Below are 57,671 nucleotides of genomic sequence, written 5' to 3' on the forward strand. Positions count from 1 at the left end.
CCCTGCGGCTGGAAGTTGGAGCGGGTCCACAGCTGCTTGCCTGTCTTGCCCAGTATCGCGATTCCGCCGCGGCAGAGGATCAGGTCGCCGGCCAGGATCCATGTGGCGTCGTAGGGGGAGGATACGTTGATCGCCCATCGCTGGCTGCCGGTGCGCGGATCGATTCCGATCACATAACCGTCCTCACCGGTGATCAGCAGGCCGCTGGGCCGGTGCACTTCCAGCCCCATGGCGCTGTTGGAGACCGAATGCTGCCAGCGGCGATCCCCGGTGGCAGCGTCGAAGGCGTGTACCTGGCCGCCTTTGTTGTCGGAGTCCCGGGTCAGGGCGAGTAGCGTGCCGCCGACGACCGCGAAGCGTGTTTCCCGGGACCAGGCCGCGTTGAGGGACTCCTTCCACAGACGCTTACCGGTGGCAAGGTCGAAGGTGTGGAGCGCGGCGGTCTCCTTGTAGTAGTGACCGGCGGCCACATGACACCGGCCGTCGGCCAGGACGACGTCCGGACCGTCGGAGTTGATCAGGTCGACGTCTGCGATCTTCTGCGACCAGGCGACCGGGTCCCGCTCGGGGTCGCCGGTCAGGTACATCGCCGCCGCCCCTCCGGCGACCGCGACCGCGGCGACGCCCGCGCCCCCCAGGAGCAGGCTGCGCCGGCTCATGCCTGTTCCACCGGACGGCGCGGCGGGCGCCTGAACCGTGGCTGCCGCCGCGAGATCGTCGGACACGGAGGCAGCCGCGGGCGGTGAGCCCGCCCCGTGCTCCTCCCGGACGGCGACGGTGGGGGTGTAGCGAACCGCGGGTACGGCCTGCCGCACACCGCCGAGGCGCCGCAACTCGTCGGCGAGCGCGGCGGCCGATTCGTATCGCTCGCGCGGGTCCTTGGCCAGCAGCCGACCGACCAGGCGGTCCCATGGAGCCGAGACGCCGGGCACGAGGCTGCTCGGCGCGGGGGGCGGATCGTGAAGGTGCGCCGTGATGTACCCGAGGGTGTCCGGGGCGTCGAACGGCATCCGCCCGGTGAGCAGTTCGAACAGCACACACCCGAGGGAGTACAGGTCGCTGCGCTGCTCGGGGCGCCCGCGTGCCTGTTCCGGTGCCATGTACGCGGCCGTGCCCACCATGAACCCGGTGTGGGTCAGCCGGTCACCGGTAGCCGAGGCGTCGGCGGCGCGGGCGATCCCGAAGTCGAGCACCTTCAGGCCACCCGAGGCCGCGACGAACAGATTCGCGGGCTTGATGTCGCGGTGGAGGATGCCGGCGCCATGCGCCTCACCCAGCGCGTCGCACGCCTGCGCCCCCCACCGCGCCACCTCTTCCTCGCCGAGTGGTCCGCGCCGGACAACGGCGTCCAGGCCCTCGCCCCGGAGCAGTTCCATCACGAGGAACGGCGTCGTGCCCTGGCCGGTGGTCGCCTCACCGAGGTCGTGGACCGTCACGATATGAGGATGCTGAAGCGCGGCGGTGATCCGTGCCTCCCGCAGAAACCGGGCGCGCGCCTCGTCGGCCCGACTGCCGCCACCCGCAAGGACCGAGATCACCTTGACCGCGACCGGCCGCCGGAGACTGGTGTCCTGAGCCTCCCACACCTCGCCCATCCCGCCGCGCCCCAGCGGACGCACCAGGCGGTAGCGGTCAGCGAGTATCAGATCCCGGTCGTCCACAGCTCTACGTCCCCCGGCGGTAAGCGGTTTTCAGTCGGCAGCGTTGATCGTAGAGGGTGCCTACCGATGACACAGGACCCGGGCGACGGCAGACATCGCCCGTCACTTCGCCGGGCGAACACCTTGTCCTGGGAGTCATGCATTTCCCGCAGCGCTGCTTTCCGTTCACGCTGTGCGAGCCGGTCCAGATACAGGTGGCCGTGAAGCAGGCTCAGGCCTTCGCCGGAGGCGGCGGGGCCAGGATCAGCGGCCATTCCTCCCCGGAGTGGAGGCCGGCCACAATCTGCTGGGGCGTCGCCTCGGCCGGGGCCGTCAGCACAGCCGTCGGCTCGAGGGCCTGCTCATACTGGCGTCGAGCGACACGAGTACTCACCCGCAGAAGCCGGACCGCGTCTGGTTCGACAGGCGAGCGTTCAGGGAACCCGGCTGCGTCGATCTCCAGCGTTTTGAGTACAGCCGGGTAGACCACGATGTCAACGGTCAGGACTTCCCCTTGCAAGCGCCGCTCGGCCCAGCCGTCCGTCCGGACCAGCATGAAACTGCCGTCGCCCTCGTACGCGCACGAGAAGAGTTCACCGACAGCGCGCTCCTCCGGTGTCCCCTCCGGATCTACCACCACGGCGACCACCACCGCTTCCGGGGCGTCCGGGTCCATTCCGCTGCGCAGCCAAACCTGTGCCACTTGTGAGTCCCTGCTTTCCGTCGACGCATCGAGGTAACGACTGTGTCCGCGGCCGCCGTCTTCGAGGGAGCCGACCACGCTATCCAAGCACCGTCTCGGAATCGCCGTCGGTGCCGTGCGGGATCCGGCGATGAATGTCCTCGAGCAGGTCCCGCATCGCCATGTGAAAAATCTCGGCCTGATGTTCGCCGATGAAGGAGGTGTGCCCGAACACCTCCAGGACGACCAGGCCGTGCAGGTGGCCCCATGCGCCGAGGAGGAGAGCGCTCGCGGGGGGCGGCAGGGTTTGCGGGCCGTGCGGAAACAGGGGTTCCAGATGCGCCTGGAGTGCCGACGAGAGCCCGCGGGTGTCGGCTGCGGCCAATTGCGCCGTGGTGAACCCGTCGAACATCTCGCGCTGGAATATCGCGCACATCCGGCGCATCGCCTGAGTGGTCGGGCCATCGTGGGGCGCCGCGTAATGACGCAGCGGCGCTCCGTACAGCAGCTGGAATCGCTCGACGTGGGTGATGGCCCATCGGCGATAGCCCTCGGTGGCGGCCAGGAACCGCAGCGCGGCCGACTCGTCCGCCGCTGCGTCGGCAGCTTCCGACACGGCATCGGCCAGGTCCCGGTACGCCTTGGTGACGAGAACGGTGACGAGGGCGTCCCGGTTCGGAAAGTAGTGGTAGAGCCCCTGGACTGTCATACCGAGGTCGCGGGCGACCCCTCTCAGGGAAAGGGCGTGCGGTCCGTGCTCGGCGATGTAACTCTCGGCGGCCTCCACGATCTCCTGGGTGGCGACCGCCCGGCGTCGCTGGCGCAGGGTTGGCACGGCCGTCGTATGCGCGTCTGCGGACATGCGGCGATCCTACGACGGCCGATCCGACGAGGCATCAAACAGTCATCGCGGGTTAAATTTTCTCACAGGTGTCAGGTAAATCTCCTACTGCTCAAACACCGGCTGTCTCACTAGCGTCGATCTCGGCGACGAAGAGCGCGGCACCGCACCCCCCTGACGGGGTGGACCGACGGGGTGGCAGGGACTCTGCGGTGCATTGAGCCGGCTCCTGCCCGGCCGACGCCCCTCGCCTATCGCAGAAGGCATTGAAGGAGATCATCCGTGTTCGAACGTATAGCCGAACTGGCGATTCGCCGGTCCCGGCTGGTGCTTATTTTCGCCGTCCTGGCCTTAGCTCTCATGAGCGCGGTGGGTGCGGGCGCCTTCGACAAGCTGAAGGGGGGCGGCTTCGACGACCCCGCCTCCCCATCCACCCGAGCAGCGGCGGTCATCGACGAGAAGTTCGGCGGCGAGACCAACCTCGTCCTGCTGGTCCGCTCCTCCGACGGCCGCATCGACACCCCCACCTCCCGAAAAAGCGCCCAAGACCTGCTGGCCGACCTCGAGGAGGACAAGCGGCTCGGCAACATCGTCTCGTACTGGGAGACGAACAGCCCCGACCTGCGCTCCAAGGACGGCCGCGAAGCCATGGTGCTCGCCCATGTGAGAGGCGACACCACGGAGCAGCGGGACAACGCCAAGGAGATCCTCGACACCTACAGCGGCACCTACAAGAACACCCTCACCGTCCAGGCCGGAGGAGGCGCCGCCGTAGGTGCCGACCTGTCGAACCAGGTGGTCGAGGATCTGATCCTCGCCGAGGCGATCGCCATACCGCTGACCCTCGTACTGCTCCTGATCGTCTTCGGCAGCGTGGTCGCGGCCCTGCTGCCGCTCGCTATCGCGATCTTCGCCATCATGGGCTCGTTCGCCCAGCTCTTCCTGTTCGGCAGCGTCACCGATGTCGCCGACACCGCGACCAACCTCACCACCGCACTGGGCCTCGGACTGGGCATCGACTACGCCCTCCTGATGGTCAGCCGCTTCCGGGAGCAACTCGCGGCCGGGGTGAGCGTGGACGACGCCGTCCGGCGCACGGTGCACACCGCGGGCCGCACCGTCGCCTTCTCCGCCGCGACAGTCGCGGCAGCCCTGGCGGCGCTCCTGGTGTTCCCGCACTACTTCCTGCGCTCGATGGGCTTCACCGGGGTCGGTGTCGTCGCCATCGCCGCGCTGAGCACCCTGTTCGTGATGCCTGCCCTGCTGAAGGTGCTGGGGCACCGGGTCAACAGCGGGCGGCTGCCGTGGGCGAAGTCGCAGCGCTCCGACGCCCGGGAACCCCTGTGGGGACGGCTGGCGCGTACCGTCATGCGGCGGCCCGTGCTCACCGCACTGCCCGTCCTCGCCGTGCTGCTGTTCGCGGCGAGCCCGCTGCTGAACATCACCTTCGGCACACCGGACGAACGCGTACTGCCCAAGGACGCCGAGAGCCGCCAGGTCTCGGAGACACTGCGGAAGAACTTCGGCGGCAGTGAGGACTCGGCCCTCCATATCGCCATCGGCCAGTCCGTGGACAAGGCCCCGTTGGCGTCGTACGCGGGCCAACTGTCCGCGCTCGAGGGCGTCGAGCGTGTCGAGACCAGCACGGGAACCTACACCAAGGGACAGTCCGCGGCGACCGGCCCGGCCAACCCCGCCCTCGGCCGGCCCGACGCACAGCGGATCAGCGTGGTGAGCAGCCTGACACCGAAGTCGGAAGCGGCCGAGAGCCTGGTCAAGCAGGTGCGCTCGGTCACCCCGCCACCCGGGACCCACCCCCTGGTCGGAGGGAACGACGCGGTACTCGTCGACGCCAAGGAATCCATCGCCGACAAGCTCCCGCTGGCCGTGGCCCTGATCGTCCTCACCACCTTCCTGCTGCTCTTCCTGTTCACCGGCAGCATCGTGCAGCCGCTGCGCGCACTGGCCCTCAACCTGATCAGCCTGGCAGCCACCCTCGGCGTCATGACCTGGATCTTCAAGGACGGCAACCTCTCCTCACCGCTCGGTTTCACCGCGCAGCCGATGGAGATGACGATGACCGTGCTGATGTTCTGCATCGCCTTCGGCCTCTCGATGGACTACGAGGTGTTCGTCACCAGCAGGATCAAGGAACTCCACGACCACGGAGCCGACAACGAGACCGCCGTGGTCAACGGTCTCGGCCACACCGGGCGCATCGTCAGCGCGGCTGCCTGCCTGCTCGCGGTGAGCTTCTTCGCCTTCGGCACCGCCAAGCTCAGCTTCATGCAGATGTTCGGTCTCGGCAGCGGACTGGCCGTCCTCCTCGACGCCATCGCCGTACGCGGCGTCCTCGTCCCCGCCGCGATGCGTCTGCTCGGGAAGACGGCCTGGTACGCGCCCGGCTTCCTGCGCAGAATCCACATGCGGTACGGCCTCAGCGAAAGCGGCCCCGAACCGACGTCCACACCCGGACCTGTGACCGTGGCTCCGACACACATGGAGAACTCGACCAGGGTCTGACCAGGCCCGCCGTCCGGGGCGACGTGCCTCACCCTGGTGCCTCCACACCATGGCGCGTGGCCCCGGCCGGCGGCGGGACGCGCGCCGCGATCCGCTCGCGAGCGTGCTCGCAGTCCGCGAAGCTGTACGGGCAGTCGAGGGCGTGCTCGATCAGGTCCTTGGCCGCGCGTGCCCGCTCGATGCGCTGTTCCAGCTCGGTGACGTGGCGGCGTAAGAGGACCTGGTGATCCATGGGATCCGGCGTGGACATCAGGGTTTTCAGCTCGCGCAGTCCGAGACCGGCCTCTTTTCCCATCAGTATCAGCACCACGCGCACCAGTTCGGTCTCTCCATAGCGGCGCTGCCCGCCCGCGGCCCGCGCGGGCTCGAGCAGGCCCATGCTCTCCCAGTACCGCAGTACATGCGCGGCAAGCCCGAACCGTTCGGCGAGCTGTCCGATGGTCAGATCCTCGCTTGACTTCATGCGCACATTAACCCGCATCGTCGGCGGCATGGACAAACGGTCAATCGCGGTCACGCGCGTGGTCAACGCATGTGTGCTGCTTGAAATCGACGGCCACGCGGTACTCACGGATCCGTGGTTCACCGAACGATGGTTCCTGCGATTCGGTGAACCCCTCGGCCTGCACATCGCCGATCTGCCGCCGCTCGCCGCCGTCGTCGTCACCAACCCGGCCACCAATCACTGGGACCTACGGGCGCTGAGCATGTTGCCCGGCAAGGACTCCACTCCGGTGTACGTGCCCACCCGGCGAATGGCGCGCCAGGCTGCGGCGTTGGGCTTCCGGTACGCCGAGCAGCTCGGCTGGGGACAGGAACGGGACATCGCGCCTGGTGTGACGATGCGGGTCGTTCCCTCGGGCCGGACCCTTATGTGGCGCAACAATGCCTATGCGTTCAGCACGGCCGGTTCCCACCTGTTCTTCGGAGGAGAAGTCGCCGAGGCAGCGTCGCTGGAACGGTACCGGGCGGAGCATCCGCGGGTCGATGTGGCCCTGCTGCCGGTCAACGGTCTGCGGCCGCTGTTCGGACCGCGGCTGGTGATGGGCCCCGCCCACGCGGTCGCGGGGGCGTCCGTGCTCGGAGCGACCACGCTGATCCCGGTGCACGACGCCCACGGGCGAGATCCGCTCTCCGCGCTGTTCCGGCCCACGGGCACCGCCTCGGACGCGGTGGCTCTGGCCGGCCCCGGACTGCGAGTGGTGGACCTCCCGACGGGTGAGCGCTGGGAGCCGGCGCGATGAGCCTGTTCCGGTCCCGACCGGTGCGCCCCGGCCTGGACACCAGGTACCCACGTGCCGACGTGGTGCGCGCCGTGCTCACGGCGACGGCGGCCGGCTGAACGCGCCCTCGGGCAGCGGCGGAGCGGGCCGTATCCGCGGCCACAGCGCATCAGGGAGGGGCTCGTCGACCCGCCGCGCAGCGAGGCGCACCTGGTCGGGGGAGGCCAGGCCGGCGACCACCGACGCCACCTCCGGCCGCCACAGCGGGAAGCGGAGCGCGGCGTGGGCCAACTCGATGTCCGCGGCCCGGCAGAGCGCGGCGAGCTCGCGGGCGCGGCGCAGCACCGGCTCGGTCACCGGCGCGTAGTCGAAGGTGTCGTCCTCGCCCGGCTCGGTCCGCGCGAGAATGCCGGAGTTGAACGGCGCCGCCGCGAGCACCGACACGCCGCGCTCGGCGCAGCGGCGCAGCAGCGGCTCGCCGGAACGGTCGAGCAGGGTCCAGCGTCCGGCGAGCATCACGGCGTCCACGTCGCAGCGGTCCACGATCTCCGCGAGCGGCTGCCAGTAGTTCATGCCGACACCGACCGCCGAGACCAGGCCCTCGTCGCGCATCCGCAGCAGCTCCGGCACCGTCTCGGCGATCACCTGCGGGACATTCAGGTCGGGGTCGTGGACGAGGACGATGTCGACGTGGTCGACGCCCAGCCGGGTCAGGCTGTCTTCGAGGCTGCGCCTGACTCCGGCGGGGGAGTAGTCGAGCCGCCGCCGCAGCGTGTCCGGCACGGCGAACCCCGAGTCGAGATCCGTGCCGCGCGGATCGTCGTTGGGGACGAGGAGCCGGCCGACCTTCGTCGAGATCACGTACTCGGCGCGGGGCCTGGACGCCAGCGCTTGGCCGAGCCGCCGCTCGGCCAGGCCGAGCCCGTAGTGCGGCGCCGTGTCGAAGTACCGGACGCCGGCCTGCCAGGCCGCGTCGACGGTCGCCTGTGCCTGCTCGTCGTCGACGGCGGCGTACAGGTTCCCGATCGGCGCGCTGCCGAAGCCGAGCTCGGTCACGTGGACGCCGGTGCGTCCGATCCGCCGGCGGTTCACGCGGCGGCCCCGCTGCCAGGAGCGAGCCCGTACCAGCGGTTGGCGGTGCCCCCGTACACGGCGGCCCGGTCGGCGTCGTCCAGCGTCTCCAGCAGCGCCGCCGTGATCGACAGGGTGTGCCCGTAGTCGGCGGCCAGGGTGCAGACCGGCCAGTCCGAGCCGAACATCAGCCGCCGGGCGCCGAACCCCTCCAGCAGCGGCCGGGCGTACGGGAGCAGGTGCTCGGCGTCGCGCTGCCCGTCGCCGGCCTCGGTGAGCAGGCCGGAGAACTTCACCGCGACGTTCGGCAGGGCCGCCAGCTCGGCGATGTGCGTCGCCCACGGCTCGATCGCGCCCGCCGCGATGGGTGGCTTGCCCGCGTGGTCGAGGACGAAGGACGTGCCGGCGTGGCGCCGTACCGCCTCGACCGCCGAGGGGAGCTGGGCGGCGGTCACGATCAGGTCGAAGACCAGCCCGCGGTCGCCCAGGACGTCCAGGCCGGCGGCGACGTCCGGACGCAGCAGCCAGTCTCCCTCCGCCGCGCCGGGCGGTTCGAGCTGAACCTGATGCCGCAGGCCGACCAGGCCGGTACCGCCCTCCGCCGCGCGCAGCCGGTCCAGGGTGCCGGCGAGGTCGGGGGCCGTGAGTTCGGCCCAGCCGACGACACCGGCGACGCGGGTGTCGCGCGCGTACAGCCGCAGCAGCTCCACGGTCTCGTCCGCCGAGTCCACCGTCTCGACGACCACGGTCGCGTCGATGCCGTGCGCGTCGAGCTGTGGTGCCAGGTCGGCCATGGTGAAGTCGCGGCGCAGTACGGGCAGGTCCCGCGTCCATGGCTGGTCCCGGACCGACAGCTCCCACACGTGGTGGTGCGCGTCGACACGTGGCGGTCCCGCCAGGCCTTCGGCGGCTTCAGCGTGGTCCGTCGTCATGGAACACCTCCTCCATCGGTGCCCACCACTCGCCGTCGGCCGCTGAGGCGACCGGCTCCTGGCAGGGATCGGTCAGCTGCCACCACCGCTGCGTCGTCTCGTCCTCGGCGAGCCGCGCCAGATCGGTGTGCAGATCGTCCCCGGTGTATTCGTAGTAGCTGAACAACAGGCCGTCCCGAAGGAAGATCGAGTAATTGCCGATCCGGGCGCGGTGCAGCGCGGCCAGCACGTCCGGCCACACGGCCGCGTGCAGCTCCCGGTACTCCCGCTCCTTCTCCGGCCGCAGCCGGATCACGGTGGCCACCCGTTTCATCAAGGCTCCTTGCTCCTCAAGTCGTTCAGGCGACCCGGTGGTCGTCCAGGGCGTCGGGGTTCCAGTCGATTCCGATGCCGGGTACGTCGGGAGGGGTCACGCAGCCGTCCTCGATGGCGAGCGTGCTGTGCGTGATCGCCTGGAGTTGCGGTATGTGCTCCACGAAGATCCCGTTCGGCACGGCCGCGGCAAGGCTGACGTGCAGCTCCATGAGGAAGTGCGGGCTCACCGCGACGTTGAGGGCCTCGGCGGCGTGCGCGACCTTCAGCCAGGGGGTGATCCCGCCGATGCGGGCGACATCGACCTGGACGATCCCGGCCGCGCCCGCGGCCAGGTAGGCGCCGAACCGCTGGACGGAGTACAGCGACTCGCCGACCGCCACCGGCACGCTGGTGGAGGCGGACAGCCGGCGGTGCCCGGCCAGGTCGTCGGCCGGCAGAGGCTCCTCGAACCAGGCGATGTCAAGCGGCTCGTAGGTGCGAGCGCGGCGGATCGCCTCGGCGGCCGTGAAGGCCTGGTTCGCGTCGACCATCACCTCCAGCTCCGGACCCACGGCCCGGCGGACGGCCGTGAGCCGCTCGGCGTCCTCGGCCGGCGACTCCTTGCCCACCTTGATCTTCACGCCGCGCAGCCCGGCCGCGGCCGACCGCCGCGCGCCTTCCACGACCTCTTCGATCGGCAGATGCAGCCAGCCGCCCTCGGTGTCGTAGACGGGCAGCCGCTCGTGGGCGCCGCCCGCCATCCGCCACAGCGACTCGCCGGTACGGCGACCGCGCAGGTCCCACAGCGCGGTGTCGACGGCGGCGAACGCCAGCGAGGTGATCGCCCCGACGGTCGTCGCCCGGGTCTGGTCGAGCATGTGCCGCCACAGCGCCTCGATGGGCCGGGCGTCCCGCCCCAGCAGCGCCGGGATCAGGTGGTCCCGGATGAGCGACAGGACCGCCCGCCCGCCGGTCCCGATGGTGTAGGAGTACCCGATGCCGGACAGCCCGTCGGACGTGTGGACTGTGACGAGGACCGTCTCCTGTTTGACGAAGGACTGCATCGCGTCGACGCGCACGGCCGCCGGCTCGAGATCCACCAGCTGGGCGTCGATGCGTTCGATTCGGGTCATGTGGTGTGCTTCCTGGATCGGGGCACGGTACGGCTCACTTGAGGGCGCCCAGCGTGATGCCGTTCGTGACGTAGCGCTGGAAGATGAGGAAGAGGACGACGATGGGAAACGTCGCGATGGTGAGGCCGGCGAAGAAGGCTCCCTGATCGCTGACGAACTGTCCCTGAAAGGACAGCAGCCCGACCGACAGCGTGCGGTTCTGCGGGCGGGTCAGCAGGACCACGCCGAACTGCACCTCGCTCCAGACGAAGATCAGCCCGAGCATCGAGACCGAGATGAAGCCGCCCTTGCTGATCGGCAGGACGACGCGCAGCAGCGCGGCGAACTCCCCGCACCCGTCGATCTTGGCCGCTTCGAGCAGCTCGCGCGGCACGGCGGCGAACACCGACCGCATGATCAGGGCGATGGTCGGCGTCATGAACGCCGCGTACACCAGCGAGATGCCGAACACGCTATTGAGCAGGCGGTACTTGCCGAGGAGTTCGAACGTCGGGATCAGCGCGACGATCAGCGGGATGCTCAGCGCGAGCACCATGATGCGGCTGACCACGCCCGACAGTGCGCGGGTCGCGCGGGCCATGCCGTAGCCGGCCAGGCTGCCGCAGGTCACGCCGATGGCGAGGCTGCACAGCGTGATCAGCAGGCTGTTGACGATGTACGTCGGCAGAGGTGCCCCGCCGACTGTGCCGCGCCAGGCGGTGGAGTAGTTCGACAGCATCCAGCGACCGCTGAGGCCCAGCGGATGGGCGTAGATGTCGGCCGTCGGATGCAGGGACAGCAACAGCATCGACAGGAACGGGACGATGGTGATCAACGTCCAGACGAGCAGCAGCAGATATCCGAGGTACCACAGCGGGCCGCGTCGCCGGAGCCGTCGGTGCCGGCGTGCGCCTGCCGCCATGTCGGCCGTTCGGGTCCCGGCGCGCCGAGCCGATGTCGTCGGGGCCGTCATCGCGCGTCCAGCCGCTGCTGGCGGAACAGTTGCAGGACCACGACGCCGATGACACTGACGATCAGGGTCGTCACGACGGCGGTGGCGGAGCCGTAGCCGTAGTCCTGGTCGATGAACGACTGTTTGTAGACCTGCACCGGCAGGATGCTCGTGGCGTTGCCGGGCCCGCCCCGGGTCATCGCGTAGATGATGCCGAAGGCGTTGAAGGAGAACACCGACATCAGGGTGGTGACCGTGCCGAGCATCGGCACGATGTTCGGCAGTGTGATCCGGAAAAGCCGTCCGGCCTCGGACACGCCGTCGAGCGTGGCCGCCTCGTGGACCTCGGGGGAGATGGTGTCCATCGCGCCCAGCAGGATCAGCATCGCGTACCCGGTCTGCGTCCACACCGCGACGAAGATCGTCACGATCAGCGCGCTCGTCGGCGACGCGAGCCAGGTGTGTGTGTCGCCGAGTCCGAGTGAGCCGAGCACCGTGTTCACCACGCCGGTGGAGGGCTGGAACGAGTTGGACCAGAAGACGCCCGCGACGCTGACCGGGACGATCACCGGCAGGAACCAGATGGTCTTGAAGAAGCGGGCGCCGGGGACCTTCCGGGTGATCGCGTTGGCGAGCAACGTCGCGATCACGACGGTGCAGACCACCGTGCCGACGAAGAACACCAGGCTGGTCACGATCGACTGCCGGACCAGCGAGTCGTTGATGAGCCGCCGGTAGTTGGCCAGCCCGCGGTAGGTGACGGATCCGATGCCGTCCCATGAGCCGAGGCTGATGTGCACCGACTCCGCGACCGGGTAGGCGATGAGCAGGGTCATCAGCACCAGCGCCGGCGCGATGATCAGAATCGGGAACTTCTGTGCCTTCTCGCGTGGCCCGCGGGCGGTGGCGCGGGCGGCAACTGGAGGGATCTCCTGGGCGGCCATCAGTCCGTCGCCCCGGAGACCTTGCCGGACTGTAGGTTCTCCAGCCCGGTCTGGAACTCCTGGGCAGCCTGCTGCGGGGTCAGCTTGCCGGAGACGAGCTTCTGCAGCACCGGCACCGCGAACGACTGCCCGAGCGTGGACGGCACGGTCGAGTCCCAGATGTTGACCACTCCGACGGACTTGGACAGCTCGAACTGCTGCTGCACCAGGTCGCCCAGGTTCGACAGGCTCGACGGCTTGATCGAGGTGAACACCGGCAGGGAGCCGCTGGCGGCGACCACGCTGACCTGGTACTTGTCGGTCATGAAGAACTTGAGGAACTTTTTGGCCAGCCCCGGGTTCGCCGCCTTGGCCGGGATGACGAGGGTGTCGCCGTTGAAGGCGTTGAACGGCGTCTTGCGGCCCGCCGTGAGCGGCGGCAGCAGGAACCAGCCCATGTCGAACGACGGCTTGGCCGCCTTCAGGTCCGCGTAGCTGTAGTTGCCACCCTGGAGCATCGAGAGCCTGCCGCTGGTGAACAGCGCTTGGGCCTGTGTGGTGTCCATGCCGAGCATCCCCTTCTGGTAGATGCCCTTCTTCTGCCAGTCCCGGATGGTGTGCAGTACCTTCACGAAGCCCGCGTCGGTGTACTTGACGTTCGTCGGCGACCCCGGCTTGAAGTTCGTGAGCATGGCCTGGTAATCGCTCTCCGACACCGCGGTGGGCAGCAGCGCGTCGAGCGTGTGCCCCAGGTCGTACGGGCTCGACCCACCGACGCCGAGGCCCTCGTACCCCGCGGCCTTCAACTTGGCCACCATGGACTCGAACTCGGCGACGGAGGCGACCTGGTGATCGGCCGGGTCGGGGACGCCGGCCTTGGCGAACGCCGCCTTGTTGTAGTAGATCGGGGCGATCAGCAGTTCCTCGTAGAGAACGCCGTAGTGATGCCCGTTGGTCGTGTAGTAGTCGGTCTGGCTCTTGGCGTACTTGTCCGCCAGACCAGCGGCATCCCACACATCATCAATCGGGGTGAGCTGCTTGTTCTTCAGCAGCGCCGACCAGACGCCGGTACTGCGCTGGAGGTAGCCGATGTCCGGGGTGGCGGTCGAGCTGAGCAGGGCCACGTTCGGGCCGCGGGAGCTGTTGGAGTCGACGCTCTCGAAGGTGACCTCGGTGCCTGGGTTGGCCTTCTCGAAGTCCTTGCCGACCTGTTGCATCCGATCGGCCATCGGCCCGGCGGGTATCTGTATGCGCAGCGACTTGCCGTCGCCGGAGGAAGCGCCCGGACCGGTGCCGCACGCCGAGACGATGCTCGCGGCCGCGAGCAGGACGACGGCGCGCCTGGCCGCCTTGGAAGTGTTAAAGGCCCGCACGTGACTCGTCTTTCCAGGAGTTGGACAGTTCGATGGCGATGACATCGATGAGGGCGCCGGTCGGTGGCGGCACGGTGATCAAGAGCTCGCCGAGGGGCTCGTCCTCGGCGCCGTTGGCCTTGTGCACTTCCTCATTGACGGAGTACTCCAGAGGCTGCTCGGTGCCGAGCATGCGCACGCCGGCCACCGAGCCGATCGGCACGTTGCGCACGACGAGGAGGTCCTGCGGCTGGAGCAGCAGGTGCAGGTAGATGGTGTCGCCGTGCTGGGTGGCGGGACCGTGGAAGTCGAGGCGATCGGACGCCGGCCCGGCGCCGAAGAGGCTCTCGCCGTGGCTGGCGAGCCAGGCCCCGAGCCGCTTGAGTACGGCCACCTCGGTCGGCACAAGCGACCCGTCACCGCGCGGCCCGATGTTGAGCAGGAGATTGCCGCCGCGCGAGACGACCTCGCTGAGGTAGCCGGCGAGCAGGCGCGGGCTCTTGTAGTCCAGGTCGTCGGGCCGGTACGCCCAGCTGTCGCTCATGGTGAGGCACAGCTCCCACGGGCCGCCCGGCGGACGGCGCGGCATGCCCTGCTCGGGAGTGGCGTAGTCGCCCTGGCCCGGCAGCCGGTCGTTGATGATCACTTCCGGCTGAAGCGACTTGATCAGCTCGCGCAGCTCGGCGGCATGCCACTCCTCCGCGGTGCGTTCCCACTCCCCGTCGAACCAGAGCAGGTCGATCGTCCCGTACCGGGTGAGCAGCTCGGTGAGCTGTCCCTTGACGTAGTCGAGGTAGCGCGCCCACCGCTCCGGCGACGCCCGGCGGTACCGGTCGTGCGGGTAGGGGCGGTCGGCGTCGGTGAAAGCCGGGTAGTCCGGATGGTTCCAGTCCAGCAGCGAGTAGTAGACGCCGACCCGAAGGCCCTCGGCGCGCAGCGCGTCGAAGAACTCGCGGGTGATGTCAGGTCCGTACGGTGATGCCGCGATGGAGAAGTCGGAATGTTCGGTGTGGTACATCGAGTAGCCGGCGTGGTGCCGGACGGTGAAGACGACATAGCGCGCACCCGCGGCGCGGGCGAGGCGGGCGACCGCCCGCGGATCCCAGTGGTGCGGATCGAAGGTCGCGGCGGTCGACTGGTACTGCGCGACCGTGATGTCGGCTTCAGGTTCGGTACGGCCCGGAAGGATCGAATGGCCGACCAGCGGCCAGCCGATCTCCACGCCTTGCTGACTGGCGTGGTCCCAGTGGACGAAGAGCCCGAAGGCCGCTTCGCCGAACCAGTCGGGGATGGACATGAGGGCACCCTCCGAATCGAGAGGATCTTGATCCCAGATCGGATACGATACGATTCTGATTGAGGATGCAGGTGTTCCGATCAGGCGTCAACCAGGCGTCGCGAAGATTTCACAACGATCGAAGCCGTCCTCCTGAGGGATCGGCGTCAAGCGCGTAGATTCAGTGATCGACGATGTGGAGGGTTGATGAGTGAGCCCATGCGGCTGACGGTCGCGGCCGCGACGAACAGCTCGGGTTCCCGTGGATCGGTCAAGATCAACGTTCGTGAGTCCGTCTTCCAGGCGCTGATGACCCTGCTCATGGATCACGACCTGGAGCCCGGTACGAAGCTGTCGATCGCCGGGCTCGCCCGCCAACTCGACGTATCCCAGACGCCGGTCCGCGAAGCCCTCGCCCGATGCGAGTCCGAGGGCCTCGTCGTGCGCCGGCCGAACGCCGGCTACCTGGTCGCCCCCCTGCTCGACCGGACCGCCCTGGACGACCTCTACGACGTCCGCCTGCTCCTCGAGCCGGCCGCCGCCGAACGCGCGGCACGGTACGCGACCGAGGCCGAACTGGCCGACATGCACCGCACGCTCGAGCAGATGAGACCGCCGCTGCGCGGCGACACCTACGAGGCGTATCGCGGCTTCGCGGAGCTCGACGCCGCCTTCCACAACGCGATCGCCGAGGCGAGCCGCAGCCCGCTCATTGCCGACACGCTACGCCGGTTCCGGGCGCACACCCACAGCTATCGCCTCTACTTCCGGCACAGCATCGCCGGTGAGGCCGTCGTCGAGCACCAGGCGGTGCTCGACGCCATCCGCGCCAAGGACCCGGAGGCCGCGGCGCGCGCCATGCACGACCACCTGGAGGCGTCGAGGTCGCGCCTGAGGAACACCGGCGACTCCTGACAGGACGCCCGAGCTCGCGGATGGAGCGCCGCCGCAGCACCTCGACAGCGGAGGGTGACGAGGTGCTGCGGCAGGGATCAACGCTCCGGAGAGAACTCCGGCAGCACGCCCTTGGTGAGCAGGAAGCACCCGTACGGTCTGTCCTCGCCCGTGATGACCACCGCGAACGCGGAGCGGGCACGCGCATAGAACGCGTGGCGTTCGACCGTCTCCACCCCGAGGGGGCGGCCCGATGCCTCCTCCGCGGCGGCGACGAACTCCGTCTGTACCGGCGGCTCGGCGGTGGCGTCGCCGACGACCCCCATCCTCGCGATGGGCTCGGCGACGAACGTGTCGAGCGGCAGCAGTCCCAGCACCGCCCGGCCCGCCGAGACGACGTCGGTGCCATCCAGCCGAATCACACGGTCGTTCACGGAGTGCGCGGGGAAGTTCCGGTCGACGAGCGCGATCGTGTCCCCATGCCCCATCCGCGCGAGCGCGTACAGCAGGTCCGGGGTGAGGAGGGGGTCGAGTCCTTTGAGCAAGGTGGATCAGCCTTCCGTGATCGAGGATGAGCGGGTGCCGGAGTCGCGGGGGCCGGAGCCGAAACCGTCCGGGGGCGCGCCGAGGTCAGGAGTGGCGAGCGCGTGGCTCAGCAGCGGGGGCGCGAGCAGTCCGCACGGCTCGGGCTCGGCGCGGAGCCCGGTCCCGGCGTAGTAGCGGTTGGCCGCCGACGGCGCGACCCGGATGCGGAGTTCGTTCCCCCCGGGCCGCAGGGCGTCAGCGGGGATCGTGACGCGGTACGGCGTCCAGGCGCGCGCCCCCACACGCACGCCGTTCACGGACACGATCACGGCTCCGGCGACAGCCGGGAGCGTCAGCTTCAGGGGGACCGGCGCGTCGAGCTCGATCTGCCGCACATAGTCGGCAGTGCCCGCGAACGCCGGAAGGCCCTGGCGCTCCCAGCCGCACGTCACCGCGATGTCGCGGCGGGTACCCGCCTCCTCGTACGCGTCCTCGGCGACCTCGAGCAGCCAGCCGGACTCGAGCTCCTCGGGAGCCGACCATTCCGGCGTGCCGTGACCGGCCGCGGCCTCGGAGTCTCCCGCGGCGAGCGGCTGACCGGAAGCGGGCTCCGCGCCCCTGCACACGTGCAACAAACGCAACGCGTTCTGCTCCAGCCGCAGCACGACCGGGCCCTCCGCTGCTTCGAGGGCATCTGCTTCGAGGGTGCGCACGGTGCCGTCGGAGGCCTCCCACTCCTCGATATGCCAGGGCCCGTCGGGCAGCAGGAGCTCCACCGTGCCCTCGGTCTCGGCGAAGCACGCGAAGCGGAAGCCGTCGGCCGCGTCCGGGCCGCCGCGCCAGCGAACCGGCGAGCCCGCGGGGACGCGCAGTGTCGGCTCGGTCCGCCCACGCCGCGCGACGAGCCCGCGCAGGACCGCCTCCTCGGGGACCGTGGCGAACACCTCCACGGCCGGGGCGAGGCCTGCCCAGTCCTCGCCGGCGGTCTGCGGGCCCTCCTGGTAGACAGCGGGCGTCGCACCGCTCGCGAGCACCCGTACCCCCGATTCGGCCAGGCCGCGAAGCCGGTGCAGCGATGCGGCCGAGCGCAGCGTTGTGACGGCGGGAAGCACGAGCGCCCGGTACCGGTGGTCCCCGAAGCACACCGCGCCCTCCTCCACGGCGGCGGCGTCGAGATCGCGTTCGTCCACGAGGTGGAAGCCCACCCGGGCCTCGGTGAGCGCGCGGGCCCACTCGCCCACCGCCGACGCCTGCTCGCCGAGCTGACCAGCGGTCCACACCGTACGCAACGGGTACAGGACCGCCACGTCGCTCTGCGGTGCCACCGGCTCGAGGAATTCGCTCAGCCGCGCGCTCTCGAGCGCGAACCCCAGGTGATGATCGGCGAACCACGGCTCGAAATTGATGCCCGGGGGAAAGTCGAAGCGCGGATTCCGCAGCGACTCGTGATCGTCTCCATGGCCGTGGGTCTGATAGAAGCCGTGGAAGACCATCTGCCGCATGCCCAGCAGATGGTGGTTGATCGCCGTGGTGCGCAGCTCCTGAAGGGTCAGCCCCCAGTGGCCCGACCACGGGGTCCCGCCTTCGGGCGGGGTGAGGAAGTACTGCTCGACCATCGTCCCGCCGCGGCCGTGGTGGCGGGCGACCGAGTCGCCGAACACCGGGCTGAGCTGCACCAGGGCGTCCTGCGCATCCACCGCGGTGAGGTCGCGGTAACCGTCCACGCCGAAGTGGTCGAGTCCGAAGTTCACGCGCAGATCCCAGTTGGCGAACGCGGTGTCGAGCGCCCAGCCGCCGACGTGCCCGAGGACTTCATGGCCGGTCTGACGCAGGCCGTGGGCGTGGCTCCAGGTGCGCAGCCTGCCGAGGAACGTCTCCATCGCGTAGCCGCTGAAGTGCTCGTAGAACTGGGCGCGAAGGCTCAGCCGCTCCGGCTCGTCCCCGTCGAGTACGGCGGCGAGCACCTGGGGGGTCCGCTCTGCCCAGCGCTCCCGGATCGAGACGGCCAGGCTCTCGTGGAACGGCATCGCCGAACGCAGATCGCCTGTGCGCTCCGCCCAGTCGTAGTACACGGCGTGCGGCTGGTCGAAGAACATGTAGGCGACGGTGGAGCCGAAGAAGTCGCCCAGGGCGTCGGCGAAGGGCTGGTAGCCGGCCTCGATGAAGCGATCGACCGCGACCGGGTCGACGGGGTTCACGAGCCGGGAGGTCGCGCAGCGGGCGGAGACGAACACGATCGCCTCCGCGCCGTCGGGCACGGGGTCGATGAGGCGGACACGACACCTGTCGGCGGTGCCGTCCACGCCGTCGACGAGCTCGGGCCGCTCGGCGGCCGCGCCCTGCTCCCCTTCCACGACCAGCGCGTACTCGACCCGCCAGTCGGCCCAGGCGACGACCCCGCCCTCGTAGTGCCAGTCCATCGCGGCCGGGCCGAGGTTCTCCGTCGCCGAGCGGATCCCGCTGAGCGAGCCCTCGCTCGCGCCCGCGGGGATCCGCACCCAGAACAGGTGCCGTTCGCGCAGTTCGTCGTGGCCGGTCACGGCCCGGCCCGCCGCGTGACCGGTCTGCCAGTTGTAGTCGTCGTAAATGCCGACGATCATGCCGAACTCGGCGGCCGTCTCGACGGCCATACGGCACGCGGCGAGGTAGTCGTCGTCCAGGTAACCCTCGATCGGGTACGACAGCCGCGCCTGCACCTGGAAGCTCCGGATCCCGGCGTCGTGCATCTGCCGCACCTGGGCGCGGATCGTGTCCTTGTCGGGGAGCCGGTGCCAGAACCAGTAGGCGGCGGGCGCATGCCACGGGTCCGGGTTCCGGAATCGCTGGAGCGAGGTCTCATGTGCGGACAAAGGGGGTCAGCTCCTCGAGCGGCGGCGAGACCCGCGTGGGCCTCGCCGCCACGGGTCGGTCAGCGTTCGGTGCGGTCGGCCGCGCGCCTGCCGGCCGCGTCGGGGATCGGAACCTCGAGTCCGCCCTCCCCGCGAGCGGCGTCTCCCGCGGTCACGAGCGAGTAGTCGGGCTTCGGGTCCAGCTGGAGTCCGAACGTGAGGATCCCGTAGAGCGCGGCGCCGAGCGCCAGGGCGATGACGATGCCGAGCCCGCTCGACCCGAACACGCCGGTGCGGCCGCTCTCGGTGAGGAGGAATCCCGTGATCTTCCCGAAGTTCGGGTCGGAGCTGGTCACGAGGCCGAGACCGACGACGGTTCCGGTGATCAGACTCAGAATCGCCGTCCAGCGCCCGTCGCGGCCGCCGTAGCCACGCGGGTTCGCCATGTCGGTGTTCCAGCCCATGCGGCGCTGCCGTATGAAGTCGACGATCTGGATGCCGCCCATGGTGCCCATCATCACGGCGATGAGCGACAGGAACGACTGGAACGTCGCGAGGAACGAGGTGGAGATGAACAGCAGGTAGAAGGCGCCCGCCGCGATGATGATCGCGTTGATCGAGGTCGTCACGGAGCGGCGCAGCCGTACGCCGACCGCCATGAGCGCGAGGCCGGAACTGTACATGCCGGTGATGGCCGCCGAGACGAGCGAGATGACGATCACGATGGAGAAGGGAACGAAGAACCACATCGGCAGGAGCTCGGTGAGCGCCCCGATCGGGTCGGACGCTGTGGCGGCACCGAGCTTCGAATCCCCGCCGACGAGAAGCGCGCCGACGGCGAGGAGGATGACGACCGGCAGGCTGAGCCCGGCGACCGTCCAGCCGATCACGCCGCGCGCCGGGGTGTCGCGGGGGAGGTAACGGGCGAAGTCGCCGCCGTAGTTGAGGAAGCCGAGGCCGACGAGGGTCATCGCCATGATGATGCCGCCGATGAACACCAGCGGTCCGCCCGCGGGGGTGTCACCGAGGTGCGCCCACTCGATCTCCGGCACCATGAACCCGAGGAACGCGATCGTCATGATGCCGGTCACCCACGAGATCCAGACCTCGACCTTCATGATGAACTCATGGCCGAGGACGGAGACCGTCATGGTCACGGCGAGCACGAGCACGAACCACAGCACGATCGTGAACGTGGCGCTCGACCCGTCCGCGTCGGCGAACACCGACGGCCACAGCTTCGCGAACAGGTTCGCGCCGGTGGTCGAGGCAAGGGTGATAATCGTCACCTTCCAGCCCATATTGGACAGGTAGGCGAAGAACGCGGGGATCCTGTTGCCCTTCAGGCCGAACGCGAAGCGCGTCTGGGCGAGGGTCGGCAGCCCCGTGCGGGGCCCGCCGACCGCGAGGACGCCGACGAGGGCGGACGAGGCGAGGTAGCCGACGGTCCCGGCGACGATCGTCTGCCAGACGTTCAGGCCGAGGCCGAAGACGAAGATGCCGTAGCTGATGCCGAGGATCGAGATGTTCCAGGCGAACCACACGGGGAACAGGCCGCTCGGCCTCCCTCGCCGTTCGGCATCGGGAACGGGATTGACGCCGTTCGATTCGACGGTTGTGCCTCTACGACCTTGCTGAGCCTCATTGCTCATGGAAGGGCGCCTTTCGATGTATAGCGATGTGGGGAGGGGCGGGTGGTGTTCGGGGAAGTCATGGGTTCGCGTGCGACGTGCGACGTGCGGCGTGCGCGGAGGGGGCATCGCGGTCGCGGCGGAGGCGTGTGCGGCGGTGAGGCGGACCGCTAAGCGGTGGGGTGGACCGCTAATCCGCCCTGTACGGGGACGACGACGCCGCTGGAGCCGAGCAGGGTGACGTCGGCGCGGCCGAGGCCGAGGTTCACCGATCCGACGACAAGCACCCGTCCGCCGCCCCCCGGGGCGTGCGGCGCGCGGTCGCGCGGTACTCTCATCGTCGGGAAAACCATTTCCGAACCTAAGCACGCTGGCCCCTGCCGCGTCAACGGGTCGCCGAGACCCCCCTGATAGCATCCACGGCCAGGAACCAGGGGAGATCAGGATGGGCGCGCGCATCGGCTTGAAGGACGTGGCGTTGCGCGCGGGGGTCTCGGTGCCGACGGCGAGCCGTGTGCTCTCCGGTGTTCAGCGCAACGTCGATCCGGAGCTGGCGCTACGGGTGCGGAACGCATGCGAGGAACTGGGCTACAGGGTGAACGCCGCGGCGCGGGCGCTGCGGATACAGTCGACGGATTCGTTGGCGCTTGTCGTTCCGGCGATCGCGAACGCGTACTTCGCGGAGCTGGTGTCGGCGTACTCGCGCCGCCTGGATCTTGAGGGCAAGCGGCTGGTGACGATCGACACGGACGAGAGCCCGGAGACCGAGCAGCGCCAGCTCGGCACCATGGACCGGGTGCTGGTGGACGCGGTACTCGTGGTGCCTGCGGCGTTCGAGCGGAGTGGCGCGGCGATCACGGAGCTCGCGCGGTCCAACCGTGTCGTGCAGGTAGACCGCCGCGCACGAGGCGTCGAAGCGCCGTCCGTACGGCTCGACAACGCGGCGGGGGTCCGCCTGCTCGTGGATCACCTGCGGGCGCGGGGCCGCCGCAGCATCCTGATGGTCGACGCCCAGGAAGACTCCTCGTCGAGCATCGAGCGCACCACCGCGTTCCGCGCGCTCGCCGGGCCGGACGACCGGGTTCTGGAAATGCCGAACTTCACCGTGGCGAGCGGCATCGACGCGGCGCAGCTCCTGCTCGAGAACCCCGGCGACACAGATGCGATCATCTGCACCGCTGACACTGTCGCGCTCGGCCTGCTGACGGCGCTTCAGCACGCCGGTAAACGCGTGCCCGCCGAGTACGCCATCACGAGTTTCGACGGCACGTACATCTCCGACACCGCCGCCCCGGGGCTCACCACCCTGGGCTCGACCGCCGAGCGCATGGTCGAGGCGTCCCTCGCCCTCCTCGACGGCGACAGCGGTGATGTCGTCCTGAAACCCGAGCTCGTGGTCCGCGGTTCCAGCGGCTGAGTGTCGAGCGCCCACGTCCAGCCGCCACCCCTAGGGAAGAGTGACCGGAGTCGGGCCCGTGATCAGTTCCGCCCAGATCGTCTTGCCGTGGCGGCCGTGGCGCGTGCCCCAGCGTTCGGCGAGCTGGGCGACGATGAACAGACCGCGGCCGCCTTCGTCGTAGGTTCGAGCCCGCCGCAGGTGGGGGGTGGTGGTACTGCCGTCGGAGACCTCGCAGATCAGACTGTGCTCTTCGAGGATGAGGCGGAGCTGGATCGGGGACTGCGCGTAGCGGATGGCGTTGGTGACCAGCTCACTGGCTATGAGCTCGGTCGTGAAGACGGCGTCCTCGAGCCCCCATGCGGTGAGTTGGTCGGACGCGTGCGCGCGGGTGTCGGCGACGGCGGCGGGGTCTGTCGGGACGTCCCAGGTGGCGACGTGGTCGGCGTCCAGGACTCGGGTGCGGGCGATGAGCAGGGCCACATCATCGGTGGGCTGGTCGTTGAGCAGTGCGCCGAGAACGGCCCGGCACCGTCCGTCCAGCGACGGCTCCGGGATGCTCAGTGCTTGCAGCAGCTCCTGGAGTCCGCTCTCCAGGTCGCTGTGGTGCTCGTGGATGAGGCCGTCGGTGTACAGGGCCAGGAGACTGCCTTCCGGTACGTGCACGTCCACTGATTCGAAAGGCAGGTTCCCCAGGCCGAGGGAAGGGCCCAGGGGAGTGTCAACGATCTGGGCGTCATGATCCGGTGTGACGATGGCGGGTGGAGGGTGGCCGGCGCTCGCGAGGGTGCAGCGGCCGGCGATGGGATCGTAGACCGCGTAGAGGCAGGTTGCTCCCACCTCTCCTGCGGTGCTCTCGGTATCCGGGGCACCCACGGCCTCGTGTACGGGTCTGCTTTCAGTGCTGAGCCGAAGCACGACGTCGTTGAGGTGGGTGAGGAGTTCGTCGGGTTGCAGGTCGATGTCGGCCAGTGTGCGCACGGCGGCACGCAGCCGGGTCATGGTGGCCGAGGCGTGCAGTCCGTACCCGACGACGTCACCGACGACGAGCGCGACGCGAGCGCCGGACAGCGGTATCACGTCGAACCAGTCGCCGCCCATGCCGGCGCTGTGGCTCGCCGGGATGTATCGGCTAGCCATCTCGGCCGCGGCGAGTTCGGGCATGTGTCTGGGCAGGAGGCTGCGCTGCAGGACCAGCGCGGTGTCGCGTTCATGGGCGTACCGTCGGGCGTTGTCCAGGCAGATCGCGGCCCGTGTCCCGATCTCCGCGGCGAGAGCGAGGTCGTCGGTGTCGAATGCGCGGGGCGGCCGATGCCGCAGAAGCGTCACCGCGCCGAGGGCCCTCCCGCCGGCGCACAGCGGAACAGCGATGGCTGAGCGCATGCGGTATGCATCTTTCTGCACGGTGTGGTCCCGCGCCAGCCAGCGCTCGATGTCGGTGGTGTCTACGTAGCTCGCCCGTGCGGGTGTGCACGCGGTCAGGTAGCGCGCGGGGAGCGATACGCCCCAGAGTCCCTCCTCGTTCTTATTCTTCTCAGCCTTCAATTCGCCGTCGGTGCGTCCTGGGGGATCGGGACGGTGGGCGACGTGGCGCAGCGCGATGGGCTCCGTGAATGGTTTGGCAGGCGGCTCTCTGCCTTTCAGGACAGCATCGAAGAGTTCCACACTGACGTAGTCCGCGAATGCGGGTACGGTAACCTCCGCCAGTTCCCGGGCGGTTTGCGTCACGTCCAGTGTTCTGCCGAGGTGCTCGCTCGCCTCGCTCAGCAGGGACAGCCGATGTCGGGCGACCATGATTTGCATCCGGACCCTGCACACCGCGACGCTGATGACCCCCGCCAGTGCTACACCCGTGATGACCACGACGCGGCCGCCTACGGAGATGACAGGCAGGGCGACGCCGTAGATGCAGGCGGCCGCCGCAAGGGAGAGGACACTGATCATCAGGGTGTGCCGGAGCGGCAGCAACGCGGCGGCCACGAGAGGTGCGACCGTCGCGTAGAGAGCCCACCGTAGGAGGCCGTTGCCCGAAACCTCGACCACCAGGGCTGAGAACAGCGCTATGTACCCGACGAGGACCGCGACTACCCATTCGTCCCTTCGAAGGGTGATCGCCATATCCTGCTCTCCCTTGCCTGTCCCCCTTGCCTGGAGGCGAGTCCCCTGGTTCATACGCCGCGAGGGGAACCTGAATGACGCTGGAGATAGCCGACCGTGCGTGGAGTTTCCCGGGAAGGCCGGTCACTTTTCACACGCTAACAGACGGATGGTTCTCCGTCCTGCGGGGTTGAATAAGTTTCCGACGTCAATTGCCGACAATAAGCCTTCGCGCGGTCACGGCCCGTAGTTGGAGGGTGGATGCAAATAATTTCCCATGCGAAGGAACGGTGGCACGGCAGGTATCAGGGGAGGGCTACGGTCAGGGTGAATGACGCGGTGAGTCCGTGTTCCAGCCGGCTGGGATCCACCGGGCTCACGTCCAGGAGCAGGTCCGCACCCCCCGCGGACTGGTAGACCAGGTCGTCCTTGTTGGGGAGCCGTTGCAGCGTGGTGTGCTGGTTGTAGGGCGGGAATGCCTCAATGGCCTCGTTGTACTCCTCCGGGAGGTAGAGCTGCCCGGTATACACCTCGTGGCCCTCGATGTGGACCTTGGTGTGGATGTGGATGCTGCGGGTGAAGTACCACCCTGGGTAGATGGTTCCGAACTCGGCCGCCCCGTCGACGCCGGTGGGCTGGGCGCCGCGCAGGAAGCGTGAGCCGTCGGACGGCGGGACGTGGCCGGAGTCGTTCATGGCCGGCAGGGTGTCGGGGTCGTGTGCGAGGTGTCCGGAGTAGTACCCGAGGGCGTCGCAGTGCCACACCTCGACCGTGGCACCAGGGACCGGTTTGCCCTGATCGGCGCTGAGGACGCTGATACGCAGCCGGAGCGGAACTCCGGGGCGGCCCTCGGCGATGTCCGCCCGCGGGCCGGCTTCGTCGTCGGCGTCGATGTAGTAGGGCCCTTCGGTTGTCTGCGGGGATGCGCTCGTGAGGCGCTCGCGGGCGCCGTCCGCACCGGCCAGCACCTCTGCCGCCGGGCGGCCGTGCGCGGCCAGGATGGCCTGCAAAGCGGCGGCCTGTGCGTCCGCGGTGATGACGTCGGAGTTCTTCTCGGTGGGCATGGGGGTCCCTTCGGTTCGCTGTCCGCGTCCGCGGTCCAGCCAATAACTCCAATGTTGAAGTGAGAGTAGCACCAGATCGCTTCATGCTTGAAGTGAAGGGGCGATGGCATTCACTCCAACCTTGGAGTACATTGGCGGCATGGAAGATGCACCGGACGCTGTCGGGCCGCGCTGGCTCGACGGCGATGAGCAGCAGCAGTGGTACGCGTTCGCCTATGTGCTGACGCAGTTCCCGGCCGCGCTGGAGGCGCAGATGCAGCGGCATGCGGGCATCTCGCACTTCGACTACGTGGTGATGTCCGCGCTGTCGATGGCGCCGGAGCGCACCCTGCGGATGAGCGAGGTTGCCCAGTACGCGGGCAGCACACTCTCGCGGCTGTCCAACGTGGTCATCCGACTGGAGAAGCGTGGCTGGGTGCGCCGTCACCCCGATCCTGCCGACGGGCGCTCGACGCTGGCCACCCTCACCGACGAGGGTTTCGCCAAGGTCGAAGAAGCGGCCCCCGTGCACGTTGAAGCGGTGCGCCGCTGGATTTTCGACCCGCTCACCAAGGCACAGCAGCGCCAGCTCGGCGCCGTCTCCCAGCGGATCCTCGGCGCTCTTCACGCGCCGCTTCCCACCGACTGGCCGGCGCCCGGCACGGCGTCGCCGGCCGACCGCGACTGACGCCGGTACGCCTCCAGCCCTCCCTCCCTCCCTGGCCGTCCGGTCAGGGTCACACCACCCCCTTGTCCAGGAGCACGTATGCCCACCATCGCCATCGTCGGAGCCGGACCCGGTCTCGGCCTGTCCATCGCCAAGGTTTTCGGCGGCCACGGCTTCGACGTCGCCCTCGTCTCCCGCAGCAAGGACAAGCTCGACACGCTGGTCACCGAGCTCGCCGAGGCCGGGATCACCGCGGAGGGCTTCCCCGCTGACGTAGCCGACTCCGCCCAGCTCGCCACCGCGTTGGAGCAGGCGATCGCCCGGTTCGGACGGATCGACGTCCTGGAGTTCTCGCCCCACGCCGGGCTGACCATGACCGCGCCGCAGGACGTCACCGTCGACGTACTGCGCCCGCTGATCGACAGCCTCCTCTACGGTGCGGTCACCGCAGCTCAGACCGTGCTGCCCGGAATGGTCGAAGCCGGCTCCGGCACCCTGCTGTTCACCACCGGTGGCGGCGCCCTCACCCCGTACCCGATGCTCGCCGACGCGAACATCGCCCAGGCAGGCCAGCGCAACTGGGCGCTCAACCTGCACAACACCCTTGCCGACAAGGGCATCTACGCCGCGAACGTGGCCATCAACCTCATGATCGGCGCCCAGGCTCCGGAAGGCGTCCCCCACCGTTCGCCCGACGACATCGCGGTGGACTACTGGAACCTTCACGTCAGCCGCGACCAGGCCGAGCACTTCATCGGCAACTGAGCCCCCGCAACGGCACTCGGGCGGCCGCCGGCTCACACCGCCGTCAGCCGGCGGCCGCCCGCCTTCTTCCCCGGAGCACCATGAAGACCATCCTCATCGCCGGAGGCAACAGCGGCATCGGTCTCCAGGCCGCCCGCGACCTCCTCGCCGACGGCCACCGCCTCGTCCTCCTGGGCCGCGACCCGCGCAAGGGCGAGGCCGCCCTCACCCTGCTCGACGCCCCCGCCGACAGGGCCTCGTTCTTCGCCACCGACCTGTCCACCCACGACGGCGTCCGCGACGCCGCCAGGCGCATCCTCGACCAGCACGACCACCTCGACGCGCTCGTCCACACCACCGGCGTGCTCACCAACCAGGACAGCCGCACGGCCGACGGCCTGCACCCCTTCTTCCCGGTCAACTACCTCAGCCGCTACCACCTCACCCAGCTCCTCCTGCCCGCCCTGCACCGCGCCGAGCGGCCGGTCGTGCTGATGATGACGGCCGCTGTACCGCCCATCGGCGACGCCGACTTCGCCCGGTTCCCCCAGTTCACGGACTTCAGCTTCGGCCGCGACCGCAAGCCCGTCCAGCTGGCCAACCACCACTACGCCGCCCATCTCACCCACACCACCCCGGGCCTTGCCGCAGGCGTGGTGAACGCGGGCGCGGCGAAGACCGACATCATGCGCGCCGCCCCCTGGTACATGCGAGTCGGCGCCAAGGTCCTCGGCCCGGTCGTCTTCGACTCCGTTGAGACCTCCGCGCACAACGTGGTGGAAGCCGTCCGCCGCGACGACTGGAAGGGGCCCCTCTACTGGGGCAAGCCCGGGAAGTTCGAACAGCGCACACCGATCGATCTCAGCACCACAGGCACCCAGCACCTCATGGATGTCTCCCGCACCCTCACCGGAGCCTGACACCGCGCCTACGGGGGACACCGGCAACGCCGGAGTACGTGAATGCCCCTCGCCGACGGGGGATGCGGCGAGGGACACGTCCAGTGTGGCACGGCACAAGCGTCGAGGTGCCCGATCTGGGCGATACACATCGCATATATCTACAAGCGGAGCCCGACCATCTCCTCCGCCTCGGCGGCGGTGGCCCACCAGTACCAAGGGCGAAGATCACCGAGAGCCAAGCCGAGCACGGATCCGTTTCGTGTCACCCGGACGCCTTCCACGGCTGTCTGCTGTCCCTGACCTGTGCGAAGTTCGATGCGGGCCTCGGGGAGTATTCCATCTGGCAGACGAGTGAGGAGAGCAATGTCGACAGGCTCGCCATACTGGGTGTCCCTTACCGCGGCCGAAGCGGCGTTTCAGAGTGACCTTGGCAGTGTTCAGGTGGTCGATGGGCAGAGCCTGCCGATCCTCAGCCGACTGTCCATCAAGCGTGTGGTTCTCGCCCCCGGGGCGGTTCGTGAACCGCAGTGGAACGTCAACGCGAACCAGTTGGCTTACGTCGTCAGCGGCGAGGTGCTGGTCTCCTTGCTGGCGAACGGGGAACAGTTCGCCTCCTTCGTGGTCGGCGAAGGACAGATGTATCACGTGGAGTCCGGTGCGGTTTACCACATCGAGAACCTGGGCTCGGCGGATGCCGAAATCATCATCGCCCTGCGGAACGAGCGGCCCCAGCACTTCTCCCTGCGCGACAGCCTGTCGGCCATGACCAACCCGGTACTCGGCAACACCTATGACCTGCCGAGCACGGCGTTCGCCGCCTTCGAGCGGGCACCCGCGGAGCAGATCTTCGCCCGCCGGGGCAGCATCACGGCCGATCCCACCCAGAAACTCCCGAACGCCCGTCTCTTCGACATCGAGGGTCAGCACGCCCCTCTGTCGTACGCGTACGGTTCAGCGAACCTGGCGCGCAAACAGTTCTGGGCAGCTCTCGACGACATCTCGATGTATTCCCTGCGGATCAAGGAAGACGGGATGCGGGAGCCTCACTGGCATCCGGTCACCGCCGAAATGGGCTACGTCGCCAAGGGGCGAGCGCGCATGCGCGTACTGGCACCCGACGTCATCCTCGGCGAGTACGAACTGGGTCCGGGCGATGTGTACTTCGTGCCACGCGCCTACCCGCACCATATCGAGGTCCTGGACGACGGGGGCTTCCACTTCCTCATCTTCTTCGACCAGCCGACGCCCGGCGACGTCGGCTACCGGGCGACCGCGACGGCGTTCTCCCGTGAGGTGCTCGCCGGTACCTTCGGCATCCCGGAGCGGGAACTGCCTCAGTTCCCCTTCACACCGCAGGACCCTCTCATCGTCCCCAGACGCAACCCCATCGGCGCCACCGAATGACACGGCGCAGAACCCGATGTGAGCACCAGGGCCGGCGCGGATGACCATCGTCAAGGCTCCTTCCGCACAGCGTCTCGACGACCGGGCCGCGGTTGCCGCCTCCTGGCGCATCGGTCCGGCCTTCGTGGCCGCGGTCGCCTACGTCGACCCGGGGAACGTCGTCACCAATGTGGCCGCAGGTGCCAGCCATGGCACAACCCTGCTCTGGGTCGTCGTGCTGGCGACACTGGTGGCCGGGCCGGTGCAGTACCTGGCCGCGAAGCTCGGTGCGACCACGGGGAAGAGCCTGCCCGAGCTGATCGCCGACCGGTGCAGCCGCCCGGTCCGGTTGGCCTACTGGCCCCAGGCCGAGGCTGTGTCCATCGCCACCGACCTCGCCGAAGTGCTCGGCGCCGCGATCGCGCTGCACCTGCTCTTCGGCATCCCTCTGCCGCTGGGCGGGCTGCTGGCTGCCGGTGCGGGCGCCGTCCTGCTGGCCGCGGGCGACCGCTTCGGACCGTGCTTCCTCCGGAATGTCGCAGTCGTCTCCCTCGCCCTCATCGCGGGCGCCTTCGTCTTCTGCCTGCTCGCCCGTCCGCCCGGTCTCGACGAGCTCGGCGCGGGACTCATTCCCTCGCTGGAAGGCGACGGTGTCCTGGTCCTTGCCGCAGGCATCGTCGGAGCCACGATCATGCCGCACGCGGTGCACATCCACAGCGCACTCGCCCGAGACCACCCTCGGCTGTCCGCTCACCGGACCGACGTGGCTCTGGCGATGCTCGTCGCCGGGACGACCAATGCCGTCATGCTCCTCGTCGGTGCCGGCGCCCTACAGGGATCCACCAGCGGTGGCTTCGGCGCCATCGCCACCGACGTGGCCGCCCGCATCGGGTCCGCCGCCCAGTTGGCATTCCTTGTCGCGCTACTCGTCAGCGGCGTGACATCCACGGTGGTGGGAACTCAAGCGGGCGCCGTCGTGACAAGCGGACTTCTCCGCCGCAGTGTCCCACTCTGGGCACGGCGCTGCACGACCGTCCTTCCCGCCGTCGCTCTGCTCGCCCTCGGCGTCTCCCCGGTCACCCTGCTCATCACCAGCCAGGTCGTCCTGGCTGTCGGACTCCCGCTGGTTCTCGTCCCCCTGGTCGCCGCCACGTCCTCCCCACGCGTCATGGGCACAGCCGCGAACACCCGCCCACTGGCGATCGCCATGGCCGCGGCAACAACAGCAGTGATCTGCCTGGACGTGTCGCTTCTCGTGCAATTCGTGCAGGGCTGCCTCCAGGACGGGTAGCGCGCGACGCCAGAAGGCACCGCGCATCACGCGGTGCCTTCCGGTGAGTCCGATCGGATCAGGCGTTGAGCAGGAGCCAGCCCCCGAGGCCGCTGCACATACTCGCGTTGTAGGCATCGGCGCGGAAGCCGGGCGGTATGGGCACACCGGGGCAGATGTACTGGCCGGCGCGGGCCTGGACCTGCAACCACGAGCCGATGTTGCCGCAACCGGTGTTCATGTGGGCGGTGAGCACGTAACCGGTGGGAATCGGCGAGCCCGCACAGACCCACTGGCCGTCGCGGGCCAGTTGCATGAACCAGGTGTCGATGTTTGCGCCGCACCCTTGGGCGGTGTGGAGCGTGAGTACGTAGCCGGTGGGGATCGGCGAGGTGGCGCAGACCCAGATCCCGTCCTGCACGGGCTGTATGAACCAGGAGCCGGCACCGTTGCACCCGCTCGCGTTGCGGAAGGTGACCACGTAATCCGGCGGTATGGGGGTGCCGGGGCAGACCCATCCGGGGGACGCCGCCTCAGTGGCGGCGGCGTTCGGCGCCGCACTTGCCGTGCCGGCGGTCGCGCCGGTGAGGGCGGCCACCAGCAGCGCGACCACACCCACCGCGGCGGCGAGCCGACTTCGGACCGTCACTGCCAATGAACGACCGATAAAATCGCGAAACTTATTCTTCACACTTCACACCTTTCCAATCGATTGATTTCGCGAAGCGCCGCACGGTGTTGTGCGGCACTGAGCTTTGGAAGGGGAATGCGGCCATTCCTCGGGGCTGGGCTCAGCTTCTGACGTTGAGGCTCGGTTCGAGCAGCATCCGCTGGTGCCGCGCGCCCACCTGGTCGGTGAGCTGCTGATGCAGCAGCCGGAAGCAATGCCCCGCGGCCTCTTCCAGCGGCTGGACCACACTGCTGATCCCCAGCGCCAGAGCGGCGGCGGTGTCGTCGAAGCCGACGAGCGCGAGGCTGCGGCCTGTTTCGAGGTTCCGCCTGGCAGCGCCGACGGCGATCGAGTCGGACACGCAGACGGCGGCCGTCACGTCCGGGTGTTCGTCGGCGAGCTGGTCGGCCATGGCGGCGCCGTTCTCGATGGTGTCCGCCCTGTTCAGAGAGATGAACTCGGCGGCCGGACTTTCGGCCAGCGCGCGCCGCCAGCCCGACTCGCGGTCGTCGCCGACTCCGGCCGAGTCGTCCCAGCCGAAGAACGCGATCTTGCGATGCCCGGCGTCGAGCAGATGGCGCGTGGCGGCATAGGTGCCCGCCGAGCCGTCGACGTCGACCCAGGAGTGCTCGGGCGCGGGTGACCAGGACCGGCCGAAGGCGACGAAGGGAATGCCGCGTTCGGTCAGCCATCCGATGCGCTGGTCGTAGCGGTGGGTGGCGACTACCACCACACCGTCGAGGTTCAAGGTGGCCAGCAGGTCCTTGTAGGTGGCGATCTCCTCTTCGTCGCTGTCGGCCACAAAGACGATCAGGTGGTAGTTCTCGGTCCGCGCGGCGGCGCACAGGGCGTGGGTGAACCGCTCCAGGGCGAGGCCGCTGACCCCTTCAGGGGCCGATGTGATCCGGACCGCGATCGCCTGGGACCGGTCGGTACGCATGCTCCGTGCCGCGAGATGGGGCCGGTAGTCCAGCGCGGCGATCGCCTCCTCGACGCGCTGCCGGGTCTCCGACGCCACCATCTCCGGCGTGTGCAGAAAGTTGGAGACGGTCTGCCGGGAGACGCCGGCGTACTCCGCGACCGACATGATCGTCGCCCTCCCGGTCTTCCTGGCCACCGTTACGACTCCCATCAGCTTCTTGTCGATTGGAACGTGCAAGCAGCGGACTTGAACGTTCAAAATCGCTGTTTGCACGTTCAAATCGACAGGCATCAGTGTCGTGTGACGGATCTGACGGTGTCAATGCGTCGTTCGCACCCAGTCGAAAGATCGAGGGCTGCGACACTCCTCGAGCCACCCCCAGGCGCTGACCGCACGTGACGGGGACACCGGCAGGCCGGCCGATCCTCGCGCAGTCGGCGTGTCCTTGACATGATCAGCAGATGTATCGCATACGTCGTCCAGGCGCGGCCCTGGCCGTTCTGCTCGGTGCCGGTGCCCTGCTCGCGCCCGCAGGGTCGGCCCAAGCAGCGGGGCCGGCCGTCGAGTTGGACGTGCCGCAAACGGCGTACCTGCCCAAGCGCGGGACCAGCCCCACCGGCGGTGTCCGTCTCTGGCTGGCCCCGCAGCCGGGCGCGGGTCGCGCGACGCAGTCCGATGTGACGCTGAGGGTCGACGCGTCGGACCTGGACGGTGTCGCCCGAATCCGCACCCGCCGTGAGTGCGGAGATCACGCCATGGGCGCGACCGATGTCGTCGACTGCGCTTTGGGTACCCTCACGCGCGGCAAGGACAACTACCCGGACGCCGTCTACATCGAGGCCGTCCCCGGAGCGCGCCTCGGCAGTCACGGCACCATCCGCTACACCTTCAGCGCCCCTGGCGCCGAGTATGTCGTCTTCGAGACGGACGTACGGATAGAGGGACCCGACCTGCGCCCGCGCAAGGAGAAGCCCCGTGAGGGCGACGCGCCCGGCGCGAGCTTCGGCTTCAGGCCGCAGATCCGCAACGCCGGCGCGTTCCCCGCCCAAGGCTTCGGCCTGACCATCAGCAGCCCACGCGTCGCCTTCGCCAGGCAGTACAGCAACTGCCGGTACGGGCCCGGGTCCACCTCAACCTCCGCTGACTGCTGGTTCGATCAGCGGATCGAGCCGGGCCGGGCGTACGAGGTCGTCGAGCCCATCTCCGTCGCCGTGCCGGACACGATGGTGAACGGCGGTTTCACCTACAAGCCGTACCTCCAGGGCATGACCGGAAACGCCGAGGAGAATCTGGGCGCGACCGGCACCGATCCGGGCTTGCGGCCGGGCACGGGCCCCGAGCTGAAGGTACGTCCCGTCGACACCCCGGCCGACGCCTTCACCGACAGGTTCGGCCTCGGCGAGGTCCGGCTCCACACCTCACAGACCGCCGACCTACAGGTGCGCGCCGACGCGATCGAGGGCACGACGGGCACCACCGCCGAGTCCACGTTCCAGCTGCGCAACGCAGGACCGGGCCGGATCTCGGGCACGGGTCTGCGCATCACCGTGCCCGAGGGCCTGAGCGTGGTGGCGCCCACGCCGCCACCCGACCCCGACAACGAGCTGGAATGGCAGTGGGAGTGCTCCCACAGCGAGGAGCGCGTCTACACCTGCGGCCCTGACCACCCCCTGGAGCCGGGCGACACCTGGGAGACGACCCTCGAGTTCCGCATCGACCGGAACGTACGCGGAGCGAGGGGTCTGCTCGAAGCGGTCCACGATTCCGAGCGGCCCGCGAACGACCCGAAGAAGTCGAACGATTCGGCACCCATCGACGTACGCGCCACCGGGGGCCGATTGGTCGAGCCCACCGAGCCGAACCCGAAGCCGGCATCGGCCACCGGGGACAGCGAGGGCAAGGACGACTCCATGCTCTTGGTGACGGCAGTGGTGCTCGGCACGGTCCTCGGGGGCGGTGCGCTGGCATTCGCACTGCGTGCGAGGGCGGCCCGACGCAAGGCGGCACCGGAACCCACGTCGGGCCCGGATGAGACCTGACCGTTTCTCCGCGCCGCTTCTTCGTACGGCGTTTGGCGCGACCACATTGTTGGTTAGGGTGGCGAGGAGAGACTGAGGGACAGGCTGATGGCTCCCGCGCGGGCCACGTCAGTCATGACGGGGGGGCTCGTTGGTGGGGAGTTGGCGCCGGCAGAGGCTCAAGGACTCGTCGACCGGGCGCGGTGGGCGTGTGACCGGCCGGTCGGCGCCCGCGGTGCTGCCCCCATCGCTGCGCGTGTGGCTCGGGATGGTCGCGGCCCTCGCCGGGTTGGTGGTCGTCGTCCTCGGGGTCCGGTATGCCGGCGACAGCAACCCCGGCAGGGTGGACGCGCGGATCGGGGCCGCGCTGGACGGTGTGGGGTCGCCGTGGCGGCACATCGCTCTGGCCACGGACTTCTTGGGGGAGCCCGGGGGAGCGGCGATGCTGGTCGTGGCCACCGTGGCGGGCTGCCTGCTGCTTCGGCGTCCTCGTGCGGCGGTGCTCGTCGTTGTCGGCGTCGGCCTGGCCGTGGGGACGGCGACGCTGCTCAAGTCCCTGGCGGGACGCACCATCCACGACGGGAACCTGTCCTACCCGAGCGGGCACACCGCCTTCCTCACCGCGCTCGCCCTCGTGGTGGCGCTGCTCGCGGCCGGCCGGCTCGGCCTCGGCAGGACGGCCGGCACGTCACTCGTGCTCGCCGCGGCGCTGGTGGCCGGCGCCGCCATGGGCTGGGCGCAGATCGCCCTGGGCGCCCACTACCCGACCGACGTCCTCGGCGGCTGGTGCACCGCCCTGGCGGTGATACCGGCCACCGCGTGGCTGGTCGACCGGATGGCCGACGCCGTTCGTCGTAAGCGCCGCTGACATCTCGTCACGTCACGCCAAGCGGCGGAATACGGGCTTCACCGGTCGTCCGGCCAGCCAGGCGGTGGGGTCGGCGGCCTCCAGTGCCTTCCGGTACACCCCACATGCCTGGGCCACCACGTCGACGGTGTGATCGATGTCGGCGTCGCCGAGCGCGCTGCTCACCACGAACGACGGGGCCAGCACCCCGCCCGCGAGGAGCCGGCGCAGGAACAGGGTGCGGTACTGCTGCGACGGCTGCCCGTTCTCGTCGAGGGTGGCGAAGACCAGGTTGCTGGCCCGGCCCCGGACGACGATGTGGTCGCCGACGCCCATGGTGGCCGCGGCGTCGCGGACACCCGCGGCCAGCCGCTCGCCGAGGGCGTGCAGCCGCGCGGTGACGCCCTCTTCGACGTAGGTGGTGAGCACGGCCATCGCGGCTGCCAGGGAGTGCGTTTCCGCACCGTGCGTGGTGGACAGCAGGAACACCCGGTCGCCGGAGTGACGCTGCCCGCCCAGCTCCATCAGATCGCGGCGCCCGGCCAGCGCGGAGACGGCGAATCCGTTGCCCAGCGCCTTGCCGAACGTGGAGAGGTCGGGGACGACGCCGTACAGGCCCTGGGCGCCCGCCTCGGACCAGCGGAAGCCGGTGATCATCTCATCGAAGACGAGTACGCAGCCGTGCCGGTCGGCCAGTTCGCGCAGGCCGGCGAGGTACCCGGGCGCCGGCTCGGTGTGGGTGGCGGGTTCGAGGATCAGGCAGGCGATTTCGTCCTGGTACCGGGTGAGCAGCTCCTCCGTGGCGGCCAGGTCCCCGTAGGGGAACGCCACGGTGAGCTCGCTGGTCGCGGCCGGAACACCGGCGGACATCGGCGTGGTGCCGATGAACCAGTCGTCGACGGAGAAGAACGGATGGTCGGCGCAGATCGCCACCCGCGGGCGCCCGGTGGCGGCGCGGGCGAGGCGCACCGCGGCGGTGGTGGCGTCGGAGCCGTTCTTCGCGAACTTCACCATCTCGGCGGTCGGCACCGTGGCCAGGAAACGTTCCGCGGCCTCGACCTCCACGATGGACGGCCGGACGAAGTTGCTGCCGCGGTCGAGTTCCCGCCGCACCGCCTCGATGACGCGTGGGTGGGCATGGCCGAGGCTGACGGACCGCAGGCCGGAGCCGTACTCGATGTAGCGGTTGCCGTCGACGTCCCACACGTGGGCACCGCGGCCGTGGCTGATGACCGGGGCCAGGTTTTCGGGGTACTGGTCGTCGGCCTTGGCGTAGGTGTGCGCGCCCCCGGGGATCAGGGCGTGCAGCCGCTCGTTCGCCAGCCGCGACCGGGGCAGCAGGAACTCTTCGGTGTTTTCGGTGTCTTCGGTGGCCACGCCGACCTCAACTCCCTTTTTGCTTGAGGACCTCGGCGAGGCTCGGCGCCTCCCGGTCCCGCTGGGACAGCGATGTGACCGGCAGCGGCCAGGGGATGGCGAGCTCTGGGTCGTCGAAGGCGATCGTCACATCCTCGGCCGGATCGTGCGGGCGGTCGATCCGGTACGAGGTGTCGGCGGTTTCGGTCAGCGCCTGGAAGCCGTGCGCGCACCCCGCCGGGATGTACAGGGTCATCTGCGTCTCGTCGGACAGCTCGAAGAAGGCCCGGTTGCCGTAGGTAGGCGAGTCCGTCCGCAGGTCCACGACGACGTCGAAGATCCTCCCGTACGAGCACCGCACCAGCTTGGCCTCGCCGGCGCCGGAGCGCAGGTGCAGGCCGCGCAGCACGCCCCGGACCGAGCGGGACAGGCTGTCCTGGACGAAGGCGTCGGGGTCGAGGCCCACCGAGCGGACCACGTCGGCGTCGAAGGTGCGGCAGAAGAAGCCGCGCTCGTCGGCGTACGGGGTCGGCTCGAACAGGTACGCGCCGGCGATCGCGGGGACTTCGGTCGCTTTCATGGAGACTCCTGCCGAGCGTGGACGTGGGTGTGGTCGGCCGCAGGGAACAGGGCCGCGGTCAAGGCCGTGAACTGGTGCTCGAGTTGCCGGGCGGCGGCCCGGTTCCGCTCGGCGAGGGTCTGCCGTAGCTCCGCCGCGTGCTTCTCCAGCTCCCGGAACTGCTCGAGCAGCCGGTCGGCGTCGACCTCGCGCGCCGGGTGGCGGTACGCGGCAAGGCCCATCCGCGCCATGAGCGCGTCGCTCTTCGCCGCATAGCTGAGCGCGAGTGTCGGCGTGCCGACCTTCAGCGCGCAGATCAGGTTGTGGTACCGGATCGCCACCACGGTGTCGGCAGCCGCCGTCTCCTTCATCAGGTCGGCAAGCGAGGCCGTCTCGGCTGCGGTGACCAGAGGCGAGTCCACCGCGTCGAGGATCGCGGCGACCACCGACGCGTCGCACTTGTCGCCGGTGAGCAGCCGGACGGGCCTGCCGTCCTCGACCAGTGCGCGCACGAACCGGATCGTCCCGTCGAGGTAGCGCCGGTGGATCTCCTCGGCGCGGGCGCGGTCGTCGTTGCCGCCGTGGAAGTCCATGACGCCGACGCAGACTTGGCCCGGCCGCCCGGAGGGAGCGCTCGCGGGCGGCGTCGGCAGGGCGAACGCGAGGTCCGGGTGGACCTCGTCGCGCGCGGTGTCCACGCCCATCGCCCGCATCGCGTCGCGGGACTGGCCGTCCCGGTACGAGCGGTACGCGGCCAGCCGCGCCGACCAGCGCACCAGGGTTCGGGTCGGTCGGTTGCCGATCGCGGCGGCGCCGACGCCGACCAGCGCGACCCGGGTGCCGAACAGCCGGCCACTCGCGCAGAGCAGGAACAGTGAGTACGGGAAGCCCCACGGCCGCAGCGGCAGCGTGGCCTCCAGGACGCCCATGCCCGGCACGATCACCACGTCGTGCCGGCGCACCCAGGCGGCGGTGCGGAAGACGTCGACGAGTTTGCCCAGACCCTTCGCCGCGATCGCGCCCGCACGTGACGCGGTCCGGTACTCCGTGCGGTTCCAGTGCAGCCGCGTGGCGGGGATCCCGAACCGGGTCGTCACGGCCTCGGGCCCGCCGCACAGCGCGTCCACGACCGCCTCCGGGTGCTCGGCGCGGAGGTACCCGAGCACGGCCTCGAGCGACCCGTCGTTGCCGAGGTTGCCGGAGCCGAGCAGGCCGAACACCCCGACGCGCACCGGGGTTTCGTTCGCAGTCGTCATGCCCGCCTCCCCTCACGGCCGGCGACGAGGGCGTCGACGGAGACCGTGAGCAGGGCCGGGTCGACCGGGGCGCGGTCCTCGACCCGCTCGCCGGCGCCCGGCCGGACCCGGCTGGTCATCCACGCGGCCAGGTGGCGGTAGCACGCGCGCCGGTCGGCCGGGGACAACGGCGCCCGCCGGATCGCCGAGGCGAAGCCCCAGACGTACTCGGCGAGCAGCCGGGGCGTCGGGTGCAGCGGGCCTGCCCGGCGCGGGTCCAGGTTGACGCACCGGGAGCGCTTGGAAGGGTTCGCCCGCTCGGCGCGGGTGGGGTGGTCGCGGCGGAAGTACATCAGCTCCGGCACCTGGTGGAAGGGCCCGTGCAGGGTGATCTCGGCGACGAACGTGCGGTCCGCGTGGTGGTAGCTGTCCATCGGTTTCACCCGGCGCAGCATGTCGGCCCGCAGCACCCCGTAGAAGTCGTCGCCACCCGGCTCGAACAGCAGACTGCGGAAGCGCTCCGGCGGGTGGGGCGAGTCGGTGGCGAGCCCGTACTCGTACGGGACCTTCACCTGGCCGTCGCCGTCGATGACCGCCTGGCCGGTGTGCGCGAGGATCACGTCCGGCCGCTCGTCCAGCGCCTCCACGCAGCGCCGCAGCAGGTCCCGGGCGTACAGGTCGTCGTGCGAGGCCCACTTGAACAGCTCGCCGCGGGACTCGGCGAACACATGGTTGTGGTTCGGCGTGGCGCCGATGTTCCGGGGCAGCCTGAGGTACCGGATGCGCGAGTCCCGCGCGGCGTACGTGCGGCAGATGTCCTGGGTCCCGTCGGTCGAGGCGTTGTCGGAGATGACCAGCTCGAAGTCCTCGTAGGTCTGGCCGAGCAGGGCGTCGAGCGACTCGGCCAGGTACTCCTCGCCGTTGTACACGGGCAGGCCGATGCTCAGCCTGGGGCGGTCGGTCATGAGGTCCTCACTTCGGGTGTGGGGTTGTGGTGGCGCTCGCGCAGGGCGGACCGCAGTTGCAGCCACCACACGGCTGAGCTGCTCAACGTCGCGGCGGCGACGCCCCAGGCCGAGCCGACGGCGCCGGCGACGGCCGCCCCGCCGAGCCCGCCGCCGACGTAACCGGCGGAGGCGAACAGCTGGCAGCGCAGGCTGCGCCGGGCCGCGGCGAGTGCGCGCAGCCCGGCCGCCGCGCCGGTGCCGAGGCCGGCGCCCGCGACGCCGAGCGTGATCGGCACGATGAGCTGCGAGGCGGAGGGCCAGACGCCGCCGAGCGCCAGCTCGCCGAGCCGGTCCGGCATCAGCAGCAGCGCCCCGCCCCAGAGCAGCGCGGCGGCGGCCTGCCCGCCGCCCAGCAGGAGACAGAACGTGCCGAGGCGGTGCGGGGCCTGCCGCAGCACGCGTGCCGCCTCCGGGACGGTGACCAGGGACAGCCCCATCAGTACGGCGAGGAACGGGCCCATCAGGAGCTCGGCGCCCCGCACCGCACCCACCGCGCCGAGCCCGACGATCGCGCCGAGCCCGTACGCCCGCAGCTGGCTCGCGCCGCTGAGGGCGACGTTCTCGACCAGGTACCGGTAGCCGAGATCGCGCTGCTCACGAAGCCACCCGCGCGCCTCGGGCATCCGGGGCCGGATGCCGGACTGGAGGCAGCCGTATCCCGCGGCCACCGCTGCGGACGCGCCCCAGGCGAGCAGATACGCGGCCACGCTGCCCACCCGGGCCGCCACCACCATGGCCGGGACGAGCGCGACGCCCCACACGAGGTCGTTGACGAACGCCTTCCGCCCGCTGCCGGCGGCGAAGAACGCGAACCGCCAGGCGTCCTGAAGCAGCAGTGCCGGCAGCACGACGCCGAGGACGGCGAACGCGGACCCCACGCTGCCGCCGAGGGCAAGCCCGACCACCGAGCAGGCCGCGCCGAGGGCGGCACCGAGGCCGAGCGCGGTACCCGAGGACCGGGCCACCGCCGCGCGCCAGGACGCGGCCGGCACACCGCTGAAGCGCACCACGAGCGGGTCGGTGGCCAGCCCGCGGGAGACGTTGAGCACCACGCCGTAGGTCACCCAGGCCAGGCTGAACACGCCGAACGCGGCCACCCCCAGCGAGCGGGCCACGTAGATCCCCACCACGAAGTTGGACATGCTGGAGGCCGCCTGGTCGGCCAGTCCCCAGGACAGCCGGCCGACCATGGCCCGCTTGGCGGTCGGGGCCGCCGGTGCCGTCGCCTTCTCCCCCTCGGTGGTCATCGGCGTCATGCCTTGATCAGCCCGGCGCCGTGCAGGGCGCCGGCCGCGGCGGCGACGGTGTCGAACGGCAGCCCGGACCGCTCGGCGACGTCCAGCAGACTGTGCTCGCCGTCGGAGAGGCTGAGCACCCAGAGCATGGCCATCTCGGCCTGCTTCGCGTCGCTGCGGCCGCCGAGCGAGTCGTACAACCCGCGCCGGCCCAGCTGCGGCTCCCCGTAGGGGCTGAGGTTGACGTACCGCCGGTTGCGGTCAAGGACGGCGAATGCCTCGCGGCAGAGGGCGAGCGTGTCCGCCATCGCCTCCGGGGAGACGAAGTCCGGGTTGTCCGCCGAGGTGTGGTACTCGGGGTAGCCGGCGTACGGGGTCCGGCTGAGCGAGCCCACGCCGAGATCGAACCCGGGCGAGCAGAACTGCCGCTCGTCATAGCCGTACGGAGTGAACTCGGCGACGCGGTGCGGGCGTTCGGATGCGGCCAGCACGTGCCGCATCACCCGGTCGATCTCCGCGTCGCCGCGCCTGCTCTGCTTGTACGTCAGCCGGCCCGGGTCGCCGGCGCAGGCCAGCACCAGGCCGTGCTTGACCCGGTCGATCCGCTCCGCGTTGCGGGCCAGCCAGGTGATCGCCCCGATGGTGCCGGGCGCGAAGATGAACCGGTAGGTGTAGTACGGCGTGCGCTCGGCCAGCGCCCGGGCCAGGAACGTCGCCACCGCGATGCCGGCCAGGTTGTCGTTGGCCAGCGACGGGTGGCAGACGTGGCAGGAGACGATCACCTCGTCGGCGACCTGCCCGGGGACCACGTGCTCGGCGTAGGTGAGGTGGCCATCGGCGAGAGTGGAGTCGACGCGCACCTCGTAGTCGCCGTCCGGGAGCGCGTCCAGGGTCTCCTGGGCCAGACAGAAACCCCACTCCGGCTTGTAGTAGCTGGTGCGGTACGGCACCCAGGCCGGGTGGTCCGGCAGGGTGTGCAGGTGGGCGCGCAGCTCGGCCAGCGGCATGGTCGCCGACACCGGCACGCTGTAGCCGAGCACGTGCAGGTTGGACGCGGCGAAGTCGACGACCCGGCTGCCGGCGGCATCGGCGATGTACGCGTCCCGGATGTTCCACTCCTGCGGCACCGTCCAGTCGAGCACCTGAGTCCCGGTCGACACCTCGTGCACCCGCAGCGGGATGTACTCGCCGACGATCGCCAGGGTGGCGCGCACACCGTCGCCGGTGATGCTCCGGCACAGCGGGTACAGCCGCTCCACCAGCGCGTGCATCTCCTCGCCGGGCGCGGTCATCGGCGCCACCGCAGGGTGTCGTCGACGGCGCCGGCGTCGGACGCCGCGCGCAGCACGGCCAGCCGGGTGAAACGTCGCTCGAAGTCCTCCCGGGTCAGCCCGTGTTTCCGGTAGGCGTCGGCGAGTTCGAGCGCGCCCTGCTTCACCGTCCACTCGCAGTCGAAGCCGGGTATCGCGGCGCGAAACCGGGAGAAGTCCACCCGGTACGACCGCGGATCGGCGCCGGTCTCCCCGGTGATCACCACCTTGGCGCCGGACACCGCCTCGGCGACCTGCTCGGCGATCTCGGCGACCGTGACGTTGTTGATCTCGCTGCCGATGTTGAACGCCCGGTCGTGCACCGCTTCCCGCCGCGCGACCAGCGCGGCCGCGAAGGCCCGTGCGATGTCGGCGGCGTGCACCAGCGGCCGCCAGGGGGTGCCGTCGGAGAGCACCAGCACCTCGCCGGACAGGAGCGCGTGGCCCACCAGGTTATTCAGCACGATGTCGGCGCGCAGCCTGGGGGAGTACCCGAAGGCGGTGGCGTTGCGCATGAACACCGGGCTGAAGTCGCCGTCGGACAGCGCGTGCAGATCGTCCTCCACCCGCACCTTGGACTCCGCGTACGGCGTCACCGGGCGCAGCGGGGCGTCCTCGGCCACCAGGTCGTCACCGCCGGCGGCGCCGTAGACCGAGCAGGTCGACGCGTACAGGAAGCGCCGCACTCCGGCGTCGCGGGCCAGCCGGGCCAGCCGCACGGACGCGTGGTGGTTGATGTCGTAGGTGAGGTCCGGCGCCAGCGCTCCCAGCGGGTCGTTGGACAGGGCGGCCAGGTGGATCACGGCGTCCACCCCGGCCACGTGTTCGGCCGTGACGTCGCGCAGGTCCACCCGGTGCCCCGCCGGGTCCGCGGGAGTCGGGCCCAGCACGCAGTCGGCGAACAGGCCCGCGTCAAGGCCGACGACCTCGTGCCCGGCGGCGTTGAGTACCGGGGCCATCACGGTGCCCAGGTAGCCCTGGTGTCCGGTCAGCAGTACGCGCAAGGTTCATTCCCCCAGGTTGAGAGTGAGTTTGGTGACGGCGAACGCCTCGGCGTAGCGCGCGTGGCATTCGATGCCGCGGATCCGCGCGAGACCGAGGAAGGCCTCCCGGTCGTACCAGGGCCGGTGCCGCTGCGAGGGGTAGTGCTCCTGTAGCAGCCGCACCTTCCGTTCGGCGATCTCCGGCGGCAGCGGCTGGTACGCCGCCGGGCGGCCGAGATCGCCGTCCCACTTGACGATCTCGTAGCCGAGGACCAGGTGGTCGCGGAACGCGGTGGGTACCAGCTTCGCCAGGCCGCGGTGGTCCTGGTGTGCGTCGTCGGTGCGCGGGGCCAGCACGAGATCCGGCTCGGTCCGCTCGCGCAGTTCCTCGACCGCGGCCTTGGCCTCGTCCCAGTGCGTCGGCAGCCGGCCGTCCGGCAGCTTGAGCACGGTCAGCCGCAGGTCGGCACCCGGGCAGAAGGCGGCGAGCGCGGCCCGCTCCTCCTGCTCCCGCTCGCTGCCGCCGCCGGAGAGCACCAGCGCGTCGACGCGGATCCCCGGCCGCGCGAGGCACAGCGTCAGCAGTGTGCCGCCGGCGCCGATGGCGATGTCGTCGCAGTGCGCGCCCAACGCGACGATCCGGTCCGGGCGCCCGGCGCCGAGCCGGATCACGCCCGCGCTCCGGCGGTGTCCCGCTCCCACACGGCCCACGGGCGGTCGCCCCGGGCGTAGGCGGCATCGAGCGCCGCCCGCTCCTTCACGGTGTCGGTCGGCTTCCAGAAGCCGCGGTGCTGGTGCGCCACCAGCCGGCCGCGCTTGGCCAGTTGGGCGCATCCGTCGGCGACCAGGTCCCCGTTCTCCGGGATGTGGTCGAAGACCTCCTGGCGGAGCACGAAGTAGCCGCCGTTCTCCCAAAGCGGCAGTTCGCTCACCGGGGTGATGCCCCCCACCAGGCCGTCCTCGCCCAGGTCCACGCAGTGGAACGAGGACTGCGGTGGCACCACCATCATCGACGCACCGGCGTCGCGCCGGGCGAACCGGTCGATCATCTCCGGCAGCGGGGCGTCGGTGAGCACGTCGGCGTAGTTGGCGAGGAACATCTCGTCGCCGTCCAGGTGGTGCCGCACCCGGCGCAGCCGCTCCCCGATCGGTGACTCGGTGCCGGTCTGCGCGAACGTGATCGTCCAGTCGGCTATGTCGGTGGACAGCAGCTCGGTCCGCCCGCCCCGCAGCACGAAGTCGTTGGACGTCGTCTCCTCGTAGTTGAGGAAGAAGTTCTTGATGTGGTGGGCCCCGTACCCGAGGCACAGGATGAACTCCGTGTGCCCGAAGTGCGCGTAGTAGCGCATGACGTGCCAGATCAGCGGCCGCGGGCCGACCATCGCCATCGGCTTGGGCACGTCGTCCGCGGCACCGCTCCGCATCCGCATCCCGTAACCGCCGCAGAACAGAACGACCTTCATGCTGCTACCTCTTTCACGACGCGACCTCGACAATGCTCAGTTCCGGGATGGGGAAGACCAGCCGGCCGCCCCAGGTGTGCACGAAGGACAGCTGCTCGACCAGCTCGGCCCGCAGGTTCCACGGGAGGACGAGGACGTAGTCCGGTCTGTCGGCGGCTATCTGCTCGGGCGGCAGGATCGGGATGCGGGTGCCCGGGGTGTACCTGCCGTGCTTGTAGGGGTTGCGGTCGACCGTGTACGGGAGCAGGTCGGGCCGGATGCCGCAGTGGTTGAGCAGGGTGTTGCCCTTGCCCGGGGCGCCGTAGCCGACCACCGTCTCACCGCGCTCGGCCGCCTCGACGAGGAACCGCAGCAGGTCCCGGCGCACCTTGGCCACCCGATCGGAGAACTCGGCGTACCCGGACAGCTCCTGGAGCCCGGCGGCCTTCTCCCGGGCCAGCACGTCGGCCACCTGCCGGCTCGGCTCGCCCGCCACCTCGGCCGGCCGGGCCCACAGCCGGATGGATCCGCCGTGCGTGGGCAGCAGCTCGACGTCCACGAGCGCGAGTCCGCCGCTCGCCAGCGCCCGGATCGCGGACGCGACCGTGTAGTACTGGAAGTGCTCGTGGTAGATCGTGTCGTACTGGTTCTCCTCGATCAGGGTCAGCAGGTGCTGCACCTCGATGGAGACCCAGCCGTCGTCGGCGACCAGGGCGCGCAGCCCCCGGGTGAACCCGACCACGTCGGGGATGTGCGCGTACACGTTGTTGGCCACGACCAGGTCCGCCGGGCCGTGCTCGGCGCGGACGGCCGAGCCGGTGTCCGGGGACAGGAACTCCGTGAGCGTGGGCACACCCGCGTCCCGCGCCGCGGCGCCGACGTTCACCGACGGCTCGATGCCGAGGCAGCGGATCCCGCGGTCCACCACGTGTTTCAGCAGGTATCCGTCGTTGCTCGCGACCTCGACCACGAAGGAGTCGGGGCCGAGGCCCACCCGCTGTACGGCGTCGGCGACGAACGTGCGCGCGTGTTCCACCCAGGAGGTCGAGAAGGAGGAGAAGTACGCGTACTCGCTGAACGTCTCCTCCGGCGTGATCAGCGGTGGGATCTGTGCGAGCCAGCAGTCGGTGCAGACCCGCAGGTGCAGCGGGTACGCCGGTTCCGGCTGGTCCAGTTGGTCCGCGGCGAGAAAGCTCTCACATGGTGGCGTCGCCCCGAGATCGACGACGCTCGCCATCGCTTCCGAGCCGCAGAGTCGGCATCGTGTCATCTATTGCCCCCCATTGATTCCGTCCGACCCGCGATCGCGGTGCGGTACCCCTCCACCAGGCGTTCAAGACCGACGGCCGGGCTGAAGCCCTGCTCGTAACGGCGCCGGGCCGCCTGCCCCATCTCCCGGTTGCGCGCCGGCTCTGCCGTGATCCGGCGCAGGCCGGACGCGAGCGAGGCGGGCTCGCCCGGCCGGTGCAGCAGCCCGGTCACCCCGTCCTCGACGAGTTCGACGAAGGCGCCGTGACCGGCGGCGACGGTCGGAACCCCCGCCGCCATCGCCTCCACGACCACCAGGCCGAACGCCTCCAGCCAGGTCGAGGGAGCCACCACGGCGACCGACCGCGCGATGGCCCGCCGGCACTGAGCCGTGTCGTACAGGCCGACGTACCGCACGTCGTCCCGGCCCGCCGCCCAGGCGGTCACCTCTCGCTCCAGCGGCCCCGCGCCGGCGATCACGAGCGGCACGCCCACTCCGCCGCTCGCGGCGATCTCGTCCCACGCGGCCATGAGCAGCCGCACGCCCTTGGCCTCCGCGAGCCGGCCGAGATAGAGCAGATGCTCGCCGGGGCCCGATCGGCGGGCGTCAGGGTCGGGCACGAAGTTGTGTTTCACCGCCAGTCGCTCGGCCGGCATGCCGGCCCGTACCAGGACCTCGCGCTGCGCCGCGGAGATACAGAAGAACCGCTCCACGCCGGACCACCACCGCCGCCGGTTGACCGACAGGCTGACCGCGAGCGGCACCGTCGCCAGCCGGGAGCCCCGGTAGCAGCCGTGCCGGACGGCGGGCAGCGGCGCCGAACCGACGCACTCGGTGCACGGCCTGCCGTCCCGTTGCAGCGTGCCGGGCGGGCAGACCTGGGTGTAGTTGTGCAGCGTGGCGACGGCGGGCACGCCGGCGTCGGCGCAGGCGGCCAGCACCGCGGGCGACAGGAGCGGGAAGACGTTGTGGACGTGGACCACGTCCGGCCGCTCGGTGCGGAGCCGGGCGGCGAGCTCCGTGCGGACCCGCGGGTTCCACGGCACCAGCAGGGGCACCGCGGCCTTGCCCGGCAGGGAACGGGCGGCGATGTCGTCGCTGCGCCGCTCGAACAGCTCGACCCGGTGGCCGGCCGCGCGCAGCAGCTCCACCTCCTGGTCGACGACCTTGTTCTCCCCGCTCGGCTGCGCCGAGGAGTAGCGGTTGTGCACTACGAGGACGTGAATACCGGGCATGCTCAAGGGACCTCCGATCTGCGGGCCCATCGCGGGACGCGTCGAGGAACTGCGGGCGCCGGAACGGGCGTGGCCGCGGCAGGCGCCGCCAGCAGCGAGGCGGCGACGGCCAGATGCAGCAGATACGGCGAGGCGTCGCCCAGCCCGGCCTCGGTGTACGACGCGATCGCGCAGTAGCTGATCAGGAAGATCGCGCAGGCCCTCGACAGCGACGGTGGCCGCAGCAACGCGACGCCGCCCAGCACGATGATGATCGCCGCCACGAGGGCGACGCCGAACAGACCCTGCTCGTTGTAGACGGCCAGCCAGCTGTTGTCGATCGGCAGCCCACCGAACGACTTGTCGCCCAGGCCCACGCCGAACACCTGCTCCGCGGTCGTCCGGGGCGCTGCCAGCAGGGCGTCCCAGACCTTGGCCCGACCGGTGAGGCTGGAGAAGTTCTCCTTGGTCTGCCCGCGCAGGAACCACGCCTGGAGCACGGAGCCGAGCGCCACCGCGGCCACCGCGGCGCACAGCACCGCCCAGCTGAAGAACCGGCGGGCGGCGGCGCTGGTCAGGATGAGCGAGCCGATCGCCAACGCCAGCCCGATGAACAGACCGAGCGTGGCCGTCCGGGTATGGGTCAGCGCCAGCAGGACGAGTGACGGCACGATGACCAGCGCCGCGCTCGTTCTGTCGGTCCGGCGGCCCAGTACGAGCAGCACGGTGAGCCCGATGATCACCGCGGCGTACTGTCCGATCTGCGGCGGGGTGAGCGGCCACAACGCGCCGACCAGCCGCCCGCCGTAGAGCCCGGGCATGGCCGCGCCCGGTGAGACGAGCAGGCCGGCGGCCACCGACCCGAGCACCGCGAAGTACATCCGGATGTGGTGCCGGACGAACGTCAGGTCGCCGTCCCACCAGCGGCCGACCAGCCACAGCGTGCCGACGAAGAGAGCCAGCCGGGCGCACCGGAACAGCGCGCCGAACCCGGACTCCAGGTGCGCACTGGAGATCACGCTCGGCACCAGCAGCAGGGTGAGCAGGAACAAGAAGGCGCTGGGTCGGATGCGCAGCCGGAGGTTGAGAGCGAGCGCCAGCGCGAACGCGGCGACCAGCGAGCCCATGGTGACCAACTGGATGAGGGAGCGGGGCAGCGGGATGATCGTCTTTGCCCCGGCGGAGCCGAGCGTGTTGAGGACCAGCAGCCCCCAGACCGTCCCGACGATCTTCGACGTGTGGGACGTGTGGAACGTGTGGCCGGTGCTCATCTCAACCACCGTCCCGTGCGCGGAAGGTGCTGCCCGCGTCCTGCTGGTACGGCGTGCTCTGCCACTGCCAGGAGTCGAGTATCCGGCTCGGGTCGTGGGCGATGAACTTCCATGGTCCGAGGTAGACGTTGTCGTGCCAGCGGTTGTGCTGCTTGCGGGTGATCGCCTCGGCCACCCGCTCGCCCTGGTACGGCGACCAGTCCGGATAGGTGCCGTAGTTGGCCAGCACCGCCATTCGGTCGCACTTCGCCGTGCAGTCGACGACGGACTTGTCCAGCACGAAGCGGTTGCCGTGGATGTCCACCCGCTGGGTCTTCCACCGGCAGTCGGCGTAGAGCGGTGCGGTGGCGATCGCCGGCTGTGTGCAGCGGTCGGTGTTCTTCACCAGCAACGTGCAGTCACCGGAGGAGGTGTTGGCCGGGCTGTTGCAGAACCGGTCGGCGTTCTCCCACAGGGTGATCCCGGACCAGTTGTTCTCCAGCACGTTCCGGTAGATCTCGATCTTGTCCGTGCGGGCCCGGATCCGTGGTTCGCCGCCGGACTCGGACAGGTAGACGGTCGCGAACGGGAAGTTGTCGCCGCGGTCGGCGTACCTGCGGCCCTCGACCCAGTTGTTCCGCCGGATCGTGTTGTTCCGGATGACCGCGTTGTAGCTGGTCTCGTAGATCAGCGCGGCACCGTCGTTGGCCTCGAGGACGTTGTTCTCGATGCGGAAGTCGTTGTTGTTGGTGTCCGCCCATAACCCGGTTCCGCGGTTGTCGTGCACCCAGTTGCCGCGCACGTCGGCGCCGTTGACGGCCCAGAACTTGACGCCCCCGGTGCAGCCGCAGCCCGGCCGCCGCCGCTCCCAGTCGTCCCTGTTGTTACCCACGATCTCGTTGCCCTCGACCACCAGGCCACTGATACGGCCGGTGGACTTGTACGCGTTCATGCCGTACTGACCGTTGCCGCGCAGGCAGCTGGCGCGGACCCGCTGGCGGGCACCGGCCATCAGCCCGGCGCCGGAGTTGTCCTGGATCGTCGCGTGCTCGATCACCCACCCGTCGGCCGAGTCATGGTTGACCACGCCCTCGTCATGCGGCGCGACGAAACCCTGCACGGTCAGATAGCGGAGGGTGACGTCGCGGGCGGCGCCGCCGAACGCGTACTGGTTGGTCTTCCGGCCGTCGAGCACCGCGCCCGGCGCGCCGAGGTAGCTGTCCCCCTCCTTGGGAATGACCTGGGCGTAGCGGTCCGGCCCGAGCCTGTGCTGGCCCGGCCGCAGCCAGAACGTGGTGTTCGGAGGGCTGCTCCTGGTCTTCGCGGCCAGGTCACCGGCCACCGCGGGGTCGACCGTCACCGCGCCCGCCGGCGCCTTCGCCGGCCCGGCCGCGGGCTTGGCGCACACCCGGGCCATGGACGTGGACGGCGCAGCGGGCGGCTTCGGCCGCGCGTCCGGCGTGCTGTCACAGCCGGTCGCCGCCAGCAGGGCCAGCGCCAGCGGTGCCGCCGGTAACGCCCAGTGCCGCCACTTCATCCCCAACCGTCCTCCCTAGCCGTGGAACCTGAGTACGGTGGTGAACTCCCCCAACAGCGCAGTGCCGTCGGCGAAGCCGGTGCCGACCAGCGTGGTGGCGGGTTCCTTGCGCCCGAAGCCGGCGGAGTACCAGCCCAGCGGCGGGTCACTCTCGCCGCGATGCGCCCGCCAGCACAGCTGCCCGGGCAGGTCGAGCACCGCGGAGCGGTCCTCGCCGTCCCGGGTCCAGGTGAGCGATGCCCGGTTTCCCACCAGGTCCGCGGCGATCGCCGGGCCGAGGTGGAACGCCAGGTGCACGGCCCGGCGCGGGCCGCGCACCTCGTCGACCACCCTCAGCTCCTTGGCCGCGGCCGTCAGCTCCACCCGGCGGCGGTGCACGGAGCGCTGGTAACCGTCGTGCTCGGCGCACCAGCGGGCCGTCCCCCGGTCGGAGGCGTCGGATGCGTCCGCGACCAGGACGCGGCTGCGGGCATGCCGGGTCCACAGGAACGGCCCGCCGGAGACGGACTGGTCGCCGCCGTCCAATTGCAGGGTGTTGTGGCCGAGGGTCGACCGGAAGTACTGCCGCCACTCGGGCTGCCCGTGGTAGCAGTACGTCCCCGGGTCGGCGAGCACATCGACCCCGTCGTGCCGGACCTCCACGGACAGCGCGTCCGCGTGAGCATGCGCGGCGATGGACAGGAATCCGTGCGGACCACCGTCGCAGCGGCACCAGATCTCCGCCGGACCGCGCAGGATGGTGAGCCCCGCGTCGGCGAAATGAGCCGGTCTGCTCGGCGGGCGGGACACGGCCGGCGCGGTTCCGTCTTTCGAGTACGGCCGGATGAGCGCGGCCAGCAGCGGGGTGCGCACATCGGTGCCGGTCACCGCCGGCCACCAGGCGAGCCGGCCGAACACGGCGTCCCCGGTGGCCAGCAGCGAGGCCCAGCGGTCGGTGCCCGCCCCGTCCACGACCAGACCGTGCCCGTCGTCCGCGTCCCCCTGGCGCGGCGGCCGCAGCCGGTTGTCCACGATGGCCGCGAGCGCGTCGGTCATCCGCAGCAGCACCAGCCGGATCGACGCGGGGACCGGCACGCCCGCGGCATCCGCCTCGGCCACCGCGGCCAGGCCGAGCTCCAGCACCAGCCCGTGATACTCGGTGGCCAGCTCGCGGTTGAGGCCGGAGCCGAAGGTATTGCTGCGCAGCTGCCGCTCCAGCGACCGCAGCGCGTCGGCTCGCCAAGGCGCCGAGGAGGGGAACCACCCGAACGCGCAGGCCGCGGCGAATTGCCCGGCGGTCTCGGCGATGACGTGGTTGTTCGCCGAGGACCCCCGGCTGGGAAAGGCGGCCAGCCAGCGCTGGTGGTGCCAGATCTGGTTCAGCGCCACCGGGTTGCCCTCGAACAGCCCGGCCGCGCCCGGCCACCCGTCGAGCAGCCGGCGGATCCACACCCAGGACAGCAGCCGGATCCCCAGCTCGATGCCGCTGGTCCAGTGCACTCCGCGCAGCGGCGCGTTGCCCGCCCACCACGACCGCAGGTGCTCGGCCACGCGCTCGGCGTACCGCTCGTCCCCGGTGATCGCGTAGGCGGCGGCGAGCTGGGTGAGGTACTGATGCCGGGACGGCTCCCAGATCTGCTTGATGTCCCCGACCGCGTCCTCGTCCCGGTACGGCACGTCGAAGGCGTAGCCCCACGGAGCCCGGCGCCCGGTCTTCGGGTCGTACCACCAGTCCGGGTCGGCCAGGTCGTCGCGGTGCACCCCGAAAAACTCGGCGTGCCCGGCCATCAGCCGGTCCGCCTCGGCGATGAGACGTTTCGCGGCGTCCGGTGGCACCGCGGCGATCGTCCCCGCGGGCAGTGCCGCGGTGAACCGGGCGCCGGTCACGCTCGGGCAGTCCGGCCGCGCCGACCGCCACCGCCGCCTGCGCACCGCGTCGCCCACCCGGCCGCCGACCTCCCGCGGTCCCATCCGGGACAGCCGCCGCAGGTACCAGCCCGGGCTCCCCGAACTCACCGTCATCGCGCCCTCGCCAACGTCACCGGTGCGCCGCCGGCCAGGCCGGTCTGCACGGCGAGGGTGGCCGCCGTGGTGGCGACCAGCGACTCCAGCGGCACCGGCATCGGTCCGCCGGTCCGCACGGCCTCGAGGAACGCGTCCAGCTCGGCGCGCTGGCCCTTGTCCCGGGCCTTGGGCAGCCGAGAACTGATCCACCGCTTGCGGCCGTCGTACACAGCGGCACGGACGAAGTCGTCGAGCCGCAGCGCGCGGCCGTCCGCGACCAGGTCCAGCGTCTCCTTGGGGAAGCCGGCCGGGCCGGTGGTGACGTAGCTGATGGTGGCGGTGGACCCGCCGGGGTAGCGCAGCACGACCTGGAGATCCTCGTTGCCGGGCGTGGTGAGCGCGTACACCGAGACCGGGTCGGCCTCGAGCAGCCAGCTCGCCGTGTCGATGAAGTGCCCGCCCTCGCCGGCGAACCGCGAGCCCTCGGTGCCTTGCTGGAGGTACCAGCTGCCGTGGTCCAGCCGCCCCGCGTTGACCAGGTAGCGGACGTGTCCAGGCCCGGTCCGGGCGCCGAACCGCTTCCTGGCCTCGTTCAGCAGCGGTGCGAAACGGCGGTTGAATCCCACCTGTAGCCGGTCGTTGCCGGACTCCTCCACCGCCGCGAGCACGCAGACCAGTTCGTCCTCGGTGAGGGCCAGGGGCTTCTCCACGAACACCGCCTTGCCGGCCAGCAGCGCCCTCTGGGCCAGTTCGGCGTGCGAGCTGTGGCGGGTGACCACGAACACCGCGTCGATGGACGGGTCGCCGAGCACGGCGTCGAGATCGGTGGTCGCCTCGGCGAAGCCGAACTTCCGCTTCGCGTTGGCCGCGGACAGCGCCGTCGTGGTGACGACCGTGGACAACTCGACGCTGTCGCGCCGCGCCAGATGTGGCAGCAGCATCGACGTCGCGTAGTTCCCCGCGCCGGCGAAGGCCAGCCGCACCGGCACCTTGGCAGACCGGGCCGCGGCGGACACTCCGCCGCCGGCTCTCATCACCGCGGGCACGGCCACCGCCGGGGCCTCCGCCTCCGCAGCTCGGTCGGGGTGGTGGTCGGCGTACCGGAACAGCACGGCCACGGCCTTCAGGTCGCCGTCCTTCAGGCGCTGGTACGTCTCCACGGCGTCATCGAAGTCGGCTATCCGGGAGACCAAGGGCTCCACGTCGACGCGGCCGCGGGCGAGGAGATCGAGGAAACACGCCAGATTGCGGCGCTCGGTCCAGCGCACGTAGCCGATCGGGTAATCCCGCCCCTCCAGCTCGTACTCCGGGTCGTAGCGCCCGGGGCCGTAACTGCGGGAGAACCGGACGTCGAGCTCCTTCTCGTAGTACGCGTTCCACGGCAGGTCCAGGCGGCACTTGCCGATGTCGACGACCCGGCCGCGGTCCCGGCTCATCCGGGCGGCCAGCTCCACGGGCTGGTTGCTGCCGCCGCCGGCGGCCAGATACACCTGGTCCACGCCGTGACCGCCGGTGAGTTCGGCGACGGAGTTCTCCACGGCCGCGGAGGCGGGATCGCCACACGCAGCCGCGCCCAGGCGCTCGGCGAGCTCGCAGCGCACCGGGTCGGGGTCGACCCCGACGACGCGGACCCCCGAGGCGGCCAGCAACTGCACCACCAACTGCCCGATCAGCCCGAGGCCGATGACCAGCGCCACATCGCCGAGCTGCGGCTCGCCGCGGCGGACGCCCTGCATCGCGATCGACCCGACGGTGCCGAAGGCCGCGTGCCGCGGCGCGAGACCGTCCGGCACCCGGGCGTAGAGGTTCTTCGGCACCCAGTTCAGCTCGGCGTGCAGCGCGTGCTCATTGCCGGCGCAGGCCACGAGGTCGCCGACCTTCACATCGTCGATCCCGGAGCCGACCTGCTCGATCACCCCGCACAGCGAGTAGCCAAGCGGCGTGTAGGAGTCCAGCTTGCCCATCACCTTGCGGTAGGTGGCGCCCACCCCGTTGGTGGCCACGCTCTGCACGACCTTGGCCACCTGGTCCGGCCGGGAGCGGGCCTTGCCCAGCATCGACATGCCGGCCTCGGACACCTTCATGAGCTCGGTCCCGGTGGAGATCAGCGAGTAGGCGCTGCGGACCAGCACACCGCCCGGCTTGCACCCCGGCACCGGCACGTCGAGCAGCGCCAGCTCGCCGCTCTTGTAGTTCTGCACAACCTGTTTCACCCGAACTCCTCTGATTCCTAAGCCGTTAACCGAGTGCTCTGGCCGGACCCAGAGGTCGCGTCGCGATACCAGTACTCGAGGGTCAGCACATGCCACAGATGCTTGGAGAAGTCCCGCTGCCCGGCGGCGTCCTCGGCGGCCATGCGTGCCAGCGCGTCGCGGCGCAGCAGCCCGGAGTTGACGAGCACGCCGTCGTGCACCACCTCGCGCACCAGCGGTGCCAGATCCCGGCTCATCCAGGCCCGCAGCGGGGCGCTGAACAGGCCCTTGGGCCGGTAGACGATCTCCCGGGGCAGGATCGAGGTGGCCGCCTCCTTGAGGACGGCCTTGCCCTGCCGTCCGACGATCTTGCGATCGCCCGGCACGGCGAACGCCGCCCTGACCACATCGACGTCCACATACGGCACCCGCACCTCGGTCGACGCGGCCATGCTCGACCGGTCCGTGTACGTGAGGTTCAGGCCCGGCAGGAACATCCGGGCGTCGCCCAGGCACATACGGTTGACGAAGTCGTCGAGGTCGTTGTCCTGGTAGATGTCCGCATGCTCGGTCAGCACGTCCTCGACCGTCCCGGCCAGGTCCGGATCGACCAGGGCGAGCAGCTCGTCCTGGTCGTACATGGTGTAGCTGCGCCGGAACGCGGTCTCCTCCGGCAGATCGGCGAAGGAGAGGAACCGCTTCGCGAAGCGCACCGACCGGTACCCCCGGCGGGCCGTGGCGACCGGCAGCCGGTCCACGGCCCTGGACAGGCCGCGCCGCAGGGGCCGCGGGACGCGCTGGTAGCGCAGCGCGATCAGGTTGGCCAGGTGCTTGCGGTATCCGGCGAACAGCTCGTCGGCGCCCATCCCCGAGAGCATCACCTTGACCCCGGCCTCCCGGGCGGCCGAGCAGATCAGGAACGTGTTGATCGCGGCGGGGTCGCCGATCGGCTCGTCCAGGTGGTACGTCATCCGCGGCAGCAGATCGAGCACGTTCGGAGCGATCTCGATTTCATGCAGGTCGACACCGAACCGCTCGGCCACCCGCCGGGCATAGCGCAGGTCGTCCGGCATCGCCTCGAACCTGGCGTCCTCGGCGCGGAACCCGATCGTGTAAGCGGAGATCCCGGGTCGGTCGCGGGCCGCGAGCGCGGTCAGGTAGCTGGAGTCGAGACCGCCGGAGAGGAAGGTCGCCACGGGTACGTCGGAGAGCAGGTGGCGCCGAGTCGACTCCTCGACGATGGCGGCGACATCCGGCTGCTCGCCGCCCAGGGCCCGCTCCCGGGCCTCGGCGGCGACGTCCTTCAGGTGCCAGTACCGGCCGCGCTCCACCCGGCCGTCGGGCCGGCACCTCAGCCAGCTCCCCGGCGGCAGCTTCTCCGCTTCGCGGAACGCGCACCGTGAGTCCGGCACCCAGTAGTACAGCAGCGAGGCCACCAGCGCCGCATGGTCCACCTCCAGCGACCCGCCGGTCGCGGCGGCGAGCGCCTTGAGCTCGGAGGCGAACGCCAGACCCTCGCCGCGCCGGAGCAGGAACAGCGGCTTGATGCCGAGCTGGTCGCGGGCGAGCACCAGGTCACCGGTTCGCTCGTCGAAGATCCCGAACGCGAACATGCCGCGCAGCCGGGGCAGACAGTCCGTGCCCCAGCGCCGCCAGGCCTCCAGCAGCACCTCGGTGTCGGAGGTACCGCGGAAGCGCACCCCGGCGGCCGCCAGCTCGGCCCGCAGCTCGGGCGCGTTGTACAGCTCGCCGTTGTACGTCAGGACGAGGCCGCCCGAGACCATCGGCTGGGCGCCGGTCTCGGACAGGTCGATGATGGCCAGCCGGCGGTGCCCGAGGTGCACTTCGCCGTCACCGGCGGGGTGGCTGTACCGGCCCGCCCCGTCCGGACCGCGGTGGGCGAGGGTTTCGGTGAGCCGGTCGGTCACGACCTTCCCGTCCGGCCATCGGTAAGTGCCTGCGATGCCACACATGTCCTACCGCGCCTCCTGGTCGCTGTCCGGGACCCGTCCCGCCCACATCGGCAGCCGCTCCGTCCGCCGCCGGCCCGTCCCGTTCTGCCGGGCCGGCCGCTCGTTCCGGTCGCGCGGCCCGGTGAGCGGCCCGTCCCACAGCGTGCCGTCGGTCCGGTCACGCGGATCGGGGTCGATCAGCACCACACCGACCACCGGAATGCCCTGGTCCACGAGGTGCCGCGCCACGGTGTGCAGCCATGCGGCGCTGCCGTGCCCGGCACGCACGACGAGCACGGTCCGGGTGCCGAGGTACTGGAGGTCGGTCCACGCCGTGCCGGGCGCCACCGAGCCGACGCCGAACCGGCGTTCCTCATCCGACACGGCCGCGGCACGCTCGCCGCTGACCACGGTCGGGTCTCCTGGCTTCCGGCGGCGGCCCGCGAGCTGCGGGCCGGGCAGACCATCGATGATCACCACTGGCCCGTCCGCCGCCAGTGCCCCGGCGAGGTCCAGGGCGATCGCGCTCGTGCTGCGCGCACACCCCAGTTCCAGCAGCGACACCGGTTCCGCGGAGCCGCGTACGGTGCGGGCCAGGGACGTGGTGAGTCTTGTCCGTGCCGCCCGGATCCGTCGGCGCTGCCACAGCCTGCCCGACCGGCGGGGCAGCTCCGCGATGACCGAGGCGCCCAGGTTCGCCGCGATGTCCCGGCGCAGCACGGGGCGGTCCGCCACCACCACACCGACCGCGGCCACCGCGAGCCCGAGGACGAGCCCGAGGACGAGCCCGATCGCGGCGTTGGTGGCAGCGGTCCTGGGCAGGGAGTGCCGCACCGCGCGCGGGGCGTCCACGATCTGGGTGCCGGCGATGACCCGGGGCGTGCCGATGCGCGCCTCCGCGGCGCGCTGGCCGAAATCGGTGATCCGCGAGGTGAGCTCGGCCCGGCGGGCGAAGAGCGACTCCATGTTCGCCGACGCCTTCGGCCCGCTCCCCGGCGATCCGTCTTCGATCGCCTTGTTGACCTGGGCGAGTTCGTCCCGCATTCGGTCACGCTGGTCGAGCAGGGTCTTGGCCTCGGCGTTCGCGGATTCCCGGATGCGCCGCACATGGTCCGCGACGAACGCCTCGGCCAGCGCCTTGGCGCGGGCCATCGCCTCCGCGTCGCTGTCACCCGTCACATTGATCTGGAGCAGGTTGTTGGTCAAGCCGGTACCCCCGTAGTCCTGCATGAAGTCCTCCGGTTTTTCCGGGGACCCGAGGGACTTCAGGGCCTTACCGGCGATCCGCGTGGTTTGCAGCAGCGCGACGTCGGTGCGGATCAGCGTTCCGGGGTCGTTCGGCTGGTCCTCCTGATGCGCGACCAGCACCTTGGTCACCGCGGTCGGCGGTGGCGGCAGCAGGACCGCCACCGCCACGCCGACGAGCAGCCCCAGCAGCGCCATGGAGCACCAGAGGCGGCGCCGCCTCCGCACCGCCACCACCAGCGCCTGTAGATCCAGCAGCGGAGCGGCCGACGACTCCGACGTCGTACTCGTCGTCACCCTGAACCTTTCGTCGCGTGGTCGCGGGCCGCGAGCGCCGGCGTGGCGGCATCCCGAGGACGGCCGACAGCCCGCGCCGGACGCGCCCGGACCGTGCCGGCGAGGACGATGCCGACGACCTCGTGCCCCGCGTCCGCACACGCCTCGGCGATGCCGGCGAGCTCCCCCGCGGTCCAGCTGCCCGCGCTGAGCACGACCAGGACACCGGACTCGTTGTCGCGGTCCGGCACCATCGGCTGGGACACCGAAACCCCCACCACCCGCAGCATGGTTGGGGAGGGACCGCTCTCGGCCTCGGCGACGAGCTGCCCGGCGGCCCGGCGGGCGATCTCGTCGCAGTCCGGGACGGCAACCAGCAGCCGCCGGGAGGACGGCAGCCGGTCCCGGAGCCGGGCGCACACCCGCCGGTAGCGGATCTGCCGGCCGGTCTCGTCGCCGGACGCCCGCGGGGTCGGTATGTCCCACCGGACGTCGACGCCCAGCAGCCGGCGGATCCGGGCCCACGGGCCACGGCCTTCCGGCCGGTGCGCGCGCCGTTCACCAGGTACCTCGACGGTACCCAGCAGCACCGAGCCCAGCGCCGCGGCGATCTCCGGTTCGGTGCGCAGCCGGCCACTCATCCGTGCGGCGGTGAGATGGCCGATGACCGCGAGCAGGAAGAACAGCAGCGCCCCGGCGACGATGAGCTGCATCCTCGTCGGCGGTGCCTCGCCGACCGGCCGGGCCGCCGGCCCCATGACGACCATGTTGGCCTTGTTGGCGGCCGGGTCGGCCTGGTCCAGCTTGTTGATGGCCTCCTGGAGCGTGGTGCGCAGCTTCGTCAGCTCGGTGCGGGTCTGCACGCTCTCCACGGTCTGCCCCGGATCGGCCGCATCGGCCAGTTCGGTGATGCGGCGGCTGGTCTGCGCCACCATCTGCCGCAGCGCCTCGGGCCGCGTCGCCGCTTCGGGGTCGGTGTTGTCGCCCA

The 57,671-nt window shown here is 70.4% G+C and carries 49 protein-coding genes and 1 pseudogene (2 of these 50 only partly in view); 11 read left to right on the top strand and 39 right to left on the bottom strand.

The window, feature by feature from the left end; translation table 11 throughout:
* The 4 genes and pseudogenes from ABTY62_RS16610 to ABTY62_RS16625 form a co-directional block, all read right to left on the bottom strand.
* Positions 1 to 1,661, bottom strand: partial view of a serine/threonine-protein kinase gene (locus ABTY62_RS16610; protein WP_352130121.1) — the 5' portion only. 625 nt of this gene lie to the left of the window's left edge; only the first 1,661 of its 2,286 coding nucleotides appear in the window; it begins with the start codon at positions 1,659 to 1,661; its stop codon lies beyond the left edge, outside the window.
* A 104-nt stretch (positions 1,662 to 1,765) separates the two neighbouring features.
* Positions 1,766 to 1,867, bottom strand: a pseudogene (locus tag ABTY62_RS16615) (peptide deformylase); the annotation flags it as partial.
* Positions 1,868 to 1,872: 5 nt separating this feature from the next.
* The gene (locus ABTY62_RS16620) at positions 1,873 to 2,421 is read right to left on the bottom strand and encodes a hypothetical protein (RefSeq protein ID WP_352130122.1); all 549 of its coding nucleotides are present in this window, start codon (positions 2,419 to 2,421) and stop codon (positions 1,873 to 1,875) included.
* A 1-nt stretch (position 2,422) separates the two neighbouring features.
* The gene (locus ABTY62_RS16625) at positions 2,423 to 3,184 is read right to left on the bottom strand and encodes a TetR/AcrR family transcriptional regulator (protein ID WP_352130123.1); all 762 of its coding nucleotides are present in this window, start codon (positions 3,182 to 3,184) and stop codon (positions 2,423 to 2,425) included.
* Positions 3,185 to 3,445: 261 nt separating this feature from the next.
* Here ABTY62_RS16625 and ABTY62_RS16630 point away from each other — a divergent pair, with 261 nt between their 5' ends.
* Positions 3,446 to 5,686 (top strand): MMPL family transporter, encoded by a 2,241-nt coding sequence (locus ABTY62_RS16630; RefSeq protein WP_352130124.1) that lies wholly within the window; start codon positions 3,446 to 3,448, stop codon positions 5,684 to 5,686.
* A gap of 28 nt (positions 5,687 to 5,714) precedes the next feature.
* Here the strand turns inward: ABTY62_RS16630 and ABTY62_RS16635 are convergent, their stop codons facing one another.
* Entirely contained in the window at positions 5,715 to 6,149 is a 435-nt protein-coding gene (locus ABTY62_RS16635; RefSeq protein ID WP_352130125.1) for a helix-turn-helix domain-containing protein, read from the bottom strand.
* Positions 6,150 to 6,177: 28 nt separating this feature from the next.
* Here ABTY62_RS16635 and ABTY62_RS16640 point away from each other — a divergent pair, with 28 nt between their 5' ends.
* On the top strand, positions 6,178 to 6,930 hold the full coding sequence (locus tag ABTY62_RS16640; protein ID WP_352130126.1) for an MBL fold metallo-hydrolase: 753 nt from the start codon (positions 6,178 to 6,180) through the stop codon (positions 6,928 to 6,930).
* 75 nt (positions 6,931 to 7,005) lie between these two features.
* On the opposite strand, the gene ABTY62_RS16645 is transcribed toward ABTY62_RS16640, so the two are convergent.
* The 8 genes from ABTY62_RS16645 to ABTY62_RS16680 all read right to left on the bottom strand — a co-directional run bounded on the left by ABTY62_RS16645 (position 7,006) and on the right by ABTY62_RS16680 (position 14,842).
* On the bottom strand, positions 7,006 to 8,001 hold the full coding sequence (locus ABTY62_RS16645) for an aldo/keto reductase (RefSeq protein ID WP_352130127.1): 996 nt from the start codon (positions 7,999 to 8,001) through the stop codon (positions 7,006 to 7,008).
* Positions 7,998 to 8,912 (bottom strand): amidohydrolase family protein, encoded by a 915-nt coding sequence (locus tag ABTY62_RS16650; protein WP_352130128.1) that lies wholly within the window; start codon positions 8,910 to 8,912, stop codon positions 7,998 to 8,000. Before ABTY62_RS16650 ends, ABTY62_RS16645 begins: the two co-directional genes overlap by 4 nt.
* Positions 8,893 to 9,225, bottom strand: coding sequence for an L-rhamnose mutarotase (locus ABTY62_RS16655; protein ID WP_352130129.1), 333 nt, complete (start codon positions 9,223 to 9,225; stop codon positions 8,893 to 8,895). The genes ABTY62_RS16650 and ABTY62_RS16655 overlap by 20 nt, the downstream gene beginning before the upstream one ends.
* A 25-nt stretch (positions 9,226 to 9,250) precedes the next feature.
* Entirely contained in the window at positions 9,251 to 10,339 is a 1,089-nt protein-coding gene (locus ABTY62_RS16660; protein ID WP_352130130.1) for a mandelate racemase/muconate lactonizing enzyme family protein, read from the bottom strand.
* Between the two features lie 34 nt (positions 10,340 to 10,373).
* Positions 10,374 to 11,153, bottom strand: a complete 780-nt coding sequence (locus tag ABTY62_RS16665) for a carbohydrate ABC transporter permease (RefSeq protein WP_352130131.1) — start codon at positions 11,151 to 11,153, stop codon at positions 10,374 to 10,376.
* 134 nt (positions 11,154 to 11,287) lie between these two features.
* Positions 11,288 to 12,214 (bottom strand): carbohydrate ABC transporter permease, encoded by a 927-nt coding sequence (locus ABTY62_RS16670; protein ID WP_352130132.1) that lies wholly within the window; start codon positions 12,212 to 12,214, stop codon positions 11,288 to 11,290.
* Positions 12,214 to 13,566, bottom strand: coding sequence for an ABC transporter substrate-binding protein (locus ABTY62_RS16675; RefSeq protein WP_352130133.1), 1,353 nt, complete (start codon positions 13,564 to 13,566; stop codon positions 12,214 to 12,216). The genes ABTY62_RS16670 and ABTY62_RS16675 overlap by 1 nt, the downstream gene beginning before the upstream one ends.
* Positions 13,553 to 14,842 carry an alpha-L-fucosidase gene (locus tag ABTY62_RS16680; RefSeq protein ID WP_352130134.1) on the bottom strand — a complete coding sequence of 430 codons (1,290 nt, stop codon included), beginning with the start codon at positions 14,840 to 14,842 and terminating at the stop codon, positions 13,553 to 13,555. The genes ABTY62_RS16675 and ABTY62_RS16680 overlap by 14 nt, the downstream gene beginning before the upstream one ends.
* Positions 14,843 to 15,028: 186 nt before the next feature.
* Here ABTY62_RS16680 and ABTY62_RS16685 point away from each other — a divergent pair, with 186 nt between their 5' ends.
* On the top strand, positions 15,029 to 15,736 hold the full coding sequence (locus ABTY62_RS16685; RefSeq protein ID WP_352130135.1) for a GntR family transcriptional regulator: 708 nt from the start codon (positions 15,029 to 15,031) through the stop codon (positions 15,734 to 15,736).
* Positions 15,737 to 15,813: 77 nt separating this feature from the next.
* Here ABTY62_RS16685 and ABTY62_RS16690 read toward each other — a convergent pair whose 3' ends face one another.
* The 4 genes from ABTY62_RS16690 to ABTY62_RS16705 all read right to left on the bottom strand — a co-directional run bounded on the left by ABTY62_RS16690 (position 15,814) and on the right by ABTY62_RS16705 (position 21,037).
* The gene (locus tag ABTY62_RS16690; protein ID WP_352130136.1) at positions 15,814 to 16,260 is read right to left on the bottom strand and encodes an RbsD/FucU family protein; all 447 of its coding nucleotides are present in this window, start codon (positions 16,258 to 16,260) and stop codon (positions 15,814 to 15,816) included.
* Between the two features lie 6 nt (positions 16,261 to 16,266).
* Positions 16,267 to 19,089, bottom strand: a complete 2,823-nt coding sequence (locus ABTY62_RS16695; protein ID WP_352130137.1) for a hypothetical protein — start codon at positions 19,087 to 19,089, stop codon at positions 16,267 to 16,269.
* 59 nt (positions 19,090 to 19,148) lie between these two features.
* Positions 19,149 to 20,720, bottom strand: coding sequence for a purine-cytosine permease family protein (locus ABTY62_RS16700; protein ID WP_352130138.1), 1,572 nt, complete (start codon positions 20,718 to 20,720; stop codon positions 19,149 to 19,151).
* A gap of 149 nt (positions 20,721 to 20,869) precedes the next feature.
* Positions 20,870 to 21,037 carry a hypothetical protein gene (locus ABTY62_RS16705; protein ID WP_352130139.1) on the bottom strand — a complete coding sequence of 56 codons (168 nt, stop codon included), beginning with the start codon at positions 21,035 to 21,037 and terminating at the stop codon, positions 20,870 to 20,872.
* Between the two features lie 107 nt (positions 21,038 to 21,144).
* Here ABTY62_RS16705 and ABTY62_RS16710 point away from each other — a divergent pair, with 107 nt between their 5' ends.
* A complete protein-coding gene (locus tag ABTY62_RS16710; protein WP_352130140.1) occupies positions 21,145 to 22,116 on the top strand; it encodes a LacI family DNA-binding transcriptional regulator in 972 nt (323 codons plus the stop codon).
* Between the two features lie 30 nt (positions 22,117 to 22,146).
* On the opposite strand, the gene ABTY62_RS16715 is transcribed toward ABTY62_RS16710, so the two are convergent.
* Together ABTY62_RS16715 and ABTY62_RS16720 are read right to left on the bottom strand one after the other, a co-directional pair.
* A complete protein-coding gene (locus tag ABTY62_RS16715) occupies positions 22,147 to 24,213 on the bottom strand; it encodes an ATP-binding SpoIIE family protein phosphatase (protein ID WP_352130141.1) in 2,067 nt (688 codons plus the stop codon).
* Between the two features lie 284 nt (positions 24,214 to 24,497).
* Positions 24,498 to 25,256, bottom strand: coding sequence for a dioxygenase family protein (locus ABTY62_RS16720; RefSeq protein WP_352130142.1), 759 nt, complete (start codon positions 25,254 to 25,256; stop codon positions 24,498 to 24,500).
* A 139-nt stretch (positions 25,257 to 25,395) separates the two neighbouring features.
* On the opposite strand from ABTY62_RS16720, the gene ABTY62_RS16725 reads away from it, so the two are divergent.
* The 5 genes from ABTY62_RS16725 to ABTY62_RS16745 all read left to right on the top strand — a co-directional run bounded on the left by ABTY62_RS16725 (position 25,396) and on the right by ABTY62_RS16745 (position 30,222).
* Positions 25,396 to 25,923, top strand: coding sequence for a MarR family winged helix-turn-helix transcriptional regulator (locus ABTY62_RS16725; protein ID WP_352130143.1), 528 nt, complete (start codon positions 25,396 to 25,398; stop codon positions 25,921 to 25,923).
* Positions 25,924 to 26,001: 78 nt separating this feature from the next.
* A complete protein-coding gene (locus ABTY62_RS16730; protein WP_352130144.1) occupies positions 26,002 to 26,667 on the top strand; it encodes an SDR family NAD(P)-dependent oxidoreductase in 666 nt (221 codons plus the stop codon).
* A gap of 80 nt (positions 26,668 to 26,747) precedes the next feature.
* Complete coding sequence (locus tag ABTY62_RS16735; RefSeq protein WP_352130145.1) at positions 26,748 to 27,566, top strand: SDR family NAD(P)-dependent oxidoreductase; 819 nt, start codon at positions 26,748 to 26,750, stop codon at positions 27,564 to 27,566.
* Between the two features lie 345 nt (positions 27,567 to 27,911).
* Entirely contained in the window at positions 27,912 to 28,952 is a 1,041-nt protein-coding gene (locus ABTY62_RS16740; protein ID WP_352130146.1) for a cupin domain-containing protein, read from the top strand.
* A gap of 40 nt (positions 28,953 to 28,992) precedes the next feature.
* Positions 28,993 to 30,222, top strand: coding sequence for an Nramp family divalent metal transporter (locus tag ABTY62_RS16745; RefSeq protein WP_352130147.1), 1,230 nt, complete (start codon positions 28,993 to 28,995; stop codon positions 30,220 to 30,222).
* Between the two features lie 58 nt (positions 30,223 to 30,280).
* On the opposite strand, the gene ABTY62_RS16750 is transcribed toward ABTY62_RS16745, so the two are convergent.
* Both ABTY62_RS16750 and ABTY62_RS16755 read right to left on the bottom strand, forming a co-directional pair.
* On the bottom strand, positions 30,281 to 30,892 hold the full coding sequence (locus tag ABTY62_RS16750) for a hypothetical protein (RefSeq protein WP_352130148.1): 612 nt from the start codon (positions 30,890 to 30,892) through the stop codon (positions 30,281 to 30,283).
* 100 nt (positions 30,893 to 30,992) lie between these two features.
* Complete coding sequence (locus ABTY62_RS16755) at positions 30,993 to 31,988, bottom strand: LacI family DNA-binding transcriptional regulator (protein WP_352130149.1); 996 nt, start codon at positions 31,986 to 31,988, stop codon at positions 30,993 to 30,995.
* 266 nt (positions 31,989 to 32,254) lie between these two features.
* Here ABTY62_RS16755 and ABTY62_RS16760 point away from each other — a divergent pair, with 266 nt between their 5' ends.
* Complete coding sequence (locus ABTY62_RS16760) at positions 32,255 to 33,832, top strand: hypothetical protein (protein ID WP_352130150.1); 1,578 nt, start codon at positions 32,255 to 32,257, stop codon at positions 33,830 to 33,832.
* Positions 33,833 to 34,022: 190 nt separating this feature from the next.
* Positions 34,023 to 34,679: a phosphatase PAP2 family protein gene (locus ABTY62_RS16765; protein ID WP_352130151.1), complete on the top strand. Its 657-nt coding sequence runs from the start codon at positions 34,023 to 34,025 to the stop codon at positions 34,677 to 34,679.
* 12 nt (positions 34,680 to 34,691) lie between these two features.
* Here the strand turns inward: ABTY62_RS16765 and ABTY62_RS16770 are convergent, their stop codons facing one another.
* The 18 genes in view from ABTY62_RS16770 to ABTY62_RS16855 are tightly spaced (at most 17 nt apart) and all read right to left on the bottom strand, a layout consistent with a single transcriptional unit that may run on beyond the window.
* Positions 34,692 to 36,035, bottom strand: a complete 1,344-nt coding sequence (locus ABTY62_RS16770; RefSeq protein ID WP_352130152.1) for a glutamate-1-semialdehyde 2,1-aminomutase — start codon at positions 36,033 to 36,035, stop codon at positions 34,692 to 34,694.
* Between the two features lie 7 nt (positions 36,036 to 36,042).
* Positions 36,043 to 36,594: a dTDP-4-dehydrorhamnose 3,5-epimerase gene (rfbC, locus tag ABTY62_RS16775; RefSeq protein WP_352130153.1), complete on the bottom strand. Its 552-nt coding sequence runs from the start codon at positions 36,592 to 36,594 to the stop codon at positions 36,043 to 36,045.
* A complete protein-coding gene (locus ABTY62_RS16780) occupies positions 36,591 to 37,829 on the bottom strand; it encodes a polysaccharide pyruvyl transferase family protein (protein WP_352130154.1) in 1,239 nt (412 codons plus the stop codon). Before ABTY62_RS16780 ends, rfbC begins: the two co-directional genes overlap by 4 nt.
* Positions 37,826 to 38,773: a glycosyltransferase family 2 protein gene (locus ABTY62_RS16785; protein WP_352130155.1), complete on the bottom strand. Its 948-nt coding sequence runs from the start codon at positions 38,771 to 38,773 to the stop codon at positions 37,826 to 37,828. Before ABTY62_RS16785 ends, ABTY62_RS16780 begins: the two co-directional genes overlap by 4 nt.
* Entirely contained in the window at positions 38,770 to 40,062 is a 1,293-nt protein-coding gene (locus ABTY62_RS16790) for an MATE family efflux transporter (protein ID WP_352130256.1), read from the bottom strand. The genes ABTY62_RS16785 and ABTY62_RS16790 overlap by 4 nt, the downstream gene beginning before the upstream one ends.
* Positions 40,063 to 40,067: 5 nt before the next feature.
* On the bottom strand, positions 40,068 to 41,351 hold the full coding sequence (locus tag ABTY62_RS16795) for a DUF4910 domain-containing protein (RefSeq protein WP_352130156.1): 1,284 nt from the start codon (positions 41,349 to 41,351) through the stop codon (positions 40,068 to 40,070).
* Positions 41,339 to 42,364: an NAD-dependent epimerase/dehydratase family protein gene (locus ABTY62_RS16800; RefSeq protein WP_352130157.1), complete on the bottom strand. Its 1,026-nt coding sequence runs from the start codon at positions 42,362 to 42,364 to the stop codon at positions 41,339 to 41,341. Before ABTY62_RS16800 ends, ABTY62_RS16795 begins: the two co-directional genes overlap by 13 nt.
* A gap of 3 nt (positions 42,365 to 42,367) precedes the next feature.
* The gene (locus ABTY62_RS16805; protein ID WP_352130158.1) at positions 42,368 to 43,015 is read right to left on the bottom strand and encodes a PIG-L deacetylase family protein; all 648 of its coding nucleotides are present in this window, start codon (positions 43,013 to 43,015) and stop codon (positions 42,368 to 42,370) included.
* Positions 43,012 to 43,806: a sugar phosphate nucleotidyltransferase gene (locus ABTY62_RS16810; protein WP_352130159.1), complete on the bottom strand. Its 795-nt coding sequence runs from the start codon at positions 43,804 to 43,806 to the stop codon at positions 43,012 to 43,014. Before ABTY62_RS16810 ends, ABTY62_RS16805 begins: the two co-directional genes overlap by 4 nt.
* A gap of 13 nt (positions 43,807 to 43,819) precedes the next feature.
* Entirely contained in the window at positions 43,820 to 45,055 is a 1,236-nt protein-coding gene (locus ABTY62_RS16815; RefSeq protein ID WP_352130160.1) for a class I SAM-dependent methyltransferase, read from the bottom strand.
* Positions 45,052 to 46,260 (bottom strand): glycosyltransferase, encoded by a 1,209-nt coding sequence (locus ABTY62_RS16820; RefSeq protein ID WP_352130257.1) that lies wholly within the window; start codon positions 46,258 to 46,260, stop codon positions 45,052 to 45,054. Before ABTY62_RS16820 ends, ABTY62_RS16815 begins: the two co-directional genes overlap by 4 nt.
* 11 nt (positions 46,261 to 46,271) lie before the next feature.
* Positions 46,272 to 47,519, bottom strand: a complete 1,248-nt coding sequence (locus ABTY62_RS16825) for an O-antigen ligase family protein (protein WP_352130161.1) — start codon at positions 47,517 to 47,519, stop codon at positions 46,272 to 46,274.
* A 1-nt stretch (position 47,520) separates the two neighbouring features.
* Positions 47,521 to 49,041: a right-handed parallel beta-helix repeat-containing protein gene (locus tag ABTY62_RS16830; protein ID WP_352130162.1), complete on the bottom strand. Its 1,521-nt coding sequence runs from the start codon at positions 49,039 to 49,041 to the stop codon at positions 47,521 to 47,523.
* Between the two features lie 9 nt (positions 49,042 to 49,050).
* Entirely contained in the window at positions 49,051 to 51,036 is a 1,986-nt protein-coding gene (locus ABTY62_RS16835) for a heparinase II/III family protein (RefSeq protein ID WP_352130163.1), read from the bottom strand.
* Entirely contained in the window at positions 51,033 to 53,231 is a 2,199-nt protein-coding gene (locus ABTY62_RS16840; protein ID WP_352130164.1) for a bi-domain-containing oxidoreductase, read from the bottom strand. The genes ABTY62_RS16835 and ABTY62_RS16840 overlap by 4 nt, the downstream gene beginning before the upstream one ends.
* A gap of 17 nt (positions 53,232 to 53,248) precedes the next feature.
* Positions 53,249 to 55,183, bottom strand: coding sequence for an asparagine synthase (glutamine-hydrolyzing) (asnB, locus tag ABTY62_RS16845; protein ID WP_352130165.1), 1,935 nt, complete (start codon positions 55,181 to 55,183; stop codon positions 53,249 to 53,251).
* 3 nt (positions 55,184 to 55,186) lie between these two features.
* A complete protein-coding gene (locus tag ABTY62_RS16850) occupies positions 55,187 to 56,704 on the bottom strand; it encodes a Wzz/FepE/Etk N-terminal domain-containing protein (protein ID WP_352130166.1) in 1,518 nt (505 codons plus the stop codon).
* A protein-coding gene (locus ABTY62_RS16855) for a Wzz/FepE/Etk N-terminal domain-containing protein (protein WP_352130167.1) crosses the window boundary here: on the bottom strand, positions 56,701 to 57,671 show its 3' portion. 406 nt of this gene lie beyond the right edge of the window; the window shows 971 of its 1,377 coding nt (coding positions 407-1,377); the start codon falls outside the window, past its right edge; the stop codon is at positions 56,701 to 56,703. The genes ABTY62_RS16850 and ABTY62_RS16855 overlap by 4 nt, the downstream gene beginning before the upstream one ends.

The organism is Streptomyces sp. NPDC097640, assembly GCF_040302705.1.
Classification (GTDB): Bacteria; Actinomycetota; Actinomycetes; order Streptomycetales; family Streptomycetaceae; genus Streptomyces.

Coding starts and splice junctions, on each gene's coding strand:
- ABTY62_RS16625 (WP_352130123.1), bottom strand. CDS start 3,184: ATGTCCGCAGACGCGCATACGACGGCCGTGCCAACCCTGCGCCAGCGA.
- ABTY62_RS16635 (WP_352130125.1), bottom strand. CDS start 6,149: ATGAAGTCAAGCGAGGATCTGACCATCGGACAGCTCGCCGAACGGTTC.
- ABTY62_RS16640 (WP_352130126.1), top strand. CDS start 6,178: ATGGACAAACGGTCAATCGCGGTCACGCGCGTGGTCAACGCATGTGTG.
- ABTY62_RS16650 (WP_352130128.1), bottom strand. CDS start 8,912: ATGACGACGGACCACGCTGAAGCCGCCGAAGGCCTGGCGGGACCGCCA.
- ABTY62_RS16655 (WP_352130129.1), bottom strand. CDS start 9,225: ATGAAACGGGTGGCCACCGTGATCCGGCTGCGGCCGGAGAAGGAGCGG.
- ABTY62_RS16660 (WP_352130130.1), bottom strand. CDS start 10,339: ATGACCCGAATCGAACGCATCGACGCCCAGCTGGTGGATCTCGAGCCG.
- ABTY62_RS16670 (WP_352130132.1), bottom strand. CDS start 12,214: ATGGCCGCCCAGGAGATCCCTCCAGTTGCCGCCCGCGCCACCGCCCGC.
- ABTY62_RS16680 (WP_352130134.1), bottom strand. CDS start 14,842: ATGTCCATCCCCGACTGGTTCGGCGAAGCGGCCTTCGGGCTCTTCGTC.
- ABTY62_RS16685 (WP_352130135.1), top strand. CDS start 15,029: ATGAGTGAGCCCATGCGGCTGACGGTCGCGGCCGCGACGAACAGCTCG.
- ABTY62_RS16700 (WP_352130138.1), bottom strand. CDS start 20,720: ATGAGCAATGAGGCTCAGCAAGGTCGTAGAGGCACAACCGTCGAATCG.
- ABTY62_RS16705 (WP_352130139.1), bottom strand. CDS start 21,037: ATGAGAGTACCGCGCGACCGCGCGCCGCACGCCCCGGGGGGCGGCGGA.
- ABTY62_RS16710 (WP_352130140.1), top strand. CDS start 21,145: ATGGGCGCGCGCATCGGCTTGAAGGACGTGGCGTTGCGCGCGGGGGTC.
- ABTY62_RS16715 (WP_352130141.1), bottom strand. CDS start 24,213: ATGGCGATCACCCTTCGAAGGGACGAATGGGTAGTCGCGGTCCTCGTC.
- ABTY62_RS16720 (WP_352130142.1), bottom strand. CDS start 25,256: ATGCCCACCGAGAAGAACTCCGACGTCATCACCGCGGACGCACAGGCC.
- ABTY62_RS16725 (WP_352130143.1), top strand. CDS start 25,396: ATGGAAGATGCACCGGACGCTGTCGGGCCGCGCTGGCTCGACGGCGAT.
- ABTY62_RS16730 (WP_352130144.1), top strand. CDS start 26,002: ATGCCCACCATCGCCATCGTCGGAGCCGGACCCGGTCTCGGCCTGTCC.
- ABTY62_RS16735 (WP_352130145.1), top strand. CDS start 26,748: ATGAAGACCATCCTCATCGCCGGAGGCAACAGCGGCATCGGTCTCCAG.
- ABTY62_RS16740 (WP_352130146.1), top strand. CDS start 27,912: ATGTCGACAGGCTCGCCATACTGGGTGTCCCTTACCGCGGCCGAAGCG.
- ABTY62_RS16745 (WP_352130147.1), top strand. CDS start 28,993: ATGACCATCGTCAAGGCTCCTTCCGCACAGCGTCTCGACGACCGGGCC.
- ABTY62_RS16760 (WP_352130150.1), top strand. CDS start 32,255: ATGTATCGCATACGTCGTCCAGGCGCGGCCCTGGCCGTTCTGCTCGGT.
- rfbC (WP_352130153.1), bottom strand. CDS start 36,594: ATGAAAGCGACCGAAGTCCCCGCGATCGCCGGCGCGTACCTGTTCGAG.
- ABTY62_RS16780 (WP_352130154.1), bottom strand. CDS start 37,829: ATGACGACTGCGAACGAAACCCCGGTGCGCGTCGGGGTGTTCGGCCTG.
- ABTY62_RS16785 (WP_352130155.1), bottom strand. CDS start 38,773: ATGACCGACCGCCCCAGGCTGAGCATCGGCCTGCCCGTGTACAACGGC.
- ABTY62_RS16790 (WP_352130256.1), bottom strand. CDS start 40,062: ATGACCACCGAGGGGGAGAAGGCGACGGCACCGGCGGCCCCGACCGCC.
- ABTY62_RS16810 (WP_352130159.1), bottom strand. CDS start 43,806: ATGAAGGTCGTTCTGTTCTGCGGCGGTTACGGGATGCGGATGCGGAGC.
- ABTY62_RS16815 (WP_352130160.1), bottom strand. CDS start 45,055: ATGACACGATGCCGACTCTGCGGCTCGGAAGCGATGGCGAGCGTCGTC.
- ABTY62_RS16825 (WP_352130161.1), bottom strand. CDS start 47,519: ATGAGCACCGGCCACACGTTCCACACGTCCCACACGTCGAAGATCGTC.
- ABTY62_RS16835 (WP_352130163.1), bottom strand. CDS start 51,036: ATGACGGTGAGTTCGGGGAGCCCGGGCTGGTACCTGCGGCGGCTGTCC.
- asnB (WP_352130165.1), bottom strand. CDS start 55,183: ATGTGTGGCATCGCAGGCACTTACCGATGGCCGGACGGGAAGGTCGTG.